The sequence below is a fragment of the Streptomyces sp. NPDC006512 genome (assembly GCF_040611935.1).
Classification (GTDB): domain Bacteria; phylum Actinomycetota; class Actinomycetes; order Streptomycetales; family Streptomycetaceae; genus Streptomyces.
Genome location: NZ_JBEXPG010000025.1, coordinates 54953 through 112623, shown reverse-complemented (window position 1 = coordinate 112623; position 57671 = coordinate 54953). Strand labels below are relative to the sequence as shown.

Annotated in this window: 45 protein-coding genes (1 of these 45 cut by a window edge); 27 read left to right on the top strand and 18 right to left on the bottom strand. The window is 73.2% G+C overall.

What is annotated here, in order from left to right:
- The first annotated feature begins 146 nt into the window (after window positions 1-146).
- A complete protein-coding gene (locus ABZZ17_RS19255; protein WP_356877490.1) occupies window positions 147-683 on the top strand; it encodes a hypothetical protein in 537 nt (178 codons plus the stop codon).
- A 72-nt stretch (window positions 684-755) separates the two neighbouring features.
- Here the strand turns inward: ABZZ17_RS19255 and ABZZ17_RS19250 are convergent, their stop codons facing one another.
- Window positions 756-1625 (bottom strand): Gfo/Idh/MocA family oxidoreductase, encoded by an 870-nt coding sequence (locus ABZZ17_RS19250; protein WP_356877500.1) that lies wholly within the window; start codon window positions 1623-1625, stop codon window positions 756-758.
- A gap of 290 nt (window positions 1626-1915) precedes the next feature.
- On the opposite strand from ABZZ17_RS19250, the gene glnII reads away from it, so the two are divergent.
- The 3 genes from glnII (at window position 1916) to ABZZ17_RS19235 (ending at window position 4917) form a co-directional block, all read left to right on the top strand.
- A complete protein-coding gene (gene glnII, locus ABZZ17_RS19245; RefSeq protein ID WP_356877489.1) occupies window positions 1916-2935 on the top strand; it encodes a glutamine synthetase in 1020 nt (339 codons plus the stop codon).
- A gap of 125 nt (window positions 2936-3060) precedes the next feature.
- Entirely contained in the window at window positions 3061-3987 is a 927-nt protein-coding gene (locus ABZZ17_RS19240; RefSeq protein ID WP_356877488.1) for a hypothetical protein, read from the top strand.
- Window positions 3988-4335: 348 nt separating this feature from the next.
- Entirely contained in the window at window positions 4336-4917 is a 582-nt protein-coding gene (locus tag ABZZ17_RS19235; RefSeq protein ID WP_356877487.1) for a winged helix-turn-helix domain-containing protein, read from the top strand.
- Window positions 4918-5028: 111 nt separating this feature from the next.
- Here ABZZ17_RS19235 and ABZZ17_RS19230 read toward each other — a convergent pair whose 3' ends face one another.
- Both ABZZ17_RS19230 and ABZZ17_RS19225 read right to left on the bottom strand, forming a co-directional pair.
- Window positions 5029-6474: a PepSY domain-containing protein gene (locus ABZZ17_RS19230; protein WP_356877486.1), complete on the bottom strand. Its 1446-nt coding sequence runs from the start codon at window positions 6472-6474 to the stop codon at window positions 5029-5031.
- Window positions 6475-6549: 75 nt separating this feature from the next.
- Entirely contained in the window at window positions 6550-7413 is an 864-nt protein-coding gene (locus tag ABZZ17_RS19225; RefSeq protein ID WP_356877485.1) for a hypothetical protein, read from the bottom strand.
- 92 nt (window positions 7414-7505) lie between these two features.
- Here ABZZ17_RS19225 and ABZZ17_RS19220 point away from each other — a divergent pair, with 92 nt between their 5' ends.
- From ABZZ17_RS19220 to ABZZ17_RS19185, 8 genes are all read left to right on the top strand, one after another.
- Window positions 7506-8090: a rhomboid-like protein gene (locus ABZZ17_RS19220; RefSeq protein WP_356877484.1), complete on the top strand. Its 585-nt coding sequence runs from the start codon at window positions 7506-7508 to the stop codon at window positions 8088-8090.
- A 100-nt stretch (window positions 8091-8190) separates the two neighbouring features.
- A complete protein-coding gene (locus tag ABZZ17_RS19215) occupies window positions 8191-8985 on the top strand; it encodes a tyrosine-protein phosphatase (RefSeq protein WP_356877483.1) in 795 nt (264 codons plus the stop codon).
- A gap of 182 nt (window positions 8986-9167) precedes the next feature.
- Window positions 9168-11087 (top strand): hypothetical protein, encoded by a 1920-nt coding sequence (locus ABZZ17_RS19210; protein WP_356877482.1) that lies wholly within the window; start codon window positions 9168-9170, stop codon window positions 11085-11087.
- Window positions 11088-11181: 94 nt separating this feature from the next.
- On the top strand, window positions 11182-12078 hold the full coding sequence (locus ABZZ17_RS19205; RefSeq protein ID WP_356877481.1) for a metal-dependent hydrolase: 897 nt from the start codon (window positions 11182-11184) through the stop codon (window positions 12076-12078).
- A complete protein-coding gene (locus ABZZ17_RS19200; protein WP_356877480.1) occupies window positions 12075-13118 on the top strand; it encodes a PDR/VanB family oxidoreductase in 1044 nt (347 codons plus the stop codon). Before ABZZ17_RS19205 ends, ABZZ17_RS19200 begins: the two co-directional genes overlap by 4 nt.
- A gap of 63 nt (window positions 13119-13181) precedes the next feature.
- Entirely contained in the window at window positions 13182-13892 is a 711-nt protein-coding gene (locus tag ABZZ17_RS19195) for a TetR/AcrR family transcriptional regulator (RefSeq protein ID WP_356877479.1), read from the top strand.
- A gap of 25 nt (window positions 13893-13917) precedes the next feature.
- Complete coding sequence (locus ABZZ17_RS19190) at window positions 13918-14442, top strand: GNAT family N-acetyltransferase (RefSeq protein WP_356877478.1); 525 nt, start codon at window positions 13918-13920, stop codon at window positions 14440-14442.
- Window positions 14443-14636: 194 nt separating this feature from the next.
- Window positions 14637-15251, top strand: a complete 615-nt coding sequence (locus ABZZ17_RS19185) for a polysaccharide deacetylase (RefSeq protein WP_356877477.1) — start codon at window positions 14637-14639, stop codon at window positions 15249-15251.
- 145 nt (window positions 15252-15396) lie between these two features.
- Here the strand turns inward: ABZZ17_RS19185 and pulA are convergent, their stop codons facing one another.
- The 8 genes from pulA to ABZZ17_RS19145 all read right to left on the bottom strand — a co-directional run bounded on the left by pulA (window position 15397) and on the right by ABZZ17_RS19145 (window position 30312).
- Window positions 15397-20775 (bottom strand): pullulanase-type alpha-1,6-glucosidase, encoded by a 5379-nt coding sequence (pulA, locus tag ABZZ17_RS19180; RefSeq protein ID WP_356877476.1) that lies wholly within the window; start codon window positions 20773-20775, stop codon window positions 15397-15399.
- Between the two features lie 98 nt (window positions 20776-20873).
- A complete protein-coding gene (locus ABZZ17_RS19175) occupies window positions 20874-22580 on the bottom strand; it encodes a carbohydrate-binding module family 20 domain-containing protein (protein ID WP_356877475.1) in 1707 nt (568 codons plus the stop codon).
- A 658-nt stretch (window positions 22581-23238) separates the two neighbouring features.
- On the bottom strand, window positions 23239-23907 hold the full coding sequence (locus tag ABZZ17_RS19170) for a YdcF family protein (protein ID WP_356877474.1): 669 nt from the start codon (window positions 23905-23907) through the stop codon (window positions 23239-23241).
- Window positions 23908-24391: 484 nt separating this feature from the next.
- The gene (locus ABZZ17_RS19165) at window positions 24392-25408 is read right to left on the bottom strand and encodes a LacI family DNA-binding transcriptional regulator (RefSeq protein WP_356877473.1); all 1017 of its coding nucleotides are present in this window, start codon (window positions 25406-25408) and stop codon (window positions 24392-24394) included.
- A complete protein-coding gene (locus ABZZ17_RS19160) occupies window positions 25396-26985 on the bottom strand; it encodes a glycoside hydrolase family 13 protein (RefSeq protein ID WP_356877472.1) in 1590 nt (529 codons plus the stop codon). The genes ABZZ17_RS19165 and ABZZ17_RS19160 overlap by 13 nt, the downstream gene beginning before the upstream one ends.
- A 49-nt stretch (window positions 26986-27034) precedes the next feature.
- Window positions 27035-27985, bottom strand: coding sequence for a carbohydrate ABC transporter permease (locus tag ABZZ17_RS19155; RefSeq protein ID WP_356877471.1), 951 nt, complete (start codon window positions 27983-27985; stop codon window positions 27035-27037).
- A gap of 2 nt (window positions 27986-27987) precedes the next feature.
- Complete coding sequence (locus ABZZ17_RS19150; protein WP_356877470.1) at window positions 27988-29031, bottom strand: sugar ABC transporter permease; 1044 nt, start codon at window positions 29029-29031, stop codon at window positions 27988-27990.
- Between the two features lie 6 nt (window positions 29032-29037).
- Window positions 29038-30312, bottom strand: coding sequence for an extracellular solute-binding protein (locus tag ABZZ17_RS19145; RefSeq protein ID WP_356877469.1), 1275 nt, complete (start codon window positions 30310-30312; stop codon window positions 29038-29040).
- 222 nt (window positions 30313-30534) lie between these two features.
- On the opposite strand from ABZZ17_RS19145, the gene ABZZ17_RS19140 reads away from it, so the two are divergent.
- The 3 genes from ABZZ17_RS19140 to ABZZ17_RS19130 all read left to right on the top strand — a co-directional run bounded on the left by ABZZ17_RS19140 (window position 30535) and on the right by ABZZ17_RS19130 (window position 34403).
- Window positions 30535-32331, top strand: a complete 1797-nt coding sequence (locus ABZZ17_RS19140; protein WP_356877468.1) for a glycoside hydrolase family 13 protein — start codon at window positions 30535-30537, stop codon at window positions 32329-32331.
- Between the two features lie 26 nt (window positions 32332-32357).
- The gene (locus ABZZ17_RS19135) at window positions 32358-33401 is read left to right on the top strand and encodes a LacI family DNA-binding transcriptional regulator (RefSeq protein ID WP_356877467.1); all 1044 of its coding nucleotides are present in this window, start codon (window positions 32358-32360) and stop codon (window positions 33399-33401) included.
- Window positions 33402-33518: 117 nt separating this feature from the next.
- A complete protein-coding gene (locus ABZZ17_RS19130; protein WP_356877466.1) occupies window positions 33519-34403 on the top strand; it encodes a phosphatase PAP2 family protein in 885 nt (294 codons plus the stop codon).
- A gap of 62 nt (window positions 34404-34465) precedes the next feature.
- Here the strand turns inward: ABZZ17_RS19130 and ABZZ17_RS19125 are convergent, their stop codons facing one another.
- Entirely contained in the window at window positions 34466-36055 is a 1590-nt protein-coding gene (locus ABZZ17_RS19125) for an amidohydrolase (protein ID WP_356877465.1), read from the bottom strand.
- Entirely contained in the window at window positions 35977-37569 is a 1593-nt protein-coding gene (locus tag ABZZ17_RS19120) for an APC family permease (protein ID WP_356877464.1), read from the bottom strand. The genes ABZZ17_RS19125 and ABZZ17_RS19120 overlap by 79 nt, the downstream gene beginning before the upstream one ends.
- Window positions 37570-37690: 121 nt before the next feature.
- On the opposite strand from ABZZ17_RS19120, the gene ABZZ17_RS19115 reads away from it, so the two are divergent.
- Window positions 37691-38293, top strand: a complete 603-nt coding sequence (locus tag ABZZ17_RS19115) for a TetR/AcrR family transcriptional regulator C-terminal domain-containing protein (protein ID WP_356877463.1) — start codon at window positions 37691-37693, stop codon at window positions 38291-38293.
- 44 nt (window positions 38294-38337) lie between these two features.
- On the opposite strand, the gene ABZZ17_RS19110 is transcribed toward ABZZ17_RS19115, so the two are convergent.
- Window positions 38338-41325, bottom strand: a complete 2988-nt coding sequence (locus ABZZ17_RS19110; protein WP_356877462.1) for a bifunctional [glutamine synthetase] adenylyltransferase/[glutamine synthetase]-adenylyl-L-tyrosine phosphorylase — start codon at window positions 41323-41325, stop codon at window positions 38338-38340.
- A 189-nt stretch (window positions 41326-41514) separates the two neighbouring features.
- On the opposite strand from ABZZ17_RS19110, the gene ABZZ17_RS19105 reads away from it, so the two are divergent.
- From ABZZ17_RS19105 to ABZZ17_RS19085, 5 genes are all read left to right on the top strand, one after another.
- A complete protein-coding gene (locus ABZZ17_RS19105) occupies window positions 41515-44028 on the top strand; it encodes a PIG-L family deacetylase (RefSeq protein ID WP_356877461.1) in 2514 nt (837 codons plus the stop codon).
- 195 nt (window positions 44029-44223) lie between these two features.
- Window positions 44224-46296: a PIG-L family deacetylase gene (locus tag ABZZ17_RS19100; RefSeq protein ID WP_356877460.1), complete on the top strand. Its 2073-nt coding sequence runs from the start codon at window positions 44224-44226 to the stop codon at window positions 46294-46296.
- A gap of 216 nt (window positions 46297-46512) precedes the next feature.
- Window positions 46513-46671 carry a hypothetical protein gene (locus ABZZ17_RS19095; RefSeq protein ID WP_356877459.1) on the top strand — a complete coding sequence of 53 codons (159 nt, stop codon included), beginning with the start codon at window positions 46513-46515 and terminating at the stop codon, window positions 46669-46671.
- A 147-nt stretch (window positions 46672-46818) separates the two neighbouring features.
- Window positions 46819-47409: a sigma-70 family RNA polymerase sigma factor gene (locus ABZZ17_RS19090; RefSeq protein ID WP_356877458.1), complete on the top strand. Its 591-nt coding sequence runs from the start codon at window positions 46819-46821 to the stop codon at window positions 47407-47409.
- 173 nt (window positions 47410-47582) lie between these two features.
- On the top strand, window positions 47583-47714 hold the full coding sequence (locus ABZZ17_RS19085; RefSeq protein ID WP_356877457.1) for a hypothetical protein: 132 nt from the start codon (window positions 47583-47585) through the stop codon (window positions 47712-47714).
- Window positions 47715-47997: 283 nt separating this feature from the next.
- Here the strand turns inward: ABZZ17_RS19085 and ABZZ17_RS19080 are convergent, their stop codons facing one another.
- Together ABZZ17_RS19080 and ABZZ17_RS19075 are read right to left on the bottom strand one after the other, a co-directional pair.
- Window positions 47998-49272, bottom strand: a complete 1275-nt coding sequence (locus ABZZ17_RS19080) for a Gfo/Idh/MocA family oxidoreductase (protein ID WP_356877456.1) — start codon at window positions 49270-49272, stop codon at window positions 47998-48000.
- Between the two features lie 80 nt (window positions 49273-49352).
- Window positions 49353-50714, bottom strand: a complete 1362-nt coding sequence (locus ABZZ17_RS19075) for a glutamine synthetase family protein (protein WP_285542283.1) — start codon at window positions 50712-50714, stop codon at window positions 49353-49355.
- 174 nt (window positions 50715-50888) lie between these two features.
- On the opposite strand from ABZZ17_RS19075, the gene ABZZ17_RS19070 reads away from it, so the two are divergent.
- From ABZZ17_RS19070 to ABZZ17_RS19055, 4 genes are all read left to right on the top strand, one after another.
- Window positions 50889-51266, top strand: coding sequence for a hypothetical protein (locus tag ABZZ17_RS19070; protein ID WP_356877455.1), 378 nt, complete (start codon window positions 50889-50891; stop codon window positions 51264-51266).
- A gap of 74 nt (window positions 51267-51340) precedes the next feature.
- A complete protein-coding gene (locus ABZZ17_RS19065; protein WP_356877454.1) occupies window positions 51341-52003 on the top strand; it encodes a DUF3105 domain-containing protein in 663 nt (220 codons plus the stop codon).
- Entirely contained in the window at window positions 52000-52677 is a 678-nt protein-coding gene (locus ABZZ17_RS19060; RefSeq protein WP_356877453.1) for a DUF305 domain-containing protein, read from the top strand. Before ABZZ17_RS19065 ends, ABZZ17_RS19060 begins: the two co-directional genes overlap by 4 nt.
- Window positions 52678-52851: 174 nt before the next feature.
- Window positions 52852-53271 (top strand): CBS domain-containing protein, encoded by a 420-nt coding sequence (locus ABZZ17_RS19055; protein WP_356877452.1) that lies wholly within the window; start codon window positions 52852-52854, stop codon window positions 53269-53271.
- Here ABZZ17_RS19055 and ABZZ17_RS19050 read toward each other — a convergent pair.
- Window positions 53256-54134, bottom strand: a complete 879-nt coding sequence (locus ABZZ17_RS19050) for an alpha/beta hydrolase (protein ID WP_356877451.1) — start codon at window positions 54132-54134, stop codon at window positions 53256-53258. The genes ABZZ17_RS19055 and ABZZ17_RS19050 overlap by 16 nt on opposite strands.
- Window positions 54131-54841: a DUF998 domain-containing protein gene (locus tag ABZZ17_RS19045; protein ID WP_356877449.1), complete on the bottom strand. Its 711-nt coding sequence runs from the start codon at window positions 54839-54841 to the stop codon at window positions 54131-54133. Before ABZZ17_RS19045 ends, ABZZ17_RS19050 begins: the two co-directional genes overlap by 4 nt.
- 279 nt (window positions 54842-55120) lie before the next feature.
- Here ABZZ17_RS19045 and ABZZ17_RS19040 point away from each other — a divergent pair, with 279 nt between their 5' ends.
- Together ABZZ17_RS19040 and ABZZ17_RS19035 are read left to right on the top strand one after the other, a co-directional pair.
- Window positions 55121-56458 (top strand): DUF4190 domain-containing protein, encoded by a 1338-nt coding sequence (locus ABZZ17_RS19040; RefSeq protein ID WP_356877447.1) that lies wholly within the window; start codon window positions 55121-55123, stop codon window positions 56456-56458.
- A 51-nt stretch (window positions 56459-56509) separates the two neighbouring features.
- Window positions 56510-57671, top strand: the 5' portion of a protein-coding gene (locus ABZZ17_RS19035; protein WP_356877445.1) for an NAD+ synthase. 593 nt of this gene lie beyond the right edge of the window; only the first 1162 of its 1755 coding nucleotides appear in the window; the start codon lies at window positions 56510-56512; its stop codon lies beyond the right edge, outside the window.

Here is a 57671-nt window from a genome sequence, read left to right as displayed (position 1 = left end):
AGCCGCGCGAACCACTTGCGCACGGATCGGGGGGACGGGCCCGGGCGGTCCCCGCTCCACCCTCTAGGGTGAACTCGTACCAAAAGGAGCAAAGCGCACCAACAGCAGCAGCAGCGAAGCGGAACCAGAAGCAAGCGAAGGCCCCCATGGATCAGCAGCCGCCCCCCACGCCCCCCATCGCCGCCGGGCATCCGATTCCGCCGCCCCGGCGCGGGGCCGACTGGATGTTCGGCGGGGTGTACGGGACCGTGCTGGCCAGTGCCCTGCTCGCCGCGCTGGACCAGAAGGGCGGGGAGTACACCCCGTTCTACGACGCCAGCTGGGTCCTCGTCACCGCTGCCGCGGCCGGGCTCGCCCACGGGTACTCGCACCACATGGCGACCCATCAGCCCGGTTCGGCCGGGTACCGGTGGCGGGTGATGGGCCGCGCCCTGTGGAACGAGTGGCCGATGATCGCGGCCACCCTGCCCACCGTGCTCCTGCTGCTCCTGGCCGGGCTCACGGAGTGGGAGCGTTACGGGGTGACGGCCGTCGGGCTCGGCCTGAACACCGCGCTGCTCTTCGCCTGGGGGGCCTTCGTGGCCGTACGCGTCGGCTACCGGCTCCGCGCGGCGCTGCTGATCGGCCTGGCCGACGCGGCGATCGGCCTGGCCATCATCGCCGCGAACGCCGTCATCAAGTAGAGCCGTCATCGGGCCACGCCGTCATCAGGCAATGCCGTCGCCAGGCAACGCCGTCCTCAGGCAACGCCGTCGTCAATCGGCGAGCTGCCCCTCCGCCCGCGCGAGGATCTCCGTCAGCCGCGCCCCGAACTCCGCCCCGCGCGGGTCGGGGACCCCCGTCCGGGCGGAGGTGAGCAGGGCGTCCAGGGCGCGGCCGTAGGCGCCGGGTACGTCGCTCCAGTCGGGCAGGGCGAAGACGCCCTCGGCCCCGCGCAGTTCGAGCCCGACGCCGGCGGCGGCCCGGGGCGCGCCGAGGCTGAGTACGGCGGTGCTGGCGGCGCCGGAGGAGTGGCGCAGGGCGAGCTGGACGACGTCGGAGGGGCCCCGTGCGGCGGTGACGTCGGTGACGTCGCCCAGTACGGGGATCAGGACGGACAGGGCGTGCGGGCCGACGTCCCACAGGCCGCCCTTGGACTTGCGCCAGGGGGAGTCGGCGTAGGCGCTGGGCGTGCCGTCGGGCGGGAAGACGGCGCCGAGCCAGTGGGCGGAGGCGGTGAACCAGCCGGTGCGCGCGGCCTGCTCGTCGACCCATCCGGCGGTGGGTTCGGCGAAGCGGAGGGTGAGGAAGACGACGGAGGCGACCTGGTGGTGCGCGGCGGCGTCGGCGACGGCGCGGGCGTCCTCGACGGTCGTGGCGACGGGTTTGTCGAGCAGCAGGTGGCATCCGGCGGCGGCCGCGCGGACGGCGAGGGGGGCTTGTACGTCCGGCGGGAGGGCGAAGGCCACGGCGTCGCAGTCGGCGAACAGCGCGTCGGGGTCTTCGTACACCTTCACGCCGTACGCCTGGGCCAGCTCGGCGGCGGCTTCGGGGCGCCGCCCCCACACTCCGGCGAACTCGGAGCCGGTGTGGGCGGCGAGGGCGGGGGCGTGGGTGCGCTGGGCCCAGGGGCCCGTGCCGAGCAGGCCGACCCGGGGGCGGGGGCTGCCGGAGGCCTGGTGGGGGGCGGGGCCGGGGGCTGCCTCGGGGGCGCCGTCGGCGGAGTTCAAATCGTACGAAATGCTCACGCGCCCAGTCTGCCGCACTCGGACGGGCGTGCGGCCGCCAACCCGCACAACCCGTCCCACCTGCGGGGTAAACCTCGGTAACACGGGGTTCACACACGGGCAACGGAAGAGAAATCGCGGCGGGGGACTCTGCGGAGGACGGAGGACACCAGGCGATCCGCAGCACCCGCAGAGTCAGGATGGGGCCCGTGAGCTACAAGGCTGAGTACATCTGGATCGACGGCACCGAGCCGACGGCGAAGCTTCGCTCCAAGACGAGGATCCTGGCGGACGGCGAGGCGCTGCCGATCTGGGGCTTCGACGGGTCCAGCACGAACCAGGCCGAGGGTCACGCCTCGGACCGCGTGCTCCAGCCGGTGTTCTCCTGCCCGGACCCGATCCGCGGCGGTGCCAACCTCCTCGTGCTGTGCGAGGTCATGAACATCGACATGACGCCGCACGAGTCGAACACCCGGGCTCTGCTGCGTCCGGTCGCGGAGGAGTTCGCCGGTCAGGAGCCGATCTTCGGCATCGAGCAGGAGTACACCTTCTTCGACGGTGCCCGCCCGCTCGGTTTCCCGGTGAACGGCTTCCCGGCGGCGCAGGGCGGTTACTACTGCGGTGTCGGTTCGGACGAGATCTTCGGCCGCGAGATCGTCGAGAAGCACCTGGACCACTGCCTGGCGGCGGGTCTGAGCATCTCCGGGATCAACGCCGAGGTCATGCCGGGCCAGTGGGAGTTCCAGGTGGGTCCGGTGGGTCCGCTGGAGGTGTCGGACCAGCTGTGGATCGCGCGCTGGCTGCTGTACCGCACGGCCGAGGACTTCAACGTGTCGGCGACGCTGAACCCGAAGCCGGTCAAGGGTGACTGGAACGGCGCGGGCGCGCACACCAACTTCTCCACGAAGGCGATGCGCGAGGACTACCGGGCGATCGTCTCGGCGTGCGAGGCGCTGGGCGAGGGCTCCAAGCCGCTGGACCACGTCAAGAACTACGGCGCGGGCATCGACGAGCGTCTGACGGGGCTGCACGAGACGGCTCCGTGGAACGAGTTCAGCTACGGGGTGTCCGACCGCGGCGCGTCGGTGCGCATCCCGTGGCAGGTGGAGAAGGACGGCAAGGGTTACATCGAGGACCGCCGCCCGAACGCGAACGTCGACCCGTACGTGGTGACGCGACTGATCACGGACACCTGCTGCACGGGCCTGAAGAAGGACGGCCTGGTCTGAGACCGGCGCCACCGGCAGACCGGCGCCACGGACAGACCGGCGCCACCCGGACAGCACGGCCGCCCGTCCTCCCCCGTGGGAGGGCGGGCGCCGTGCTGTCGGTGGCGTCTGTCAGGGTGTGGCCCATGCTGCCCGTGAAGATGCACACCGAGCGCGCCGAGTCCTACGAGCGGCCCGCGGTCCCGCTGTTGTCCGAGTTGGTGGAGCGGATCGGTGCGGACGGGGACAGGTTCCTGGTGGTGAACCGGGTCCCCGACGATCCGGACGTCTTCGTCCAGGTGTGGCACGAGGCGGGCGGGGAGTACCAGTTGGAGCACCGGGCGGGCGGTCCGGACCGGCACTTCCAGGCGTTCGTGCCCTCGGCGGCGGGGGTGGTGGAGGTGATGCTCCGCTGGGCCCGGCAGGAGGAGGGCTGGGATGCGGGGCCGGCGTGGAAGCGGCTGGAGTTCCCGGTGGAGGAGGTGCCGGCGCTCGACGCGGCGGTGGAGGAGCAGGTGGCGGGGCTCGTCCGGGAGAAGCTGGTGTGCGGCTACGAGGGCCGGGCGGAGCTGGCCGAGTACGCCGGGTACGTCCTCGGGGACGCGGAGGGTGGCGGGCCCGCGGTCTCCGCCGCCCAGGCGCGGCTGCTGGTGGACCGGCTGTGGCGGGAGCGGGTGGCCGAGCAGGCCGGCTGGGAGGGCGAGACCGATCCCGAGCGGGTGACGCGGGCGTTCGAGGCGCTCGGCGCGAGCGGGCTCACGGCGCGGGAGAACTTCACCTGCTGCCGCAACTGCGGGACCGGGGAGATCTGGGGTGACGGTGAGGAGGACGCGCGGGGGTTCGTCTTCTTCCACTCGCAGTGCACGGAGGGCGCGGCCGCGGGGGGCGACCTGTGGCTGCTGTACGGGTGTTTCGAACCGCCCGCGGAGCTGCGGGAGGAGCTGACGGCGGCGATCGGCCGGGAGGTGGTGGCCGCGCTGGACGGCGTGGGGCTGTCGTGGGCGTGGGACGGGTCCGCCCAGGATGCGATACGGGTGACCGGACTGGACTGGCGGAAGCGGCTCACGGGCTGACTGTTTGTCGGGAATGTGACGTCTTTACGACACCTTGATCACGGAATATGAGATTCCGCTCCACCTGGTGAGACGGGACCTGCCCCGGGCCCCGCACATCTGCTTCAATGAGCCCATGGCCAGCCATTCGCACTCCTCGACAGGTCGCAGCGACCTCGAGCCGTTCTGGCCCTCCCGTCAGGATCACGATTTCGACCGGGTGTGTTGCCGCGCGAAGAACGCGCCGGCCCTCTAAAGCCTTCCGGGACCTCCCAAAGACCCGCCCGAGGCCTTCGGTCTGCGCGGTACGACAACGACGACGTACGTACGTCTCCTGCCGACCACTCCGCGTGAAAGAGCTGACCACTCATGGCTAACACCCGTTCCATCGCTTCTGCCGCCTCCGCTGCGACCTCCGCTCCCCTGACCTTCCCGCCCAGTCCGCGCCATCGGCTGCGGGCCGTGGACCGGGACGAGGTGGCCCGCGTCGTGGACCTGCTCCCGCCCGGCGCCACCTGGCTCCCCGCACCCCAGCACACCCTGCCGGCGCTGCCCGGCCAGCCGCCGATGGTCGGCTACCTGGTCCTCGTACCGGCCGACCAGCAGCCCATCGCCTTCGCCCCGCAGTCCGTCCCGCTCCCGGCGCCCGAAGCCCCGCGGACCACGGGCGACGCGCTCGTCCGGATCGACGCGGCGCAGCGCACCGCCGAGGTGGACGGCCAGGTCCTGGACCTGACCTACCTGGAGTTCGAGCTGCTCGCCCACCTCGTGGCGCACCCCCACCGGGTGCACAGCCGGGACCAGCTGGTGACCACGGTGTGGGGCTACGGCCACGTCGGCGACGGCCGTACGGTCGACGTCCACATCGCCCGGCTGCGCCGCAAGCTGGGCGCGGCGCACCGCGGGACGATCCAGACCGTCCGCCGGGTGGGCTACAAGTACGCGCCCTGACCGGTCCGTTAGGCCGCGGGCCGACCATCGGGCCGAAGGCCGGCGAGCAGGCCGGCAAGCGGGCGGGCCCGCACTCCCCGGGGGAGTGCGGGCCCGCCTGTTTCGTACGTACTAGGCCTGCGGCGCGGAGGCTCCGGCCCGGCGGCGGGCCGCCGCGAAGCCGAGGAGCACGTCACCCGCGAGGAAGACGAGCAGGCTGATCCCGAGCATCGGGACGAACCACCCGGTGAGCGCGGTCAGGCAGGCCAGCGGCAGCAGGACCGTCACCGGCAGCTTCCGCCAGGCGCCGCGCGGCTGCGGCCGGCCCACCGAGAGCCTGCGCTCCTTCGTGGGCCGGCGCATCCACCACATCCGGTAGCCCCAGACGACGAGGAACATCACGGCGACGGCGAGGGCCGCGAGGGCGATCTGGTTGACGAGCCCGAAGGTCAGGCCCATGTGCAGGTCGATGCCGAAGCGGGTCAGCTTGGCGAGCAACGGGTAGTCGGCGAAGCGCAGTTCGTCCATGATCCGGCCGTCGGCGGGGTCGACCGCGACGGAGTCCAGGTGCACGGGGAACTGCTTGTCGGTCTCCTTGACGACGTAGCCCTTGCCCTGGGCGGGAAGGGTGACGCGCAGGCTCTCGGTGACCCCGGCGGCCCGGGCGGCTTCCACGGCGCGGTCGATGCCGACGTCGGCGGTGGGCGGCGGCGGGGGCATCTCCATGCCCTCCGTCATGACGTGCCCGGCGTGCTCGTCGGCGCCGCCCGCGGCCCCGGTCAGCGAGGCGGCGACGGACGGGGTGGCCCCGCCGAGGCGGTCCTGGAGCTGCCCGATGTTCTCGCCGGCGTACCGGGACCAGGTCAGGCCCGTGGCGGACAGGACGACGAGTCCGGCGACGGCCCACAGGCCGACGGCGCCGTGCCAGGACAGGGTGCGGCGGCGGCCGGTGGCCTTGCGGTCGGGGACGACGAGGTGGGCCTTGCGGGAGCGGCGGCGGCCGATCCACAGGGCGAGCCCGCCGAGGGCGACGACCCACAGCCAGCTCGCGGCGAGCTCGCTGTAGTTCCGGCCGAACTCCCCGAGCTGGAGGCTGGCGTGGAACTCGCTGAGCCAGGCCCGCAGCGGCAGCGCGTCCCCGGCGGTGGTGAGCTGCCCGCGCACGTCGGCCGTGTACGGGTCGACGAACACGGTGAGGGTCTCGCCCTCGCCGAGTCCCGGGCTCTCCATGACGACCCGGGTGGTGGCCTCCTCCTCGGGCGACGGCCACACGCCGAGGACCTTGCCCTGGGGCGCGGCGCCCCGGGCGGCCTGCACCTGGGCGCTGAGCGGCAGGGCGCTCTCGCCGACCCGGGCGACCGTCAGTTCGTCGGAGTAGAGGATCTTCTCGGCCTGCCAGGAGCCGGCGTACAGCAGGCCGGTGGTGGCGGCGAGGAACAGGATCGGGGCTATCAGCAGCCCCGCGTAGAAGTGCAGGCGCAGGAGCAGCGGGCGCAGGGCGGCCCAGGTGCCGCCGGTGCGCTTCGGCGGTGCGGCGGAGTCCCCGGTGGGGGCGTCCGGAAGCACGTCGAGGGACATGTCGGTCCTAAGGGTTGGCGAAGACATGGGTGGGCGGCCCCAGGTCTCGCCCCCTCGCCGAAGGAGGTGCGCCGGTCAGGCGCGGGCAGGACGGCCGGGGGCCGTGGCTCGGGTGTTCCACCCGGCGGGCGGGCCGCGCCGGACCGCCGTGTGCGCGTGGACGGCTCCGCGCAGCCGGCGCGGCCGGTCGCAGGGGGCGCAGTGCGCGGGCGGGGTCGGTACGAGGGCCACGCGGGTGCGGACCAGCGCGAGGGCGCGGGCGAGCGGGCGGGCCGCCAGCAGCGCGGTCGCGCCGAGGGCGCCGGCCAGCCGGAAGACGGCGGCCTCGCCCCACGCGAGCCAGGCGGCGCAGAAGAGTCCGGCGAGGACGTGGGCGGCGATCATGCCGACGCCGCCGTGACCGGCCATGGAGGCCATGTCGGCCATGTCGGCCATGCCTGACATTGCGTCGGCCGCGCCCGACGCGCCGTCGACCGTCCCGGTCATCCCGGTCATCCCGGTCATCCCGGCCATGCCGTCGGACGTGCCGGACGGCACCGGCATGCCCTCGGCCGTGCCCATGGGAGCCGTGCCCGGCACGTGCGTCGTCCCCGCCGGGCCGTCGGCCGCGGGCATCGCGTGCGCGTGATGGTGGCCGGGCATCGGCTCCGGCGGGGCGACGGGAGCGGCGGTCGCGGGGTGGTGCGCCTGGCCCGCGGAGAAGGCCAGGTGGAGCGCCCCCTGGACGGTGAGCAGGGCGACGGTGATCCCGGCGGGCCCGCGGCGGCGGCCGGCGGCGAGCCAGGCGAGTCCGCCCGTCACCGCGAAGGCGCCCGCCAGCCAGCCGACGGGGACATTCATCCCGGACATGTACGAATGCCCCAGCGCGCCCAGCGCGACGCACACGGCCGCGAACATCGCGGCCCGCACGACGCGCACCGGCGCGGGGGTTCCAGACATGTTCCGGTCATTTTCCCACGAGGCCCGGTGGTGTCCGCAGCGGGGCGGTATCCGATCATGGGCGGGTGAATCCATTGCCATGGTCATGGTCATTGCCCCTCGGCGCGGTGTACACGGCGGGGGTCCAGCTCGGGGCCCACGCGCTGGAGCGGCTGGGTCCGCCGCGCCGCGACCGGGTGCTGCGCGGCTGCTCGACGAACGTCGACAACCTCGCCGCCGGACACTGGGAGACCCTGCTCGCCAGCGCCTTCGTCGTCGAGGAACCGATGCCGCTGCCGTACGCGCTGCTGCTGGTCGCGGTGCTCGGGTACGCGGAGTACGCGTACGGCGCCTGGTGGACGGCCGCCGTGTTCCTCTTCGGGCACGCCTCGGCGACCCTCCTCGTGTACGGGGCGCTGCGGCGCACCGCCGACCGCGAGACCCGGCGCGCTCTGGACGTGGGCACGAGCTACGGGTTCAACGCCGTGCTCGGCGCCCTGACCTCGGCCCTGCCTCGGGGGACCGTGCGCAACACCGCCCGGGTGGGCCTGCTGGCGCTGGCGGCGCAGCCGGTGCTGCGCCGCGGCCGGACCTTCACCGACGCCGGGCACCTCGCGGCGCTGGGCGTGGGGATCGGCCTCTCCCTGGCCTTCGACCGGCATGCGGGACAGGATCATCGGAAAATCGCTCTTGCGTGACCTGAATGATACGAATGATGTGAATGACACGAGTAATCCAGTTGCTCGTCCCCACCCGCTCGCCCTTCCCCGCCGCGCGCATACCGCTGGAGACGCCACGATGACCGCCAAGCCCTCCACCACCGTCGCCAACCTCCGCGACCTCGGTGGCACCCCGCTCGCCGGCGGCCGGACCGTCCGCCCCGGCCTCGTGCTGCGCTCGGGCGCCCTCGACCGGCTCGACCTCGCCGCCGACCCGGTGGTGGCCGCGCTGGGGCTGCGTACGGTCATCGACTTCCGCAGCGACTCCGAGCGCGCCGACCACCCCGACCGGCTGCCGCAGGGGGCGCGGCTGGTGGTGCGCGACGTGCTGGCCGACAAGATGAACGACGGCAAGATGCCGGCCGCCACGCAGCTCAAGGACCTGCTCGCCGATCCGGTGGTGGCCGAGGAGCACCTGGGCGGCGGCCGGGCGCAGGCACTCTTCGGGTCGGTCTACCGGTCGTTCGTGAGCTCCGGCTCCGCGCAGGCCGCGTACCGCACGCTGCTCATCGAGGCGGCCGATCCGGAGTCGGGTCCGCTGCTGTTCCACTGCACGGCCGGCAAGGACCGTACGGGCTGGGGCGCGACGCTGATCCTCTCGCTGCTCGGCGCCGACGACGACACCCTGATGGCGGAGTACCTGTCGGTGAACCCGGCGGTCAAGGTGGCCTTCGCGCCCATGATCGAGGGCTTCACGGCGGCGGGCGGGGACCCGGACATCGCGCTGGCGCTGATCGGGGTGTTCCCCTCCTACCTGGAGGCGGGGCTGGACGAGGTGAGCACGCGGTACGGGTCGATGGAGAAGTACGTGCGCGAGGGCCTGGGCGTGCCGGACGGGACCGTCGAGGCGCTGCGGGCCAGGCTCGTCGCCTGACGGGCGGGGCCGATCGCCCGACGGGCGCAGCCGATTGCCTGACGGGCGGAGCCGATCGCCCCACGGGCCCGGCCCGGGGCCGACGGGCCGGGGAGCCCGGACGCGTCGCGGGCCGCTCGGTTCGTCCGAACGTGTGCGCTGGGGACGGGTGACCATCCGACGAATCGCTCGTTCTGCTGAACGTGACTGCGCCGGATACCGCCACCCGCCCCCTGCCTCCCGACGTCGAGCAGGCCGAGGCCGCCATCGTCGAGCACTACCCGCGGCTGGTGCGGCTCGCCTATCTGGTGCTGCCGCCCGCCCTCGGCCGCAACCGGCGGGTGCTCACCGCCCACTCGCTGACCCAGCGGGCCCTGCCGCGCGGCCGGCGGGCCCCGGAGGCCGACGCGGTGCGCGGCGGGGTTCCGGCGCAGCGCGGGGCGGACGGGCCCGAGTCGGGGTACGCGTACGTCCGGCTGCGCGTGCTGCGCTCCGCCCTGGAGGCGGGGATCCCGCTGAGCTTCCGGGCGCTGCCGCTGCGCGGGCAGCTGCCGCCGCTGCTCCCCCAGGTGTGGGGGCTGCGGCTGTTCCCGCGTGCGGGCGGGGCCGAGGAGCTGGCGCTGGACCAGTGGCTGGCCACCCTGAACGGGCCCGGGCGGGCGGCGTGCGTCCTGCGGGCCCTGGAGGGGCTGGCGGAGCCGGACGTGTTCCGGGTCCTCACCGAGGCCGGGGTCGCCGATCCGGCGGCGGCCATCGCGGAGTCGGGGGATCCCGCGCACGACGGCCTCTTCGCCTCCCCCGAGTTCGATCCGTGCGTGCTCCAGGCCCGGCCCACCGACCTGCTGCGCCGGCGCCGTCTCACGCGGGCCGCCCTGGCGGCGGGCGCGGCCCTCGCGGTGTGCGGGGCGCTGCTGGCGCTGCCGGGCGGGGGGTGGGGCACCGACGGGCCCGCGGCCCCGCCGTACGCGCTCAACGCGGCGGCGGAGCAGGCCCTGGATCCCGGCCAGCTGGTGCGGGCCGCGCCGGCGGCCTGGCGCACCTCGTCCCGTACGGACTACTCGGCGTGGCCCGCCCGCGGCGACCGCGCCGACGACGCGGAGCTGCTGCGCCGGGCGCTGGCCGTGTGGGCGCGGCCGGGGAAGTCGGTGGTCGTCTCGGCGACCCCGGGGACGCCGTCCGGGCCGGCGATGGGGCCGCCGCAGCTGTTGTTCGCCGGGACCGTGGACCAGGCGGTGGTGGTGCTGCTGCACGACGGGCTGCGGGTGGTCCGGTACGCGGAGCCGCGCTCCGGGACGGCGGGCGCGGCCCTGGACTTCGCCCGGACGGACGGGGCGTCCGCGGACACGGCGACGGGGCTGGTGCTCAGCCGGGTCGACGGCAACGTCCGCTACCTGACGGCCCCGTGGGTCACCGGCGCGGCGCTGCGGGACCTGCTGAAGCCCGGTGAGGCGCCGGTGCCGCTGAAGCTCACCGCGGACGGGATCACCCCGCCGGTCGCGAGTCCCGCCCCGGGCGGCAGCTGTACCAGCTGGAACGCGCTGGCCCTGACCGGCGACGGGGCGACCCGGCTGGTGACGGACCTCGGGGAGCTGACCCCGGCCCGGCTGACCTCGGGTGCGCCGGGGGCCTCGCGGGACGTGTCGGAGGCGGCCGAGCTGGGCGAGTGGTCGAGGATCGCCTGCCTGCTGCCGTCGGTCCGTTCGCACGGCGTGCGCAGCGTCAACGCCTGGACGTACGCGAAGCAGCCGCTTCCCGAGGGCGACGGTACGGCGACGTGGCTGTGCACGCGGGCCGAGACCTGGCAGGGCCTGTCGGACCGGGTGCAGGCCCAGTTCCTGGCCCCCGGGGCCACGCCGGCCGCCCAGGCGGCGAAGGCCGAGGGGTCGGCGGCGTGCGGGCCCCGGGAGCCCAAGGTGCTGGCCGGGGTGCTGTGGAAGTCGCGGGCGGGGAGCTGGTACGTACTGGCGGCGGGCAGTGCGCAGTTCGCCTCGCTGTCGGTGTCGGGCAGTGGGGTGAACGGTTCCGCGAACGGGAACCGGCTGGCCCTCAAGGCTCCGGAGGGTGCGCAGGTGGATCTTTCCGGCAAGCTGACGGACGGCACTAAGGCCGGGGTGCTGCGCTAGCGGCGTGACCGGGACGCTCGGTGGGCCGCGGCCGGCGGGAGATTGCCGTGTCGGAGGGGTTTTCCTCTCCGGTACCCATCAGTACATTGACGCCATGTCTAATACGCCGCTCGTGCCCGCCCCCGTGGCGTCGGAACACATAGACCTCCAGCCCCGGAACGTGTCCTTCTCCTGGCAGGACACCCCGCTCCACTGGCTGCCCGGCGATCCCTTCGCCGGGCACACCATCAACGTGCTGCACCTGCTGCTGCCCGCCGGTGAGCGCTGGTTCGTCCACGTCTACAAGCAGGTCCTCCCGTACATCACGGACGAAGGGCTGCGGGCGGACGTCATCGGCTTCATCGGGCAGGAGGCGATGCACGCCGCCGCGCACGACGACGTGCTCCCGCACCTGAGGCGCCTGGGCCTGGACCCCACCCCGTACACCGCGCAGGTGGACTGGCTGTTCGAGAAGCTCCTCGGCGACCGGACCCTGCCGCCGGGGCGGCCCCGCAGGTGGTGGCTGATGGAGCGGGTCGCGATGATCGCCGCGATCGAGCACTACACGGCGTTCCTCGGCGACTGGATCCTCAACGCCGGGGAACTGGACCGGCGGGGCGCCGACCCGACGATGCTGGACCTGCTGCGCTGGCACGGCGCGGAGGAGGTCGAACACCGTTCGGTGGCCTTCGACCTGTTCATGCACGTCGACGGCAACTACCGCCGCCGGGCCCGGACCTGGGCGACCGCCTTCACCGCCCTGGTGTTCCTGTGGCAGCGCGGCGCCCGCTTCTTCATGGAGAACGACCCGCACCTGCCCGCCGCGAAGGCCTCCCTGGGGCAGTTCTTCCGGGCGGGGCAGCAGGGCGTCCTGCCCTCGACGGGGGCGATGCTGAAGTCGATCCCGACCTACCTCTCCCGTACCTACCATCCCTCGCAGGAGGGGTCGACGGCCCAGGCGGTGGCCTACCTGGCGACCTCGCCCGGCGCCAACGGCGGGGTGCGGCCGTGAGGCGGGCCCTGACCGTGACGGCGGTCGCCGGGGCGGCGCTCCTGACCCGGCGCGCGCTGCGGCGGCGCATCGGCCGCTCCCCGCTCTGGCCGCTCCCGGCGCTGGAGAACCCTGTGTCGGGGCACTCCCCCCGCCGGCTGCTGCGCGCCCTGATCGTCTCCCGTACGGAGCCCGCCGACGGGGTGCTGCGGCTCGTCCTGGAGTCCGCGGAGCTGCCGGCCTGGACCCCGGGCGCGCACGTGGACGTCGTCCTCCCCTCGGGCCTGGTCCGCCAGTACTCGCTGTGCGGGGACCCCGCCGACACCGGCCGGTACACGATCGCCGTCCGCCTGATCGAGGACGGCCGGGGCGGCTCCCGCGAGGCGCACGCACAGCTCGTGGAGGGCGCCGAGCTGGAACTGCGGCCGCCGCGCAACCGGTTCGAGCTCCTCCCGGCCCCTTCGTACGCGTTCGTCGCGGGCGGCATCGGGATCACGCCGCTCCTGCCGATGCTCCGCGCGGCGACGGCGGCCGGCGCGGACTGGACCCTCCTCTACGGGGGCCGCTCGCGCGCCTCGATGCCGTTCCTGCCCGAACTCGCCTCCTACGGGGACCGGGTCACCGTCCTGCCCGAGGACGAGACGGGCCTGCCCGATCTGAGCCCCCTCGCCGCGCTCGCCCCGGGCACGCTGGTCTACTGCTGCGGCCCCGACGCCCTGATGCGGGCCGTCACCGCGGCGGCCGCGGACCCTGCGGCGGTCCGGCTGGAGCGGTTCAGCCCGGAAGCGACCGGTCCCGCGCGGGCCTTCACGGTGGAACTGGCCCGCTCGGGCACCACCGTCGAGGTCGCCGCGGACGAATCGGCCCTGACCGCGGTGCGCCGCGTCCTGCCCGACACCCCGTACTCCTGTGAGCAGGGCTTCTGCGGCACCTGCCAACACCGGGTCCTGGCGGGCGACATCGACCACCGCGACGAACTCCTCACCGACGCCGAACGCGCCGACTCGATGCTCCTGTGCGTCTCCCGAGCCACGACGAACCGGCTGACACTGGACCTGTAGGTCCGGCGAAAGGGCCCGGACCAGCGAGGAGCCCCTGGCCGGACGGCGAAGTAGGGTGTCGGCATGACAACCGGGGTGCGGCGCAGGATGGGTGTCGAGGAGCGGCGGCAGCAGCTGATCGGGGTTGCCCTGGAGCTGTTCAGCAACCGCTCGCCCGACGACGTGTCCATCGACGAGATCGCGGCGGCCGCGGGGATATCCCGGCCGCTCGTCTACCACTACTTTCCGGGCAAGCTGAGCCTGTACGAGGCCGCGCTGCGGCGGGCCGCCGACGAGCTGGCGCAGCGGTTCGTGGAGCCGCACGAGGGGCCGCTCGGGGCGCGCCTGCTGCGGGTGATGGGGCGGTACTTCGCCTTCGTCGACGATCACGGGCCGGGTTTCTCCGCGCTGATGCGGGGCGGTCCGGCGGCCGGGAGCAGCCGGACGAACGCGATGATCGACGAGGTGCGGCAGGCCGCGTACGAGCAGATCCTCGCGCACATCGGCGTACAGCGGCCGCCCGCCCGGCTGGAGCTCGTGGTGCGGTCGTGGGTGTCGCTCGCCGAGTCCACGGCGCTGCTGTGGCTCGACGGGCGCCGGATCCCGCGGGCGGAGCTGGAGCTGCAGCTGGTGCACGACTTCGCGGCGCTGGCGGCGGTGAGCGCGGCGTACGACGCGGAGATGGCGGGGATCCTCGTGCAGATCCTCGCGGACGAGCCGGCCGACGGACCGTTCGGCGAGCTGGTCGGGCGGCTGGCCGGGCTGGTGCCGGGCGGGCCCGCCGGGCCTCGTTGACCTGGCGCGCGGAGATAATGCCCGCGTGATCATTGACGACGGGGTGTTGTTCCGGCCGGCCGAGGAGAAGGACGCCGGCATTCTGGTGTCGCTGTACGACCAGGCCGCCCGGTGGATGCGCAAGAACGGGATCGACCAGTGGAAGCCGGGCGAGAAGGACGCCGCGCACTTCCGCGCGAAGATGCGCGAGGGTGAGGTGTGGCTCGCCGAGGACGCCGACGGCCGGGTCGTCGGCGCGTACGAGCTGTGGTGGTCCGACGAGGAGGCCTGGGGGGTCCAGCCGCCCGTCGCGGGCTACGTGCACCGCCTGATGGTGGAGCGGGAGGCCGCGCCCGCCGGGACGGGCCGGCGGATCCTGGAGCACGCCGAGTGGCGGATCGCCCGGACCGGGCGGGAACGGGCCCGCCTGGACTGCGTGTCGACGAACCCGCGGCTGCTCGCGTACTACCGCTCCGCCGGGTACCGGGTGGTCGGCGAGTTCCCGTCCAAGCAGGGCCGGGACGGGAAGGTGTACGGGGTGATCCTGCTGGAGCGGCGCCTCGACGTCTGACGGCGCGCGCACCCGCCCCGGCGCACGCCCCCCGCCCCGGCCCGCGCCCCCGCACGGGGGACGTCCCGGGCGCAACCACCCGGCCCGCGCCATGCCCGGTCCGCTCTCGGCCTCTGCCCGGGCTTCCGCTTGCCGCCCCTTCCGGCGCGCCGGTACTGATGGGCGCGACCAGTCGGTACCAGGAGGGGAACACCATGAGGAATTCCGGGAGCAGGACCGCGGGAGCCGTCTTGGGCATGGCGCTGGCGTGCGTGCTGGGGGCCGCGGGGGCGGCCGGGGCCCAGCAGCAGCCGTCGGCGCCTTCGGCGGCCGGTGTCACGGCGGCCGCGGGCACCGCGTCCGTGCAGGCGCCCGCCGCGGTGGTCGAAGAGGTCAGGGCGGCGACGGCCAGGCAGCGTGCGCTGGCCCCGAACGCCCGCGTCGTCTGTTACGCGGCCCACGTCCAGGACGTCGGCTGGCAGTCGACGGTGTGCGACGGCGCGGTGGCCGGGACCACCGGGCAGAGCCGCCGGATGGAGGCCGCGGTGATCGCGACCGGCGGGGTCGGCGGTATCTGTGCCAACGCCCACCTCGCCGACGTCGGCTGGCAGGGCTGGCGGTGCGCCGCGGACGGCGCGGCCGTGACGGTGGGCACCACCGGCCAGTCGCGGCGGATGGAGGCGCTGGGGCTCCAGGTCGGCTCCGGGAGCGTCGCGGCGCAGGCGCACGTACAGGACCACGCCTGGCTGAACGCGGCGGCCGGGAACCCGGTCTACGTGGGGACCACCGGGCAGTCCCGGCGGATGGAAGCCCTCCGCATCTGGGTCTGACCGGGCCCGGCTCCGCCCGCGGCGGGGTGACATGACGGGGGCGGTGCCGGTCGTGATGACCGGCACCGCCCTGTCGTCCTGCGCGTTCCTGTCGCTCCTCTACGTTCCTGCCGTTCCTGCCGTTCCTGTCAGCCGGTGCCGCCGTTCAGGAGCGCTTGAAGACCGCCACCGTGCGGGCCGGGGTGGTGAACTCCCCCGTCGCCGCGTCGTGGACGGCGGACTTCACCGCCGGGTCGGCGCCGTTCGCCTGCACCGGGTGCAGGGCGTACCGGCTGCCCGCGAGGGCGGGAAGGCGCTGCTCCTGGGCGGTGGGCGTGGCGTTGAAGACCACCACCAGGTCGCCCAGGGTCATGGTGATCACGCCCGGGGTCTCGCCGGTGCCCGAGAGCGGGAAGGCCAGCTTCGCCTGGACGGCGTCCGCCGTGGTGAGGGCGAAGGCGCTCTCCGTCGTACGGATCCTCAGCAGGTCCCGGTAGGCGGCCGAGGCGCCGTTGATCTCGGCGCAGCCGGGGGCCGGGCCGCTCAGCAGGGGCTTCGCGTAAGGCCACTTGGAGGCGTTGTCGGCGGCGGGCGGCAGGCCCCGGCCGAAGCCGTTGCCGTCGCGGCAGTCCCAGTGGAGGGCGTTGAACCAGTCGCCGCTGTCGTAGGAATTGCGGTCCAGGGACTTGGAGCGGAGCAGGTCGGTGCCCGCCTGGGAGAGGGCCGGGCCCTGGGACAGCGCGGCCGTGGCCATGGCCAGGACCTGCATCCGGGCCTGGTCGGCGGTGGAGGTGCCCTGCGGGAGCTTGAAGGTGAGGGCGTCGGCCAGGGTCTCGTTGTCGTGGGCGTCCACGTAGGCGAGGGCGTCGCCGGGGGCGGCCGCGTAGCCGGCCGGGGCGCCGTTGTAGTCCACCTCGGAGCCCTTGACGCGGCGGCCGGTGGTGTCGGTGAACGCGTACGAGGCGAGGTTCCCGGACAGCCCCACCTTGATCAGGTCCTGGGAGTGCAGGAGGCGGGTGCGCTGTTCGGCCGGGGTGCCGTTCGCGGGCGAGGCGTTCGGGGCGGTGAACAGACCGGAGGCGAAGCCCTGCACGCGCGGGTCCTCGTCGAAGGGGCCGCCGCCGCGCACGGCGTCGCGGGCCCGGTCGGAGAAGGTGGCGATGCCCGTGCCGGCCATGTTCTTCTGCGTGGCCTGGACGAAGCGGGCGTCGTCGGCGATCTCGCCGAAGTTCCAGCCCTCCCCGTAGAGGACGATCTTCTTGCCGTCCACCCCGTCCTTGGCGGGGGTGAGCGCGTCGAGGGCCTTGCGGACGGCCAGGATGTTGTCCTTCGGGTGGTGGCCCATCAGGTCGAAGCGGAAGCCGTCGACCTTGTACTCCTTGGCCCAGGTGACCAGGGAGTCCACGACGAGCCGGCCCATCATGGCGTTCTCGGGCGCGGTGTTGGCGCAGCAGGTGGAGGTGGCGACGCCGCCGTCCGCGAGGAGCCGCTGGTAGTAGCCGGGGACGATGCGGTCGAGGACCGACTTGTCGGCCTGCCCGGAGGCGACGGTGTGGTTGTAGACCACGTCCATGACGGTGCGCAGTCCGGCGCCGTTCAGGGACTGCACCATCTTGCGGAACTCGACCGTGCGGGCGGTGCCGTTCGGGTCGCTCGCGTACGAGCCCTCCGGGACGGTGTAGTGCAGCGGGTCGTAGCCCCAGTTGTAGGAGTCCTTGGCGGCGGCCGCCGCCACGCAGGCCTGCTGCTCCTCGCTGTCGGGGGCGTACACCTTGAGGTCGCAGGCCGGTTCGGTGCGGTCGGCGGGCTTCTCCGGGATGGTGCCGATGTCGAAGGCCGGCAGCAGGTGGACGTACGAGGTGCCGGAGGCGGCCAGGTCGCGCAGGTGCCGCATGCCGGCCGAGCCGGTGTCGGTGAAGGCCAGGTACTGGCCGGGGTGGGTGCTGGTGCGGTCCGCGACGGAGAAGTCACGGACGTGCAGTTCCTGGATCTGGGCGGAGGTGAACGGCACGGCCGCCGGCTTGCGGAGGTCCTTCCAGCCGGGCGGGGCGAGCTTCGGGTCGGCGAGGTCGACGGCGAGGCTGTGCGTCGAGTCGGCGGTGAGGGCGGTGGAGTAGGGGTCGGTGACGAGGTTGCGGACGACCTGGCGGGTCGTCGGCGCCCAGACGGTCACGGCGTAGCGGTAGGGCTTGCCGGTCCAGGAGCGTTCGCCGCGCACCGACCAGACGCCCGTGGTGTCGTCGCGGCGCATGGGGACGCTGCGGCCGTCGAGTTCGAGGGCGACCTGCTGGGCGGTCGGCGCCCACACGGACAGGGTGGGGCGGCCGTCCTTGAAGACGGGGCCGAGCGGGCTGTTCGTCGCGTACAGGTCGTCGAGGACTCCGGCGAGCTGGACGCCGGTGGCGGCGAGGACGGCGCCGTTCGCGGCGCGGGCGCTCGCGACGAGCTGGCCGCGCAGGGCCTCGCGGACGCGTTCGCGGTCGCGGGGGTCGACGGTGAAGGCCGGGTAGGCCGCCAGGTGCGGGAACTTCTGCTTCTGGGCGGCGGTGAGCTCGGAGCGGTTCAGCCGCAGCCAAGCCGCTCCGGCCTCCCGGAGGGTGCCGTTCTCCGCCGTGATCCGGCCCTCGCGGGAGGCGAGGAGCTGGACGGACGCGGCGGCCGCGGGTGCCTTCCACGCGACGGTGTCCCGGTCGATCCAGACGGCCTCGGCCTTGGTGAGGTCGAGGGCGGCGGCCGATCCGGCGGGCTGCGGCAGGAGGTACCCCGCGCGGCCGCCCAGCATCCACACCTCGTGGCCGGTGGCCTTCAGGTCCAGGGACTGGTCGGTGGGGAGGTCCTTCTCGTCGCCCTTGTGGAGGATGTAGCTGAGGCTGGTGGCGCCGGCCGCGAGCGGAACCTCGTAGACCGCCCCGTAGGAGTCGGTGCGTACGGGCATCAGCGGCTTCGACCAGTCGGTGGGGTTCGCGGCGCCGGCCCAGACGTGCAGGCCCCAGCCGTCGTACGCGCCGTCGGGGCGCTGGTAGTGCAGCACGGCCTTGGTCTGGTCCTGCGGCGGGTAGGCGGGGCGGTCGGTGCGGGCGGGTTCCTTGCCCTGCTCCAGCCAGATCTCCCCGGTCTTCGTCACGTCGACGGTGCGGTCGGTGGCGACGTCCTTGTTGCCGTCCTTGTCGATGACGAGGTAGCTGACGGAGGAGGCGCCGGGCTTGAGCCTGACGTACGCGAACGCCCCGTAGGCGTCGCGGCCGGTGAAGGCGTGCCCCTCCGGCCACGGGGTCGTCTCGCCTTCCGCGAGGTCTCCCCAGGCGTAGAGCCGCCAGTTCGCGTAGTCGCCGTCGGGGCGGTTGTAGTGGACGACCGCGTAGTCGCGCTGGGTGGCGGTCGGGGTCTCCTTCGGCGGGGCCTGCCCGGCGACGGACGCGGCGCGGGCGCCGGCCGTGCGCCCGGCGGAGTCGACGACGACGGCCTTGTACCGCAGGGGCGTCCCGGCCGGGGCCGTGACGTGCTGCGTCACCTTGTACGGGGCGTGGTCGGCGGAGCCGAGGACCTGCCACGCGCCGGTACCGGCCTGCGCGGCGAACACGACCCGGTTCAGGCCGCCGCCGGTGACCTCCGCGGACAGCTCGACGGTGCCGGTCGCGCCGGGCGCCGGGGCCTTCAGGGTGAGCGCGGGCCCGGCCGTGGGCGCGGCGAGCGGTGCCACGGCCTGGAGGACCACCGAGCCGAGTGCGGGCAGCGGGACGGTGAGCTTGCCGGCCGCGGAGGCGCGGATCAGCGCGGTGCCCCCGTACAGGGTGCGGTACTGGGCGCCGGCCGGGGCGTCGACCTCGACGGTGCGGGCTCCGGCGGCGTTGTTCGCGGCGACCAGGTACTCGGTCCGGGTGCGGGCGTCGGTCCGTGCGAAGGCGTACGCGGACCCGTCGGCGAGGCGCTCGCTCTGTACTCCGTCGCGCAGGGCCGGGTGGTCCTTCGTCAGCTTCGAGAGGGCGCTGATCTGGCGGTAGAGCGGGTGCTGGGGGTCGTAGGCGTCACTCGCGTGGGTACGGGCGGTGCCCAGCTGGTCGTCGTCGAGGTAGTCGGCGGTCCGGGAGGCGAAGAGGGGCTGGCGGGCGTCCTTGTCGCCGCCCGCGCCCGTGAACCCCTGCTCGTCACCGGAGTACACCACCGGGTTGCCCCGGGAGAGGAACATCAGCTCGTTGGCGAGGCGGTAGCGGTCCAGGAGCTCCTGCTCCCCCGCGCCGGGCCGGTCCTGCTTCAGGAAGGTCCCGAAGCGGCCCATGTCGTGGTTGCCGAGGAAGGTGACCTGCTCGTAGGCGTTCGCCTTGTCGGTGGTGTACCGGTAGTCGTCGGCCAGTACGGAGCCCAGCCGGCCGGCGCCCGCGCCCTGGGAGGCGTACGCGCGGATGGCGTCCTGGAGCGGGAAGTCGAGGGTGGCGTCGAGGCGGCCACGGGTGACGTAGGGGGAGGTGACGGCGGTGTCGGCGGAGTAGACCTCGCCGAACATGAAGAAGTCGTCCCGGCCGCGCTTGGCGGCGTACGCGTCGAGGGCGGTGGCCCACTGGGTCCAGAATCCGGTGTCGACGTGCTTGACCGTGTCGATCCGGAAGCCGTCGATGTCGAAGTCCTTGACCCACTTCTCGTAGATCTTCTCCATGCCGCTGACGACCTCGGGACGCTCGGTCCACAGGTCGTCGAGCCCGGAGAAGTCACCCTGCTCGGAGGACTCGCCGGCGAAGGTGGAGTCACCGCGGTTGTGGTACATCTGCGGGTCGTTGAGCCAGGCCGGGACCTTCAGGTTCTTCTTCGCCTCGGGCACGAAGGGGGTACGCGGGAAGGAGGCGGGACCGGTCTTCGGGAACTTGTCCTTGTCGTTGCCCTTGTCCTTCCCCTTGTCCTTCGTCTCTCCCCCGGAGTAGTCGGCGTCGTCGAAGGGGACGCCGTCCTTGGTCAGGTAGGGGAACGCGCCCTTCGACAGGTAGGAGCGGGAGCCCTCGCGGTAGTCGACGACGTCGGCGGTGTGGTTGGTGATGACGTCGAAGAAGACCTTCATCCCCTTGCGGTGCGCCGCGTCGACGAGCTTCTCCAGGTCGGCGTTGGTGCCGAAGTGCGGGTCGACCTGGGTGAAGTCCGTGATCCAGTACCCGTGGTAGCCGGCCGAGGCGGCGTCGCCCTCGCCCTGCACCGGCTGGTTCTTGAAGATCGGCGCCATCCAGATGGCGGTGGTGCCGAGGCCCTTGATGTAGTCGAGCCGGTCGGTCATCCCCTTGAGGTCCCCGCCCTGGTAGAACCCCTTGTCCGTCGGGTCCAGGCCGGTCTGGAGCCGGGTGCCGGTCAGGCCGCCGGTGTCGTTGCGGGGGTCACCGTTCGCGAACCGGTCGGGCAGGACGAAGTAGAACTGCTCCCGGGTCAGGTCGTGCCGGGCCGGCTCGGCGGCCAGTTTCGCGTCCGGGGGCGGGGCGGGGGCCTGTGCGGCGGCCGCCGCCGGGAGGACGGGCAGCAGCGTCACGGCCAGGGCGGCGGCGAGCACTCCTGCGGCAGGGCGTATCAAGGCGGGTTCTCCTCGGTCGCGTGGGTCACGGGATGGAGGGCCGCCCGGCGGTGGCGGGTTCTGGGGTGCCGGGCGGCCCTGGTCTGCGGGGCGGCGGCTCAGCCGCGCCAGGTGTCGGCCGCCGTGACCTTGCCGCTCGCCGGGACGGTGGCGGTGCGGTTGGCCCCGCCCTCCCAGGTGACGTTCCCGGCGGCGTCCTTGCGCACGTACTTGTAGGCGAAGGCCGTACCGGCCGGGAGGGCGACGTCGAGCTTCCAGACGGGGTAGGCCGCCGGGTCCAGCTTCAGGGCGGCGGCCGTGTTCCAGTTGCCGAGCTCGGCCCGGTCGCCGGTGACGTACACGTCCTGGCCGGGCACGGTCGTCGCGTTGACGGCGAAGGAGACCCCGGTGGTGGCCGGGGTGGACGGGGTGCCGGTGCAGGTACGGGCGTTGACGTGCAGGGCGAGCGCCGTACCGGCGGCGACGGTCGCGGTGAACTGGCCGGAGCCGTTCACGGAGACGGGCCGTCCGCTCTGCACGTCGCAGTAGTCACCGGCCGGGAGGGAGGTCTGGAAGGTGCGGGTGAGCGCGGACCCCTCGTGGTTGACGACCACGTACGCCTTGGCGCCGCGCCCGAAGGCGATCTGGTCGCCGCCGTTGTCCCACCAGTTCGTGACGGACTGGCCCCGGGCCGCGTTGCGGAAGCCGACCATGGAGGAAATCTCCCGCCAGGCGTGCTGGCACTTCCATCCGTCGGCGTAACAGGCGTTCACCGCACCGCCGTTCGGCGGGCCGGCGTCCTTGTCGGACCATTCGTAGCCGGAGTGGACGTCCGGGGAGCCGTAGGGCCAGGCCAGCATGAAGACGTTGGCCAGGGTGTAGGCGGAGCCGTTCTTGTAGCTGAGGGTGTCACCGACGCGCTCGGTGTCGTGGTTGTCGACGAACACGCCGCTCTGGGCGGAGGGCATGTGGCCCCAGGCCTCGCCGAAGTTCTTCAGGTAGGCCAGGTTCTCGTTCTGGAAGACCCGCTTGAGGTCGCGGGCGTAGCGGAACTCCTGCACGTCGCCGCTGCCGAGGTACTCGGCGGGCGAGACGGCCTCGCCCGCCCCGAATATGGCCTCCTGCTTCCAGTAGACCCCGGGGTTCGTCAGCCGGGACTTGATGTTCGCGAGGTCGGCGGCGGGCATGTGCTTGGCGGCGTCGATCCGGAACCCGTCGACGCCGAGGGAGAGCAGGTCGTTCAGGTAGCCGGCGATCTTGCCGCGTACGTGGTCCTCGCCGGTGTCCAGATCGGCCAGCTGCACCAGCTCGCAGTTCTGGACGTTGCCCCGGTCCTGGTAGTTCGAGATCGTCGCCCGGCAGTCGTCCATGTCGGCGCCGGAGTAGAGGCCCGGGTATCCGTACTTCGTGTACGAACTCCCCCCGGTCCCGGTGCCGTCGCCGGCGGCCATGTGGTTGACGACGGCGTCGGCCACCACCTTCACCCCGGCGGCGTGGCAGGTGTCCACCATCCGCTTGAACGCGGCCCGGTCCCCGAGCCGGCCGGCGATCTTGTAGCTGACGGGCTGGTACGAGGTCCACCACTGGGGGCCCTGGATGTGCTCCTGGGGCGGCGAGACCTGGACGAAGCCGTACCCGGCGGGGCCGAGGGTGGTGGTACAGGCCGAGGCGACGGAGTCGAACCGCCACTCGAAGAGCACGGCGGTGACGTCCCGCTCCCCGGGCGCGGCGGCCCGCGCCTGCGGCGCCTGCGCGACGAGGGACCCGGCGGCGGCAACTGCGGCGACGGCGAAAAGGGTTGCAGCTCTGGCGGCTCTGACAGGCATGCGGGGGGCCTCCTGGCGTAGAGGTGGGGATTGCACGCGACCGTAGGGCCAGGCCGGAAGTGTTGCAAGAGTTTGCGCAAGAGGTTGCAGATTTGTTTCCGGGGGGCGCGCGGGGTTGCACGGGGCGGGGCTCAACTCATCCGCATCAGGGAGGGTTTGGCGGTTTCCCGTCAGTCTCATCGTCTCTCCGGGGCGGACCGGTCCCTCAAGGGCGCTCACTTCGTTCGCGTCGCTACGCGATGGCCTTCGGCCACCCTTGACCGACCGCCCCACCCCGGAAAGCCGAAGACCGACGGGAACCCCCCAAAAGAACGGTCACGGGGAAGAGGGGGAGGAGCGGGTCTCTCAGCGATGAGCCGAGGGGCCGGGGGTCGGCCGACCGGGCACACGGCCCCCTCGCGGCCCCTTCCGGGACCAGACCGCCGCCTACCCACCCGAAATGACGACCACGACGACCTGCGGAGCAGTCAGGCGCGTCAGATCGCTACGCGCTCCTCTCGGCTCAGCGTCCGACGACCGGCTGGGGCTGATCATCGGGTTACTCGCCCATAACGCGATGCGGTCGGCTCGGTGTACGAGCAGTTCGAGGACCCGAAGCCCGGGTACGTCGCCGACTGGCCCGCATTGCCCACCTGGCAACGGGAAACCGATGCCGACGTCAGGGGGCGATGAGGCGACTCGTGAAGCCGTCACGGACGAGGGATTCGTAAGCGTCCCGCACGTCCTCCGGAACGTCCTGGCCGATGGCGAACCCCAGCTTCGGGTACTCGATCACCCGCTGGAGATCGCCGACGAGCATGTCCAGGACGAGCTTCTCGTCACCGATGCTCTTGAGGTAGTCATCCAGCTCAAGCGGTTCGGACGCACAGAGAATCTCGACTTCGGGCCACAGCTTGCGGGCGGTGGCGAAGGACCGTCGCTCCATGTAGGGCTTGGAAACGAGCAGCACGGTCTTCGGCGTGAGGCCGTGCGCGGCCAGGAGTTCGCGGGAGAAAGTGATGTTCTGGCCGGTGTTGGCGGCTTCGGGTTCGACCAGGATGGCGTCGTCCGGAACACCAAGTTCGAGGGCGTGCTCACGGAAGTGGACTGCCTCGCCCCGAGGAAACCGAGACCGGGTCGTGGCGCTGTTCCCGCCCGTGAACACGAGTACAGGAAACAAACCGGTCCGATAGAGACCAGCGGCAGTCGCGGCAACTCCGAGGTCGTGACTGCCCAGTCCGATCGCGACGTCCACGGGAGCCGTTTCGTGGCCCATCTGGTGGTAGTCCCAGATCAGCTCGGCCCGCCGCCACTGGTCCTCGCTGATCGCCTGCCGCATGTCCGTCACGCCGCCTTCTCCCTGTCCGTGCCGCATCCCGGCCGGGAATTCACCACCGTGGTCGCCAACGTAGAACCCGCCCCTGACCAGCCCCAGATGACTCGCGGACGCCAAGCCGAGAGGAGCGCGTGGCGATCCGACGCGCCTGATGGCGCCCCAGGTTGATGTGGTCGTCATTTCGGGTGGGTAGCCGTTGGCTCGGTCCCGGGAGGGGCTGTGAGGGGGCCGTGTGCCCGGTCGGCCGGCCCCCGGCCCCTCGCCTCATCGCTGACGGGGCCGCTCCTGTTTGTCCGTCCCCGTGACCGTTCTTTTGGGGGGTTCCCGGCTGTCTTCGGCTTTCCGGGGTGGGGCGGTCGGTCAAGGGTGGCCGAAGGCCATCGCGTAGCGACGCGACCGCAGGGAGCGCCCTTGAGGGACCGGTCCACCCCGGAGAGACGATGAGACTGACGGGAAACCACCAAACCCTCCCTGACGCGGACCGGCCAGGACCCCGCTACTCCCCCGGCCCCGGCCCCGTCGAGCCCCTGACCACCAGCTCCGGTTGGAAGACGTACTCCGTGCGCTGGACCGGGGTGCCCGCCACCGCTTCGAGGAGGGCGCCGACCGCGGCCGTGGCCATGGCGCGGACCGGCTGGCGGACCGTCGTCAGGGGCGGGTCGGTGAAGGCGATGAGCGGGGAGTCGTCGAAGCCGACCACCGACACGTCCTCCGGCACCCGCAGCCCCCGCTCGCGGGCCGCCCGTACGACGCCGAGTGCCATCGGGTCGCTGCCGCACACGATGCCGGTGCAGCCCCGGTCCAGGAGGGCGCCGCCGGCCGCGTGGCCCCCTTCCACCGTGAACAGGGTGCGCTGGATCAGCCCTTCCTCCTCGGCGGAGGGCACCGCCGCGAGGAACCCCTGCTCCTTGCGGGCCGAGGGCACGTACCGGGTGGGCCCGATGGCCAGGCCGATGCGCCGGTGCCCGAGTTCCTCCAGGTGCCGGACGGCCATGTCCGCGGCCGCCCGGTCGTCCGGGGAGACGAAGGGGGCGCTGATGCGTTCGTTGAACCCGTTGATGAGGACGAACGGCACTCCGCGCGCCGCCAGCCGCTGGTAGCGCGCCGGGTCGGCGTGGCCGTCGGCGTGCAGGCCGGACAGGAAGACGATCCCGGTGACGCCGCGCTCCTCCAGCTGCTCCACCAGCTCGTCCTCGGTGGCCCCTCCCGGTGTCTGCGTGCACAGCACGGGCGTGTACCCGTGACCGGCCAGGGCCTGCTCGATGACCTGGGCGAACGCCGGGAAGATGGGGTTGGTGAGCTCGGGGATGAGCAGCCCGACCAGGCCGTTGCTGCGCCGCTTGAGCCGTACGGGCCGCTCGTAGCCGAGCAGGTCGAGCGCGGCCAGCACCTTGTGACGGGTGCCGGCGGCCACGCCCGACTTGCCGTTGAGCACGCGGCTGACGGTCGCCTCGCTGACCTGGGCCTGCGCGGCGATGTCCGTCAGCCGCAGCGGGGAAGTCACCCCCGCCACCACACGGTGCTGTCGGCGGGAAGGACACCGGCCGCGTCGAGCTCCGCGCTGGACAGCAGCACTTCGCCGGGCGCCGCGAACGCGACGGGTTCGCCGGTGGTGTTGACCGTGCAGACGAAACCGCCGCGGCGGAACGCGAGGACCCCGGCAGGCGCGGGCAGCCATGCGACGGCGTCGCCGGCGCCGAGGTCGGCGTGCTCGCGCCGGATCCGCAGGGCGGCCCGGTACAGCTCCAGGGTGGAGGCGGGGTCACCGGTCTGCGCCTCGACGCTCAGGCCGGCCCATTCGGCGGGCTGGGGCAGCCAGCTGCCGCCGTCGCCGAAGCCGTACGGGGCCTGGTCGCCGGACCACGGGAGGGGGACGCGGCAGCCGTCGCGGAGGCCGTCCTGGCCGTTCTCCTTGAAGAAGGAGGGGTCCTGGCGGACCTCGTCGGGCAGGTCGGTGACCTCGGGCAGGCCGAGTTCCTCGCCCTGGTAGACGTACGCCGATCCGGGGAGGGCCAGCATGAGGAGCGCGGCGGCGCGGGCCCGGTCCAGGCTGCCGAAGCGGGTGCGGTGGCGTACGACGTCGTGGTTGGACAGCACCCAGGTGGTGGGGGCGCCGACGGGCCGCATCGAGTCGAGGGAGTCGTCGATGGCGCCGCGCAGGGCCTCGGCGTCCCAGCCGGTGCTGAGGTAGTGGAAGTTGAAGGCCTGGTGGAGCTCGTCGGGGCGCAGGTAGAGGGCGGTGCGGTCGGCGCTGGGGGTCCAGGCCTCGGCGACGCCGATGCGGTCGCCCGCGTACTCGTCGAGGACGGTGCGCCAGGAGCGGTAGATCTCGTGGACGCCGTCCTGGTCGAAGAAGGGCAGGACCTGGTTGCCGAGGAGCTTGAGCTGTTCGTCGCGGCCGAGGTCGGGCAGGCCGGGGGCCTTGACGAGGCCGTGGGCGACGTCGATGCGGAAGCCGTCGGCGCCGAGGTCGAGCCAGAACCGCAGGATGGAGCGGAACTCGTCCTGGACGGCGGGGTGTTCCCAGTTGAAGTCGGGCTGCTCGGGGGCGAAGAGGTGCAGGTACCACTCGCCGTCGGCGACGCGGGTCCAGGCGGGGCCGCCGAAGATGGACTCCCAGTCGTTGGGGGGCTCCGCGCCGTCGGCTCCCCGGCCCGGCCGGAAGTGGAAGCGTTCGCGCAGCGGGGTGCCGGGGCCTTCCCGCAGTGCCTGCTTGAACCATTCGTGCTGGTCGGAGCAGTGGTTGGGGACGAGGTCGACGATGATGCGCAGCCCCAGGGCGTGGGCTTCGCGTATGACGGCGTCGGCGTCGTGCAGGGTGCCGAACATGGGGTCGATGGCCCGGTAGTCGGCGACGTCGTAGCCGGCGTCGGCCTGCGGCGAGGCGTAGAAGGGGCTCAGCCACACGGCGTCGACGCCGAGCTCCTTGAGGTAGGGCAGTCGGGTGCGGATGCCTTCGAGGTCCCCCATGCCGTCCCCGTTGGAGTCGGCGAAGCTGCGCGGATAGACCTGGTAGATCACCGCTTCTCTCCACCAACCGGGCTGGGTGCCGGTCGGGGCGGGAAGTGCGTCGGCGAGGTGCTGGGTCATGTCGTCCTTGGAGAGGTCTGGCCGGGTGGTACGGGGCGGGCGCGGGTGGTCAGCCCTTGGTGGCGCCTGCCGTCATCCCGGCGACGAGGTGACGCTGGGCGAAGAGGAAGAAGACGGCCGCGGGGATGGCGATGAGGACGGAGGCCGCGCTCATGGCTCCCCAGTTGGAGGTGTACTGGGTGACGAAGGTCTGGAGTCCGCCGGCCAGGGTGAGGTTCTCGTCGCCGACCATGAAGGCGGAGGCGTAGGCGACTTCGCCCCAGGCGGTGATGAAGGCGTAGAAGCCGGTGACGGCGAGGCCGGGCTTGGCGAGCGGGAGGATCAGCCGCCAGAAGGTGCCGAAGGGGTTGAGTCCGTCGACGCGTCCGGATTCGTCGATCTCGACGGGGATGGTGTCGAAGAAGCCCTTCATCATCCACGCGCAGAACGGCACGGCGATGGTGAGGTACGTGATGATCAGGCCGAGCGGCTGGTTGAGCAGCCCGAGCTCTCCCATCAGGTTGTAGAGCGGGACGATGAGGATGGCCATGGGGAACATCTGCGTGATGAGCAGGGTCCACATGAGGGGCTTCATGCCGGGGAACTTGAAGCGGCTGACGGCGTATCCGGTGGTGGCGGCGATGAACACGCCGAGGACCGTGGTGACGCCGGCGACGAGGACGGAGTTCGCGAACCAGCTGAGGAAGTGGGTGTCGTCCAGCAGGTGGCTGTAGTTCGCGAGCGTCGGTTCCTTGACGAAGTCGGTGGTGATGGCGTGCTGCGCGGGCTTGAGCGAGGTCAGCAGGATCCAGAGCACCGGGAAGACGGCGATCACGGACGCGACGACGAGCGTGGCGTGCAGGCCGAAGGAGGCGAGCGGGGAGCGGCTGCCCCGGGGGCGGACGGGGTTCGCCGCGGCCGGACGGCTCGCGGTCGCCCCGGTGGCCCCGGTCGTCCCGTCGGCCGTACCGGCCCCGTTGGCCCCGTTGGCCCCGTTGGCGGCAGTGGTCTCGGTGGTCATGGTCACCACACCTCTCCCTGCTTGCGCAGCGACCGCCGGTAGACCAGCGCGAAGATCATGAGCAGCGCGAGGATGAGGACGCCCCACGTCGCGGAGCCGGCGAAGTCGCGCGGGCTGGCGATGAAGGCCTCGCGGAAGGCCTGGGTCACGAGGATCTCGGTGGAGTCCCCGGGTCCGCCGCGGGTGAGCAGGAAGATCACCGGGAACATGTTGAAGGTCCAGATGGTGGAGAGCAGGATGACGGTCATGCTCACCGCGCGCAGGCCGGGCAGGGTGATGTGGCGGAACCTCTGCCAGGGGCCGGCGCCGTCCATCTCGGCGGCCTCGTAGAGCTCGCCGGGGATGGACTGGAGGCCGCCGAGGAGGGCGACCATCATGAAGGGGACGCCGAGCCAGACGTTGACGGCGATGACGGAGAACTTGGCCCAGGTGGGGTCGTCGAGCCACGGGATCGCGGCGATGCCGCCGCCGTCGAGGACCTTGTTGAGGATGCCGTTGTCGCGGTTGAAGAGGAACCGCCAGGCGAAGACGGAGACGAAGCCGGGGACGGCCCAGGGGAGGATGAGCGCCATCCGGTAGGCGGCGCGGCCCCGGAACTGCCGGTTGAGCATGTTGGCCAGGGCGAGGCCGAGGGCGAAGGTGATGGACACGCACGCGACGGTCCACACCACCGTCCACACCAGCCGCTGCAGGAACACCGGGTCGCCGAGCACGGCCGCGTAGTTGTCGAGGCCGACGAACTCGTAGGTGGCCTCGATGTGGCGGGCGCCGATGGTCCGGGCGACGTTGCGCTCGTTGGCGTCGGTCAGCGACAGGTAGACGCCGCGCACGAGCGGCCAGCCGATGATCACGCCGAGGACGAGCACGACCGGGGCGATCATGGCCCAGGCGTACCAGTGCGTGGCGAGGGCGCGCTTGATCCCGCCGCGCCCGCCGCCGCGGGTGCTGTCGCTGTCAGTCCTGCGGCTCCGGCCGCGGGCGGGGTCGGTGGTGCCGACTTCCCCGCCCGCGGCCTTCGCCACCGACTGGCTGGTGTGAGCAGCCATGGTTCGTTACTTCCAGCCCTTGAGGATCTTGCGGAACTCGGCGCCGGCGGCCTTGGCGGCCTCCTCCGGGGTGGAGGTGCCGGTGACGGCCTTGGTGTACTCGACCTTCAGCGGCTCGAAGAGGGAGCCGTTCTCCGGGATCCAGGCGCGCTCGACGGCCTTGTCGACGGCCGGCTTGAAGAACTGGACCATCTCGCTGCTCTTGACGTCCGGCTGCTCGTAGGCGGCGGTACGGGTGGGCAGCAGGCTCAGGTCCTTGGCGGACTGGACCTGCACCTCCTGGGAGGTGAGGTACTCGACGAAGGCGTGCGCGGCGGCGCGGTTCTTGGAGCCGGCGTACACGGCGAGGTCGTGGCCGCCCTGGGGAGCGCCCGCCTTGGCGGAGCCGGCCGGGACGGCGGCGACGCCGAGGTTGGCCTTGTCCTTGAACTGCTCGCCGGCGTAGCTGTCGGCGACGGCCCAGGGGCCGTTGATCATCATGGCGGCCTCGCCGGACTTGAAGGCCGTCTGCATGTTGGTCCAGCCGTCGGTCGCGTTGGTGACCGCGGCGCCCGAGGAGACGAGGTCGCGGGCGGCCTTGAAGGCCTTGACGCCCGCGGCGTTGTCGACGGTGACCGTCTTGTTCTTGGCGTCGACGAGGTCGCCGCCCTCGCCGTAGATGAAGGGGAGGAACCAGTACGAGTCGTCGCCGCGCAGGTAGAGGCCGGTCTTGCCGCTCTTCGCCTTGATGGCGGCGGCGGCCGTCTTCAGCTCCTCCAGCGTGGTGGGGGGCTGGACCCCGGCGTCCGCGAGCATCTTCTTGTTGTAGAAGAGGCCGAGGGTGTCGATGACCTGCGGGACCGCGTAGGTCTTGCCCTCGAACTTGCCGCTGGCCGCGGCCTGCGGCAGGAACTCGGCGTCGATCTTCTTGGCCGTCTCGGCGGGGACCTCGTCGAGGTAGCCGAGGGAGGCGAAGTCGGCGACCCAGCCGACGTCGGCGCGGATCACGTCAGGGGCCTCGGCGCCGGTGTTGAAGGCGTTCTTGACCTTGTTCTGCGCGTCGCCGTACGGGACGTTGACGTACTTGACCGTGACCTTCGGGTGCTTGGCGGTGAACGCCTCGGCGATCTTCTGGAAGCTCGCCTTCTCGGCCTCGTTCGAGGTGTCCCACCAGGTGACCGTGCCGCTCAGTTCGCCGCCGGTCTTGACGTCACCGCCGTCGTCCTTGGTGTCACCGCCGCAAGCCGTCGCCGCGAGCGCCAGGGCCGCGACCAGCGCGGTGGCCGCTATGCCACGCCGCATATGAACTCCTTCGATGATCCCGGCCGCGTCCCTGCGGTCCCGAGTTGCCAGGAACGTAACAAGACTGAAAGCCGTCCGAAAGAGCTTGCGGCAATTTTCTGCAAGACGTGCTGATCGTTACATGCGTGTGTCCGTACGGTTGCCGCAGCTTGCTGTTAGTTCGAGGCACCTTCGAGTGACCGGGCCCGCAACCATGGGGTGTGTACCCGCGTTGACCCCGATATGACCCACGAGTTGACGGCCTCCGGGCTTGCAAGCGCTTCCAGCAAAACGTCCGCGAGCGGCGGCTGGTGGCGCGATGCCGTCATCTACCAGGTCTACGTGCGCTCCTTCGCGGACAGCGACGGGGACGGCGTCGGCGACCTGCGCGGGGTCCGCGAGCGGCTCCCGCACCTGGCCCGGCTCGGCGTCGACGCCGTGTGGCTGACCCCCTTCTACGTCTCGCCCCAGGCGGACGGCGGCTACGACGTCGCCGACTACCGCGCCGTCGACCCCCTCTTCGGGGACCTCTCCGACGCCGACGACCTGGTCCGCGCCGCGCACGCGCTCGGCCTGCGGGTCATCGTCGACGTGGTCCCGAACCACACCTCCGAGCGGCACCCCTGGTTCCAGGAGGCCCTCGCCGGGCAGCCGGGCGCCCGCGAGCGGTACCTGTTCCGCCCGGGGCGCGGCGCGGACGGCTCCGAGCCGCCGAACGACTGGGAGTCGGTGTTCGGCGGTCCGGCCTGGACCCGGGTGCCGGACGGGGACTGGTACCTGCACCTCTTCGCCCCGGAGCAGCCCGACCTCGACTGGGAGCATCCGGAGGTCGCCGCCGAGTTCGCGTCCGTCCTGCGGTTCTGGCTGGACCTGGGGGTGGACGGCTTCCGCGTCGACGTGGCCCACGGCATGGTGAAGGCGCCCGGGCTGCCCGACATCGGCCGCGGCGCCCAGGCCACGCTGATCGGCACCGAGCCGCTCCCCTTCTTCGACCAGGACGGGGTCCACGAGATCCACCGCTCCTGGCGGCGGCTCCTGGACTCCTACGGGGGGCAGCGGATCGGGGTCGCCGAGGCCTGGGCGCCGACCTCGGACCGGCTGGCGCTGTACGTCCGCCCCGACGAGCTGCACCAGGCGTTCAACTTCCGGTTCCTGAACTGTCCGTGGGACCCGGCCGCGATGCGGACGGTCATCGACGAGTCCCTGGCGGCGACCGCGTCGGTGGGGGCGCCGACCACGTGGGTGCTGTCGAACCACGACGTGGTGCGGCACGTGACGCGGTACGGGGGCGGGGCGCGGGGGCTGGCCCGGGCGCGGGCGGCGGCGCTGCTGATGCTGGCCCTGCCGGGTTCGGCGTACGTGTACCAAGGCGAGGAGCTGGGTCTGCCGGAGGTGACCGACCTGCCCGAGGAGGCCCGCCGGGACCCGGCGTTCCGGCGGGGCCGGCGCCGGCCGGAGGCAGCCGGGGCGGCGGGCGCCGGAGCCGGGGCGGCGGGCGCCGCCGGGGTGACGGGTCCGGCAGGGGGCGCCGTACCCGCCGAGGCCCCGGTCCCCGGCGATGCCGCCGGGGCCGCCGAGGCCGCCGGGCAGGACGGGCTCCGTGACGGCTGCCGGATCCCGCTGCCCTGGTCCGGCGAGGAGCCGCCGTACGGCTTCGGCGGCGGCGGAACCTGGCTGCCGCAGCCCGCGGGCTGGGGCCCCCTGAGCGTCGCCGCGCAGACCGGGGATCCGCATTCCACCCTGGAGCTGTACCGGGCGGCGCTGGAACTGCGGCGGGCCATTCCGGGGCTGGGCGCGCCGGAAGCGGGCCGGCCGGCTCCGGAGTGCGGGGCCGCGGCCCCGTCGGGGATGGAGTGGCTGCCGGCGCCTGAGGGGGTGCTCCTGTTCTCCCGTCCCGGCTTCGCCTGCACCGTCAACACCCGGCCGGAGTCGGTGGAGCTGCCCTGCCCGGGGCGGCCCGTGCTGTCCAGTGCGCCGGTGGAGACGGACGGGCGTACGGTCCGGCTGCCCGCCGATTCCTGCACGTGGTGGGCAATCTGAACGTGCGCCCGGTACAGTCCAATCCCGTGACCGCACGGCTAGCCGACATCGCAGCCCAGGCGGGGGTCAGCGAAGCCACAGTCAGCCGCGTGCTCAACGGCAAGCCCGGTGTGGCCGCAGGCACCCGCGAGTCCGTGCTGGCCGCGCTCGACGTGCTCGGCTACGAGCGGCCCGTACGGCTGCGGCAGCGCAGTGCGGGGCTCGTCGGCCTGATAACTCCCGAACTGGACAACCCGATCTTCCCGGCGCTCGCGCAGGTCATCGGGCAGGCGCTGACCCGGCAGGGGTACACCCCGGTGCTGGCGACGCAGACGCCGGGCGGGTCCACCGAGGACGAGCTGACCGAGATGCTGGTCGACCGGGGCGTCTCCGGGATCATCTTCGTCTCGGGGCTGCACGCCGACACCACCGCCGACATGGGCCGCTACGACCAACTCCGCGGCCAGGGCGTCCCGTACGTCCTGATCAACGGCTTCTCCGACAAGGTGCGGGCGCCCTTCGTGTCCCCCGACGACCGGGCCGCGATGCAGCTCGCGGTGACCCACCTGACGGCGCTCGGGCACACCCGCATCGGGCTCGCGGTCGGGCCGAAGCGGTTCGTGCCGGTGCTCCGCAAGATCGAGGGCTTCCGGCTGGGGATGAAGGAGCGGCTCGGGCTCGACGAGGCCGGGACGGAGGAGCTGATCCAGCACTCCCTCTACACCCTGGAGGGCGGTCAGGCCGCGGCGGCCGCGCTGATCTCCCGGGGCTGCACCGCCGTGGTGTGCGCGAGCGACATGATGGCGCTGGGCGCGATCCGGGCAGCCCGGCAGCAGGGGCTGCGCGTCCCGCACGACGTGTCGGTCGTGGGCTTCGACGACTCCCCCCTCATAGCGTTCACCGATCCGCCGCTGACGACGATCCGCCAGCCCGTGCAGGCCATGGGGCAGGCGGCGGTGCGGACCCTGCTGGAGGAGATCGGCGGTACGCCGGCCCCGCACAGCGAGTTCGTGTTCCTGCCCGAGCTGGTGGTCCGCGGCTCGACGGCCTCGGGGCCGGGGCAGCGCCGCGGCGGCCGGGCGGCCCCCTGACAGCGGGGCCGGACCGTCGTACGGACCCGGGGGTAGTCCGCAGGGCGGACGGGGGGCACCCAAGACCGTCCGGAGGGATGATCGGAGGCGAGATCCCATCTGGCAGACTCTCTCCCCATGGGTGAAGCGAGCGTGAAGACACTGGAAACCCGGACGGACCTCTCGTCACCCCACGTGACCGAGCACGAGGCCCGTCCGGCGTCGGAACGCACCTTCCTGACGCGGCTCCGCGCACCCCGGCGGCCCCGGATCTGGTTCGAGATCCTGCTGATCGCCGTCAGCTACTGGACGTACTCGCTGATCCGCAACGCCGTGCCCGAGCAGAAGGCGGCCGCGCTCGCGAACGCCGACTGGATCTGGGGCGTGGAGCGGGACCTCGGCATCGCCGTGGAGCAGTCCGTCAACCACGCCGTGAACTCGGTGACGTGGCTGATCGTCGGCATGAACTACTACTACGCCACCCTCCACTTCGTGGTGACGATCGGCGTACTGGTGTGGATCTACCGTTTTCACCCGGGGCGTTACGCCGCGACCCGCCTCATCCTGTTCGCCACCACGGGCGTCGCCCTGGTCGGCTACTACCTGTACCCGCTCGCGCCGCCCCGGCTGATGAACGGGCAGGACTTCATCGACACGGTGATCGTGCACCACACCTGGGGCTCCATGGCCTCCGGGAACCTGAAGAACATGTCGAACCAGTACGCGGCGATGCCGTCCATGCACATAGGGTGGTCGCTCTGGTGCGGGCTGACGATCTTCGCGGTCGCCTCGGCGCCGTGGGCGCGGATCCTGGGCCTGCTCTACCCGACGGCGACGCTGGTCGTCATCGTGGCCACCGCGAACCACTTCTGGCTGGACGCGGTCGGCGGGATGATGTGCCTGGCCTTCGGGTACGCCGTCTCGCGGGCCTGGTACGGATCGCTGCCGCACCGGCTTCCGCGTCACCCCCTGCACACCGGCCCGCATCCCGCCGCGGCGCTGCTGGACCGCTTCCGGCGGTAGCCCCTCCCCTTCTTCCGGAGGCCGTCTCTTCCGGATGCTGTGTCTCCTAGAGGCCGTGTCTTCTAGAGGCCGTCCGCGCGGTGGGTGATCCGGCCGCCGGACATGGTGAGGCCGACCGGCGCCTCGGCGAGTTCGTCGGGAGCCGCCGTCACCGGGTCGAGGGCCAGGGCCGTCAGGTCCGCCCGCAGGCCCACCGCGATCCGCCCGGCCACCCGCTGCTCCCCCGCCGCGAGCGCCGCGTGCGAGGTCATCCCCTCCAGTGCCATCAGCCCGGTCAGGTACCGGCCCGCCGCGGCCGCGCCGCGCGGGCGCAGCGCCGTGGCGAGGACCTGGCGGGCGTCGTGGTGGGCGATGGGCCAGTCAGAGCCGAGGGCCAGGACGGCGCCCGCGTCCCGCAGGTCGCGGCACCGCCAGGCCCGGGCGGCGCGCTCGTCGCCGAGCCGCTTGGACCACTCGTCGGTGTGGTCGGCGCGGGTGTACGCGGTGTGCGGGGGCTGCATGGAGGCGATGACCCCGAGCTCCGCGAACCGCTTCAGCTGGCCGTCGGGGACGGTTTCGATGTGCTCGATCCGGTGCCGCATCGCGGCGTGCGCGCCCAGTGAGGCGACGGTGTCGAGGACGTGGCGGACGGCCGCGTCGCCGATGGCATGGGTGGCGGTGCGGACCCCGGCGGCGTCGAGGATCCGTACGGCCCGGGCGTACTCCTGGAGGTCGGGCCAGAACGCGTCGGTGCCCTGGCCGTGGCAGTCGGCGTGCTCCAGCCAGGCCGTGCCGCCCTCGACGGTGCCGTCCATGAAGAACTTGACGCCGCCGACCTGCCAGTGGCGGCCGCCGGTCAGCTGGAGCTCGATCAGTTCGGCCAGGTCCTCGTCGCCCGCGCCCGGCATGCACCAGGGGGCCAGGCGCAGCCGGAGCGGCAGGTCTCCCTCGTACTCGACGGTGGACAGGAGGGCGGGTACGTCGCCGTCGCCGAGGTCCATGACGTGGGCGCCGGTGAGGCCCGTGGCGGCCATCTCGCCGAGCAGGGTGAGGAGGCGGGCGCGGCGGGCGGCCGGGGTGGGCTTGGGGGCGAGGGCTCCGACGAGGGCCATCGCGGCGTGTTCGACGAGGTGTCCGGTGGGGCGGCCGTCCTCGTCGCAGACGATCTCGGAGCGCTGGGCGAAGGTACGGGGTCCGGTGATGCCCGCCGCGGCGAGGGCCGGGCCGGTGGCGAGGGCGGAGTGGCCGTCGTAGAGGCGCAGGAAGGCGGGGGCGCCGTCGAGGGTCTCCTCGATCAGGGTCCGGTCGACGGGGCGGCCGCCGAAGGCGTTGTGGTCGAGGCCGTACCCGAGGACCCAGCCGCCGGGGCCGCGGTCCGCGGTGCGCAGGGCGGCGCGCAGCTGGTCGAGGTCGCGCACGGCGGAGAGGTCGGTTCCGGTGGCCATCTCGACGCCCCAGACGGGGTGGCTGTGGGCGTCGGTGAGGCCGGGGGTGAGGGTGGCGCCGGCGAGGTCGAGGACCTGGGTGCCGGGTCCGCGCCAGTCGCGTACGTCGCTCTCGTGGCCGACGGCGACGATGTGTCCGTCGCGGACGGCTACCGCGCCGGCCTCGGGGCGGGCGGGGTCGAGGGTGCGGACGCGGGCTCCGGTGAGGACGGTGTCGGCAGCGGGCACGGCTGTGCTCCTTCGAGGGGTTCGAGAGGGGGGTGTGCGGTGGGGGCGTCTTCGGCGGACGGGTCTTCGGCGAAGCGTGCGTACACCTCGGGGCGGCGGGTCTTGAGCCGCTGGGCGAGGGCGAGGCCGGTGAGGAACACGGCGGGGACGAGGGACACGAGGACGGTGTTGACGGTGGTGGAGGCCAGGGTGAACAGGCCGACCTTGGAGACGACCAGGAAGATCGCGACGGCCAGCAGGACGGCCGCGGTGACGGGGGCCACCAGGGTGCGCCAGGGCCCTTCGTCGTGGGCGGTGCGCCGGAAGTAGACGGGTACGGCGATGGCGGCGAGCAGCATCAGGGCCATGAGGCCGATCATGCCGGGGGTGTTCACCCAGAGCAGGAGCTGTTGGTACGGGTCGGCGTCGGCGAGGGCGAAACCGAGGACGATCACGGCGCCGAGGGCGGTCTGGGCGGCTCCGGCCAGGTACGGGGAGCCGTGGCGGGGGTGGACGCGGCCGAGGGCGGCGGGCAGGACCCCCTCTTCGGAGAGGGCGAGGACGTAGCGGTTGATGGCGTTGTGGAAGGCGAGGAGGGAGGCGATGACGCTGGTGACGATGAAGACGTGCATGAGGTCCGCCGCCCAGGGGCCCACGTAGGTGGTGATGGCGGCGAAGAAGAGGCCGCCGGGGTCTTCGGCGGCGGCCGCGAGGACCTCTTCGGCGCCGAAGGCCTGGATGACGGTCCAGACGACGAAGGCGTAGAAGAGGCCGAGGAAGGCGACGGCGATGTAGGTGGCGCGGGGGATGGTGCGGTCGGGGTCGCGGGCCTCGCGGCGGTAGATGACGGTGGACTCGAAGCCGGTGAAGGCGGCGAACGCGAAGGCCAGGACGGCGGCGGTGCCGGGGACGAGGACGGCGCCGGGGGCGAAGGAGCCGGCGGAGAGGCCGTGGGCGCCGCCCTCGGCGAGCACTCCGGCGGCGAGGAGGACGAGGATCCCGGTCTCGGCGACGAGGAGGATTCCGAGGAGCTTCGCGCCGAAGTCGATGGAGCGGAAGCCTCCGTACCAGACGAGCAGGAGCCCGGCGAGGGAGACGGGCAGCCAGGGGACGTCGAGGCCGGCGAGGGCCTGTCCGGTGTCGGCGGTGGTGGTGCCGAGGAGGCCGTAGACGCCGATCTCCATGCCGTTGTAGCCGATGAGGGCGAGCAGGGCGGCGCCGATGCCGACGCGCTTGCCGAGGCCGCGGCTGATGTACGCGTAGAAGGCGCCGCCGCTGCGGACGTGGCGGCTCATGGTGGTGAAGCCGACGGCGAAGACGGCGAGGGTGAGGCCGGCGAGGAGGTAGCCGGCGGGGGCGCCGACGCCGCCGAGGAGGATCGCGACAGGGGCGACGCCGGCCATGACGGTGAGGGGGGCGGCGGCGGAGACGACGAAGAAGGTGATGTCGGCGGCGCCGAGGGCGCCCTGGTGGAGGGCGGTCGTGGGGGTCGCGCCGGCTGGGGGTCTGTGTGCGGGCTCTGGCGTTTCGGGCATGCGGGGGCACCCTTCTGCGAACGGCAGGCGGCGGGGATCCGAAAACCTAAAGGCTTTCGGTTTGCGGCAATGTAGCCTCCGGTTTTGGCGTACGGGAAGACCTTGACGAGGGAGAACAGCCATGGCACGGCCGCGCACCCCCCTGCTCGACCGGGAGCGGATCGCCGCAGCCGCCCTGCAACTGGTCGCGGAGCAAGGGGAGTTCAGCGTTCCGCAGATCGCCCGGGCGCTCGGGGTACAGACGGCGTCGGTGTATCACCACGTGGACGGCCGGGCCGGGGTGGTGGAGCTGGTCCGGGAGCGGGTCTGCGACTCGATCACCGGCTCCGCCCTGGAGCTGACCCCCTGGGACCGGGCGCTGGAGGAGTGGGCGCGCTCCTACCGGGCCGCGTTCGCCGCCTACCCGCGCGCCATCCCGCTGCTGATGACCACACCGGTCCGGGCCCCCCGCGTGCTCGCCCAGTACGAGCGGGCGGTCGCGCTGCTGCTCGCGGCCGGGTTCCGGCGGGAGCAGGTGATGCCGCTGCTGACCGGGCTGGAGAACCTGGTCCTGGGCTCGGCCCTGGACCTGGCGGCGCCCGAGGCCATGTGGGAGCCGTCGGAGCGGACCCCGCTGCTGGCCGGCGCGCTGGCCGCCGGGGGCCCGGGACGCGCGGACGCGGCCTTCGACCTGGGCCTGGCCGCGTTCCTGGCGTACGCGCGGGGGCTGCGGGAGGCGGCCTAGGACCGGACCCGACCCGGCTGGGCCCGGGCCCCGGGCCGTGGAGCTCAGTCCGCGTAGAACAGGTCGTCCACGACGGCCCGCGCGCGGCGCGTCGTACGGCGGTAGTCGTCCAGCATCTCGCCGACCCGGCCCTCCGGGTAGCCGAGGTAGCGGCCGACCGCCGCCAGCTCACGGGCCTCGGAGGGGAAGGTGTCCCCGGCCCGGCCGCGGACCAGCATGACGGCGTTGCGGACCCGGGTGGCGAGCACCCAGGCCTCGTCGAGGATCTGCGCCTCCTCGGTCGGGATCAGTCCGGCGGCGTGGGCGGCGGACAGGGCCCGGCGGGTCCGGGTGGTGCGCAGGCCGGGTTCGGCCCAGGCGTGCCGCATCTGGAGCAGCTGGACGGTCCACTCCACGTCGCTCAGACCGCCGCGGCCCAGCTTGGTGTGCAGGGTGGAGTCGGCTCCGCGCGGCATCCGCTCGGTCTCCATGCGCGCCTTGAGCCGGCGGATCTCGCGGACCGCTTCCTCCCCGAGGCCCTCCACGGGGTAGCGCAGGGGGTCGACGAGGTCGATGAAGCGCCGGCCGAGTTCCTCGTCCCCGGCGACCGGGACGGCGCGCAGCAGGGCCTGGCTCTCCCAGGTGAGGGACCAGCGGCGGTAGTAGGCGGCGTACGAGGACAGGGTGCGCACCAGGGGGCCGGAGCGGCCTTCGGGGCGCAGGTCGGCGTCGATGAGCAGCGGCGGGTCGGCGGTGGGCAGCTGGAGCAGTCGGCGCATTTCGGAGATGACGGTCTGGGCGGCCTTGGCCGCTTCCTGTTCGTCGACGCCTTCGCGGGGTTCGTGGACGAAGAGGACGTCGGCGTCGGAGCCGTAGCCGAGTTCGTGTCCGCCGAAGCGGCCGACGCCGATGACGGCGAAGCGGGTGGGGAGCGTCTCGCCCCAGTGGTCGCGCACGGCGGCGCGCAGGGCTCCGGCGATGGTGGCGGCGGTGAGGTCGGAGACGGCTTCGCCGACCCGGTCGACGAGGGCGCCGGGGTCGGTCTCGGCGGGGCTGTCCTCCGTTCCGTACGAGGAGATGATGTCGGCGGCGGTGGTGCGGAAGAGCTCGCGGCGGCGGACGCCGCGGGCCGCGGCGACGGCGGCCTCGCCGCTTTCGGCGCGGCCGACGGCGGCGAGCACCTCCTGTTCGAGGGCTTCGTGGGTCCGGGGCTTGAGGTTCTCGGGGTCGCCGAGCAGGGCGACGGCCTCGGGGGCGCGCATCAGCAGGTCGGGGGCGAGGCGTCCGGCGGACAGGACGCGGGCGAGGTTCTCGGCGGCGGCGCCCTCGTCGCGCAGCAGGCGCAGGTACCAGGGCGTCTTGCCGAGGGCGTCGGAGACCTTGCGGAAGTTGAGGAGGCCGGCGTCCGGGTCGGCGGAGTCCGCGAACCAGCCGAGGAGGACGGGCAGCAGGGTGCGCTGGATGGCGGCCTTGCGGCTGACGCCGGAGGCGAGGGCTTCGAGGTGGCGCAGGGCCCCGGCCGGGTCGGCGTAGCCGAGGGCTTCGAGGCGCTGGCCGGCGGCGCGGGGGGAGAGCCGGGTCTCGCCGGGGGTGAGCTGGGCGACGGCGTCGAGGAGCGGCCGGTAGAAGAGCTTCTCGTGGAGGCGGCGGACGGCGGTGGCGTGGCGGCGCCAGGCCTTGTTGAGTTCGGCGACGGGTTCGGTGCGCAGGCCCATGGAGCGGCCGAGGCGGCGCAGGTCGTGTTCGTCCTCGGGGACGAGGTGGGTGCGGCGCAGCCGGTAGAGCTGGATGCGGTGTTCCATGGCGCGCAGGAACCGGTAGGCGTCGTTGAGCTGGGCGGCGTCGGCGCGGCCGACGTAGCCTCCGGCGGCCAGGGCGTGGAGGGCGTCGAGGGTGGTGCCGGAGTGGAGGGTGGCGTCGCCGCGGCCGTGGACGAGCTGGAGCAGCTGGACGGCGAACTCGACGTCGCGCAGGCCGCCGGGGCCGAGTTTCAGTTCGCGGTCCACCTGGGCGGCGGGGATGTTGTCGACGACGCGGCGGCGCATCTTCTGGACGTCGGCGACGAAGTTCTCGCGTTCGGCGGCCTGCCAGACGAGGGGGGTTATGGCCGCGATGTACTGGGCGCCGAGCTCGGGGTCGCCGGCCACGGCGCGGGCCTTGAGGAGGGCCTGGAACTCCCAGGTCTTGGCCCAGCGCTGGTAGTAGGCGAGGTGGGAGGCGAGGGTGCGCACGAGGGGGCCGTTGCGGCCTTCGGGGCGCAGGTTGGCGTCGACGGGCCAGATGGTGCCCTCGACGGTGGTCTCGGAGCAGATCCGCATGAGGTGGGAGGCCAGGCGGGTCGCGGCCTGGATGGCCTTGCCCTCGTCGGCGCCGGGCGCGGCGTCCCCGACGAAGATCACGTCGACGTCGGAGACGTAGTTGAGCTCGTTGCCGCCGCACTTGCCCATGGCGATGACGGCGAGCCGGCACTGGGCGGCGTCCTGGGGGGCGGCGGCGGTCGCGATGCGCAGGGCGGCCCGGAGGGTGGCGGTGGCGAGGTCGGCGAGCTCGGCGGCGGTCTGGGCGACGTCGGTGGTGCCGCAGACGTCGCGGGCGGCGATGGAGAGCAGGCAGCGGCGGTAGGCGACGCGCAGGGCGACGGGTTCGTGGGCCTCGGCCAGTCCCTGTTCGAACTCGGGGAGCCCGGGGTGCAGGTCGGCGGCCTCGTAGGTGACGAGGGCGAGCCAGTCGCGGGGGTGGCGGGCGAGGTGGTCGGCGAGGGCCTCGGAGGCGCCGAGCACGCCGAGGAGCCGGTCGCGCAGGGGTTTGGCGCTGACGAGGGTGTCGAGGAGCCGGGGCAGCTGGTCCGGCGGCTGCGCTTCGGCGAGGCGCACGAGTCCGCGCAGCGCGAGGTCCGGGTCGGCGGTCGCGCCGAGGGCGTCGAGGAGCACCGGGTCGGTGCGTACGGAGGCCAGCGCGTCGGCGTCGAGGAGCCGGGCTGCGGCGGAGGGGTCGGTGAAACCGCTGCGCAGCAGCCGGATGAAGGTGCTGCTCCTGCGTCCCGGGACTGTCATCCCGCCGCCTCCCGCGTGCGTCGCTGCCGGTGGCCCGGCCAGGTCCTGTGGTGAGCCTAGCCGGAGCGGCGTTCGATTCATCGGCGCGCCGTGGCGTAGATCATGAGGCTGATTATCAGATTTTCTGAATACTTATGGATCTATGCGTGAGGGGGCCCGGTCCCCGCTCGACCGGCAACGAGGAGCCCCATGACCGAAGGACGCCCCCTCCTCGATCCCTTCAGCCCCACTGGGCCCAACGGCCCCACCCTGCCCGCCCGTACCGGGCTGCGGCGGGAGGAACACGCCGGGAGGCCGTCGGCGGAAACCGCCGGGGCACGGTCCGGGCACGAGCCGTCCCCGACCACAGGTCCGCCGACGGTCGAGCCGCACACCGCGGGAGACCCGGGCGGCGAACCGGACGCCGACGCCACGGGCGGCCCGGGTCGCGAACCGGGCGCCGACGCCGCGGGAGGCCCGGGGCTCGAACCGGACGCCGACGCCACGGGCGGCCCGGGTCGCGAACCGGACGCCGACGCCGCCGGTGAGCCCGGTGCCGGAGCGGATTCCGGCGCGGGAGCGGACCCCGGCTCCCGGCCGGCTCCGGGACGTTGGGGCCGTGCGCACCGGGGGTACGCCCAGCACCCCCGCCTCGCCCGGCTGGTCACGGCGGTCGCCGTCTGCGCGGCCACCACCGCGGGCGGCATGCTCCTCCTGCGCGGCAACGAGGCCCTGACCGGCTTCGGCGCCCCCACCACCGCCGACTCGCGGTCCACCACCGCCACCGCCGTGGGCCCGCCGGACCCCGGGCGGGTGCTCCAGGTCGTCGCCCATCCCGACGACGACCTGTACTTCATGAACCCCGACCTGCGGTACTCCATAGCCGCCGGGCACGCCGTCACCTCCGTCTACCTCACCTCCGGCGAAGCCGACGGCATCAACGCGGGCGCCGGCAAGGAGGGTTCCGTCCGGCCCGACAAGCCGGCCTACGCCGAGGCCCGCCAGAACGGCATCCGCGCCGCCTACGCCCAGATGGCCACCGGCGACCGCAGCAGCGCCTGGAAGCGCACCGTGATACCGACCGACGGCGGCGGCCAGGCCGAGCTCGACGTCCTCGTCGCCCGGCCCGAGGTCAACCTGGTCTGGCTGCAGTTGCGCGAGGCGGGCCACGTCCACCACGACGTCCCCGACAGCCTGCGCGGCCTGTGGGACGGCAAGGTACCGCGCCTGGAGTCGGCCCTGGCCTCCGGGACCCCGGTCACGCAGCCGTTCTCGTACACGAAGGACCAGGTCGTACGGACCCTCGCGGGCATCCTGGACCGGTACCGGCCGACCACCATCCGTTTCCAGGACCCCACGCCCGGCCGGTTCCCGGACACCAAGCGGTACACCGACCACCAGGACCACTTCTACGGCGCCCGGTTCGTGCAGCTGGCGAGCGCCGCCTACGCGAGGGACGTCAAGGACCGGCCGCACTTCGCGACGCAGAACTACGTCGGCTACTTCAACGGCTCGCTCCCCAGCGCCCTCGGCCCGGACGAGGCCCGGCAGAAGCTCGACATACTCGACACCTACGCCTGGCTCGACCGGCAGGACCACTGCGGCAGCGAGGCCGGTTGCGGGGACCTCAAGGTCGCCGAGCACCCGTCGGGCAACCGCTGGACGGAGTCCATCAACTACGCCCGCGGAAACGGCACTTCCTGGCTGGCCTCCGACGAGCGCCACGGCCTGTGGGCCTTCAAGGTGCTCGACGGCCAGGTGGCGCTCTGGCACCGCAACGGGCTGATAGGCCGCTGGACCGGACCGCGCCTGCTCGCCGGCACCGGCATGGACCAGGGCGTCTCGACCGTCACCCTGAAGGACGGCCGGATCGCGGTCTTCGGCACCCGCACCTCCTTCGGGGAGCATCCCGGCGACTACCGGCGCGAGGTCGTGTACGCCGCCCAGCGGGCCCCCGGCTCCGAGGAGTTCGGGGACTGGGAGTCGCTGGGCACCCCCGAGGCCTCCGACGAGGACTGGACCTCCGACATCAGCGCGCCCGCCGTGTCGGTCGACGGCACCGGGCAGGTCGGCGTGTACGTGCGCGACGGCGCGTACACCCTGCGCGGCCGCACGCTGCGGCCGGACGGCGGCTGGGGGCCGTGGGAGCGCCACGGCGGCGCCGATCTGCACGGCACGCCCGTCACCGCGACGGACGGGGCCGGGCGGCGGATGGTGTTCGCCGCGACGACCCGCTCGGTGACCGGCTGGGCGCAGCCGGAGCAAGGCGCCCCGCTGGGCCCGGCCACCGGCACCGGACTGCCGGAGACCACCCTCCCGCTGACCGCCGACGGCCGCGGGGGCGGGGTGCGGCTCTGGTTCCGCAAGCCGGGTTCGGGCAACGTCCGTACGGCCCTGATCACCGGCGAGGGCGGGCTGACGGTGACCGGCCTCACCGATCTGGGCGGGCTCCAGGGCTTCGGCTCGGTGACGGCCAGCGGGCACCTCCTCGCCGGCCGGGCGGCGGGCGGACAGCTGGGTTCGGACGTCGGCCGGGGGCGGCCCTGGCAGCGTTCGCCGCTGATGTTCGTCGGCGCCCCGTCCAGCACGATGACCGGGAAGAACCTGGTCAGCCTGGCGGTGCTCGGCCTGGACGCGCGGCTGTACGTCACCTCCTCCGCGGACGACGTGAACGCCTACCTGGCGCCGTGGCAGCCGGTGGGACGGCGCACCACCCGCCCGTAGGAGGGCCCGCGGCGGTCGGCCGCGTCCACGATCCGGACACGTGGGCGGCCCCGGTCCCGGGCGGGCACCATCACATCCGGTCGTTTTCGGAAAGCGTGCGTCATCGGCGGAATCGGTGAACCAACTCCCCCGATTTCGCCTCTCACTGACTGCACAGCGGTTCTTCCCGCCCGGAACGACCTCAAGGCGTGACCGATGCCCGTATCCCGCCGCCGCTTCCTCCTCGCGGCCGTGCTGCCCATGCTCACCGTGGGCGCCACCGGCGTGCTCGCCGTCGCCTCCGGCCAGCAGACCTCGGCCGAGGCCAACGGGGCGATGAAGCCGGCCCCCGCCCTCCCGGCGAGCACCACGGCCGGGACGGTGGTGCAGGTCGTCGCCCACCCCGACGACGACCTGTTCTTCATGAACCCCGACCTCAGCCGGTCCCTGGCCGCCGGGACCCGGGTCACCACCGCCTACCTGACCTCGGGCGAGGCCGACGGCCGCAACGAGGCCCGCGGCGGCGAGGCCAAGGACCCCGAACAGCCCGCCGACCGCACCCACTACGCGGAGGCCCGGCAGAACGGCATCCGCGCCGCCTACGCCCAGATGGCCACCGGCGACCGCACCAGCGCGTGGAAGCGCACGGTCATACCGACCGCGGGCGGCGGCGAGGCCGAGCTCGACGTCCTCGTCGCCCGCCCCGAGATCCACCTCGTCTGGCTCCAGCTGCGCGAGGCCCGCAGCCCGGCCGGGAACAACCCGGACAGCCTGCGCGGCCTGTGGAACGGGGAGATACCCGCGCTCGGAACCCAGCCGGCCTCGGGCACCCCGGCCAAGCGGCCGTTCACGTACACCAAGGACCAGGCGGTCCAGGCGATATCCGGGATCCTGGAGCAGTACCGGCCGACGACGATACGGATGCAGGACCCCACGCCCGGCCGGTACGAGCAGACCGGCAAGTACACCGACCACCAGGACCACATGTACGGCGCCCGCTTCGTGCAGGCCGCCACCGCGGCGTACGCGGAACGGGTCACCGACCGCCCCCGCTTCTCGGTCCAGAACTACCTCGGCTACCACAACGGAGCCCTCCCGCACGCGCTGGACCCGCAGACCGCCGAGACCAAGACCGGCTTCCTGCGGACGTATGCCTGGCAGGACCGGGCGGACTACTGCGGCAGCCCCTCGGGCTGCGGCGACCGCAAGGTGGCGGGCAGTCCCACCGGCCGCAACTGGGCCCAGTCGCTGCGCTACGCGCGGGCCGACACCACCTCCTGGCTGACCGAGGGCACGCCCGGCCGGCTCTGGGCCTTCGCCGTACTGGACGGCCGGACGGCGGTGTGGACCCGCGACCGGGCCGGCACCTGGACGGGCCCGGCCCTGCTCCCCGGCACCGGCATCGACCCGGGCGCCACCACGGCCCGCCTCCCCGACGGCCGCATCGCGGTCCTCGCCACCCGCACCACGCTCGGCCCCCGGCCCGCCGACTACCGGCGCGAGGTCGTCCTCGCCCTCCAGACGGCGCCCGACGGGCCGTTCGGGGCCTGGCAGTCGCTCGGCACCCCCGAACCCGGGGACGAACCCGGCACCTCCGCGATCAGCGCGCCCGCCGCCGCCGTCGACGCGGCCGGCCGGCTCACCGTCTACCTCCGCGACACCCGCCGGACCCTGCGCGCGAGCGTCCAGGAGCCGTCGGGCGCCTTCGGCGGATGGCAGCGCCTGGGCGGCGAGGACCTGCAGAGCGACCCGGTGGCCGTCGTGGACGCGGCCGGCCGGCGCCACGTGTACGCCAGCACCGCCAAGTCCGTCCTCGCCTGGACGCAGCCCTCCCCCGGAGACCCGCTCGCCGGGCCCTACCCCACCGCGCTCCCCGCCACCACCGTCCCCCTGACCGCGACCCCGGACGGCCCGGGCGTCCGCCTCTACTTCCGGCGCCCCGACTCGGGCGCGGTCCGCAGCGCCCTGGTGACGGCGGGCCCCGGAGCACCCCGGGTCTCCGCCCTCGCGGAGGCCGGCGGCCGGGCCGGGTACGGGGCCGTGGGCGTCGCGGGCCGCCTGGTGACGGGCCGCGCCGACACCGGCACCATCGCCGCCGCCCCGCTGGGCGGGCCGCCCGCCTGGACCGAGTCCCGGATGCTGTACGCGGGCGCCCCCTCGGCCGTCCTCGAAGCGGGCGGCGCCACCACCACGGCCGTCCTGGGCCTCGACGCGCAGCTCCACACCGCCACCGCCGGCCCCGCCCCCACCTGGCGCCCGGCGGTCCCGCCGCCCCTGCCGGCGGTCTGACCAGGCCCCTGCGGCCCTGCCCGGCCCCCACGGCCCCTGCCGGCCCTGCCCGGACGGCGGGGCCGTACGCGGGTCCGCTCCGCGTGACGCGGCCCACATTCGGGGGCCGGCCGCCCCGTCCGGGCCCGCGCCGGACGGCGTAAGGGACGACACTCCGCGCACGGCGGGGGTCCCCAGGCCGCGGCCGCGGCCCCGAGTCCCGGGAGCAGCACACCCATGAACCCCGACCCCGTCCTGGCGAAGATGCGCCTGATCCTGCTCACCCTGATCGTCGCCGGTCTGGTGACGTACCTGGCCTTCCTCTCCCCGCTGCTGGGCACGGCGCTCCTGGTCGGCGTCGGCGTGGCCCTCTTCCTCCTCCACGTCCTCGGCTGACCCGCCGAACTCACCGGCCCCCGCTCGGCCTTGGCCAGGGCCGAACGGAAAGTTACGTAGATCGAATGCCCCATCTCCGTTTCGTTCCAACGGCGTTCATGGCAAGAGGTCCGCGCAGCGACCTCGGAAGTCGAGGAAAGGAACCAGATGCACAACGCACCCGTGGCGCACGACGCCGGGCCGCCGACGCACCTGACCGGTCCGGGCCGGAACCTCCCCCCGGAACGGGTCGCCGAGCTCGAACGGCTGATGCCCTTCATCAACCGGCGGATCCTCGCCAAGGGCCTCGCCCGGGACCGTGACGACATCGTGCAGAACGTCCTCGTCCGGCTCTTCCTGCGGTGGTCGGACCCGGACTTCACGCTCGACCGGGACGACGGCGGCCGGGCCTTCGCGGCGAAGGTCACCGCCGACGAGATCGCCGAGGCCTGCCGCCGCTACGACCGGGACCGGTCCTACCCGGCGGACGTGCTGCCCGAGGGCTCCTACACCGATCCGGAACCGAAGGCGTACCTCGCCCAGCGGGCGGTCGAGGAACTCCTGGAAAAGGCCCTGCCCGAGGAGAAGGGAATTCGTGATGTAGGACGGCTCTACATTGCGGAAGGTCTCAGTAAGACGGAAATCGCCCGGTACCTGGGGATCGACCGCAAAACGGTCAGCCGCAGGCTGGAAAAGGTGAACCTGTACCTGACTCCGCACGGACGCGCCGTCCTGGATGAATTCGGAGCAGCCGACTAGAGCTCTTCTCGGGATCACGGGCCGCGCCCGTCGCGGCGCGGCCCGTGATCCCAGGTTGGGTCCTAGGGACCCGCAGCGGACTCGATACAGCCCTTCACCGAAAGCCGAGGTAACACATGCCAGAACTGGCCGACCTGCTCCGCTCCTGCCTTGAGAGGAACGAGGAGTCCCTGGTGGCAGAGCACGGAGAGCTCACCGGTCCCACGTGGGACGCCCTCCTCGACCGGGTCGCGGACCGCCTGCGGACCGAAGGAGCCGGAACGGGAACAGAAACGGAACCGGTGCCCGCCCTGCCACGGGGGTGACGGCGAGCCCGGGACCACAAGCACGGCCCAGCACGACACAGCACGGCACGACGAACGCGGCCCACGCCCGGAGGAATTCTCGTGAGAATGAGCGAAGAAGATGACGAAGAGGCCCCACGCGGGGCCCCGTTGACGCATTCACGATAAGGAAAACAACCCTTGCGCATGACCGGGATCCTGAAGACCGGCCGCTCTCCCCGCTGCGCCCCGGGAGGGCGGCCCGTCGTCGTTCCGACAGCCGGAGGCGACCGGATCCGCACCCGCGTCGGGCCCTGAGTCCGCGTCAGGAAGCACCGTCGCCCTGCCGTACGACGGTCTCGACCGTGCCGTCACGCCTGGCCCGTTCGGCGGCCAGCACCGTCAGGTGGCTGGTGAGGGACTCCCGCGGACCCGACTTCACCAAGCCGGGGTCGCCCGCCGCCACGGCGGCGACGAAGGCGTCCATCAGACCGGCGTCGCCGCCGCCGTGACCGCCCCCGGCGTCCATCGTCCCCTCGGCGTCGAACTCGACGAGCTCCTCGGTGCGGGTCAGGAAGTCGTACACCCGCACCCGCCTGCCGTCGCCCCGCAGTTCGCCCCTGGTGCCGAAGACGCGGGTCTGACGGTCGGCCTGTTCGGTGAACGCGGTCATGGTGAAGGTGGCCGTGGCGCCGGAGTCGAACTCCATGGCCACCACCTGGTGGTCGACCACGTCGTTGTCGCAGGCGTACACGCACCGGCCGTACGGCCCCTCCCGCAGCGCGGCGTCCAGGGCCCGCGGGGTGAACTCGTCGACGACCACGCTCAGCGGCCATCCGTGCCGTCCGGCGGCGAGCCGGTCCCCGTAGTCGCGCGGGGCGGAGTACGGGCAGGCCGCTTCCACCGCGCAGTCCAGGCAGCGGTCGGCGGCTCCCGCGGGCCGGTTCTCGGGGCGGAAGTGGCTCAGCCGCCCGAAGCTGGAGACCCGTGCCGGCGGCCGTCCGAGGACGTACTGCAACCAGTCCAGGTCATGGCAGGACTTCGCCATCAGCATCGAGGCCGCCCGGTCCTCGCGGCGCCAGTTGCCCCGTACGAACGAGTGGGCCTGGTGCCAGAAGCCGACCGGTTCGAGGTGCTGGACGCTGACGACCTCACCCAGCCGGCCGGAGTCCACGACGCCCTTCAGGGCCCGCGTGTAGGGCGTGTAGCGCAGGACGTGGCCGACCGCGAGGATCACCCCGGCCTCCTCCACCGCGGCGACGATCCGCCGGCACTCGCCCTCCGTGAGCGCCATCGGCTTCTCCAGCAGGATGTGGTGGCCGAGCGCGGCGAACGCCAGGACGGGCTCCAGGTGATCGCGGTCCAGCGTGCAGACCAGCACCGCGTCCGCGACGCGTCCCCGGGCCGCCAGGGCCCGCCAGTCGTCGACCGCCGCACCGGCGCCCAGACCGTGGGCGGCCGCGAACCGCTCCCGCCGGACCCGCCGCGGCTCGGCCACCGCCACCACCCCGGCCCGCTCCGGATGCGCCAGCGCCCAGGCCCCGTACCCCGTACCGCGCTCCCCGGCCCCCAGCACCGCGAGCGTCACCTTCGACGGCATGCCGCCACCTTCCGGACCGACGGATACGACTCCGGGCCGACGGTCGTCGACCGTCGGCCCGGAGGTGCTGTGACCTGCGGCTACAGCACCGGGAGGTTCTTGCGGAGTTCGAAGGCGGTGACCTCCGAGCGGTATTCCTCCCACTCCTGCTTCTTGTTGCGGAGGAAGAAGTCGAAGACGTGCTCGCCGAGGGTCTCGGCGACCAGTTCGCTGCGCTCCATCAGGGAGATGGCCTCGCCGAGGTTCTGCGGGAGGGGCTCGATGCCCATCGCGCGGCGTTCGGCGTCGGACAGGGCCCACACGTCGTCGTCGGCGCCCGCCGGGAGTTCGTAGCCCTCCTCGATGCCCTTGAGGCCCGCCGCGAGGAGGACGGCGTACGTCAGGTACGGGTTGGCGCCCGAGTCGATCGAGCGGACCTCGACGCGCGAGGAGCCCGTCTTGCCCGGCTTGTACATCGGGACGCGGATCAGCGCGGAGCGGTTGTTGTGGCCCCAGCAGATGTACGAGGGGGCCTCGCCGCCGGAGCCGGCGGTGCGCGAGGAGCCGCCCCAGATCCGCTTGTACGAGTTGACCCACTGGTTGGTGACCGCGGCCGTCTCGGCGGCGTGCTTCAGCAGGCCCGCGATGAAGGAGCGGCCCACCTTCGACAGCTGGTACTCGGCGCCCGACTCGTAGAAGGCGTTGCGGTCGCCCTCGAAGAGGGACAGGTGGGTGTGCATGCCCGAACCCGGGTACTCCGAGAACGGCTTCGGCATGAAGGTGGCCTGGACGCCCTGTTCCAGGGCGACCTGCTTCATGACGAGGCGGAAGGTCATGATGTTGTCGGCCGTGGAGAGGGCGTCCGCGTAGCGCAGGTCGATCTCCTGCTGCCCGGGCGCGCCCTCGTGGTGGCTGAACTCCACCGAGATGCCCATGGATTCGAGCATGGTGATCGCCTGGCGGCGGAAGTCCATGCCGACGTTCTGCGGAGTGTGGTCGAAGTAGCCGGAGTTGTCCGCCGGGACCGGGCGGGAGCCGTCCAGCGGCTTGTCCTTCAGCAGGAAGAACTCGATCTCCGGGTGGGTGTAGAAGGTGAAGCCCAGGTCGGAGGTCTTGGCGAGGATCCGCTTGAGGACGTAGCGGGGGTCCGCGAAGGACGGGGAGCCGTCCGGCATGAGGATGTCGCAGAACATCCGGGCGGTCCCGGGGGCCTCGGCGCGCCACGGCAGTATCTGGAAGGTGCTCGGGTCCGGCTTGGCGATCATGTCGGACTCGTAGACCCGGGCGAAGCCCTCGATCGCGGAGCCGTCGAAACCGATGCCCTCGTCGAAGGCCTGCTCCAGCTCGGCGGGGGCGACCGCGACGGACTTCAGGAAGCCCAGTACGTCGGTGAACCACAGGCGCACGAAGCGGATGTCTCGCTCCTCGAGCGTCCGGAGGACGAATTCCTGCTGCTTGTCCATGCCTTCATCCTCGCAGTTCAGACGGCCTGTGCACCACCGCCCCGAGGAGCAGGGGGGCACAGTCGGGCCGGCCCAGTATCGCCAGCGGTGGTTTCCGCCACATTACGCACCCCCGAAAGGTGATGACACCCCGCACTGACCGCAGGCCCGTCATGAGCATTACCATCGGCGCCCATGGGGGCTGGGGAGCACATCGGGCGCGGGGACCGCGGGCGGCCGCCCGTGCGCCGGGCCGCCGTCCTCCTGCTGATCGCGTTCGCGGTGGCGGCCGGCGTGGCGTTCCTGTGCGTGCGGCCCGCCGACGCGCACGTGCCGGATCCCGTACGGGCGCAGGCTCCGCACGCCGTCTGCGCGTCCCCGTACGACCTGCCGGGCTGTTCGCCGCTCTCCCACGTGACACCGGCCGTCCTGCCCGCCCCGCCGCCCGCCGTGGCCGTCGCGGGGGCCGGGCCCGGACCCGCCGTGCGTACGGCGTCCGCGGGGCCCGTACGGCCGCCCGGGACGCTCGCACGGGCCCCCGACCTGCACGCCCTGCAGGTGCTGCGGACCTGACGGGTCCGGCGCCCCACCGCACAGCAGCACAGGCTCCACCCCGACACCCCCCTCAGCAGAAGGAACCAGGGCACATGGCCAGCAGGACGTCCGACCAGCACTCCCGCCAGGCACGCATAGCCGAGATGCGCCGCGCCGACAAAGCACGCGACCGGCGTAACAAGGCCATCGCGATCACCGCTTCGACGGCCGTCGTCGCCGGGCTCGTCGGCTTCGCCGCGTGGGTGATGATCGACCAGAAGCAGAAGGACGAGGCCGCGGACAAGGCCAAGGCCGCGGCCATCAAGAACCCGGTCGGCGGCGAGCAGGAATGGGACGCGAAGAAGCTCGGCCGCAACCACGTCGAGACGCCGGTCAAGTACGAGATGAACCCGCCGGTCGGCGGGGACCACCACCCCCGCTGGATGAACTGCAACGGCGACGTCTACAAGAACCCGGTGCCGGAGGTGAACGCCGTCCACTCGCTGGAGCACGGCGCGGTCTGGGTGACGTACAACGAGAAGGCCCCCAAGGCCGACCTCGACAAGCTCGCCGAGAAGGTGGGCAAGACCCCGTACACGCTGATGAGCCCGGTCAAGGAGCAGACCGGCGCGATCATGCTCAGCGCGTGGGGCAAGCAGGTGACCGTGGACGGTGCGGCCGACCCCCGGGTCGAGCAGTTCTTCACCAAGTACGTGATGGGCGCGCAGACCCCGGAGCCGGGCGCCGCCTGCACGAACGGGCTGGCCGACAAGTGAGCCGTACGTACTGGGCCGCGGGCGCGGCCGTCGTCCTGGCGGTGCTGCTCGCGGTGGGGGCCACGGTCGCCACCGCGAGCGGCTCGGGCGGCGGCTCCGACGCGGCCCGTTCGCCGGCCCTGCACTCGCCGGACGCGGGCTTCGCCCGGGACATGGCGACGCACCATCAGCAGGCGGTGGAGATGTCCTTCCTCGTCCGGGACCGCACCCAGGACGAGCCGGTCCGCAGCCTCGCCTACGACATCGCCAACACGCAGGCCAACCAGCGCGGCATGCTGCTGGGCTGGCTGGACCTGTGGGGGCTGCCGAAGGTGGTGGCCGACGAGCCGCCGATGGCGTGGATGGGGACGTCCGGGGGCGGCCACGGCGGGCACGCGGGTCACTCCGCCGCGCCGGCGCCGCCCGCCGGGTCCGGGGCGATCATGCCGGGCATGGCCACGAAGGAGGAGCTGACGCGGCTCGGCGCCGCCGGCGGCCGGGACGCGGAGGTGCTCTACCTCCAGCTGATGACCGACCACCACAAGGGCGGGGTCGCCATGGCCGAGGGCTGCGCGCGCCAGTGCCAGACCCCGGCGGAGCGCTCGCTGGCCCAGGGCATGGTGGAGGCCCAGCAGTCGGAGCTCACCCTGATGGCGGACATGCTGCGGCAGCGCGGGGCGGCGCCGCGCGGCTGACGCGGGGCCCGTCGGGACGCGCCCGTACGCAGGTGGGAGGGGGTCGCCCTCGCCACTCGTACGGGCGCGTCCGCTTCGTGTGGAGTCGCGTAGCCCGAACGGGCGAACGAGGATGGGGAGGCCGGGACGGACGCGTCCGCGCCCGCCGCGACGGCGTGCTCAGGAGGTTCACCCATGACCACCGCCGGAGAGATCATGCACCCCGGGGCCCAGTGGATTCCCGCCACCGAGACCCTGGACCGGGCCGCTCAGCTGATGAGCCGCCTCAACGTGGGCGCGCTGCCCATCAGCGACGCCGAGCAACGGCTCTGCGGCATCCTGACCGACCGCGACATCGTGATCGGCTGCGTGGCCAAGGGCCACGACCCGTCGAAGGTGACGGCGGGCGACATGGCGAAGGGCACCCCGCGCTGGATCGACGCGGGCGCGGACGTCTCCGAGGTGCTGGAGGAGATGCAGAGCCACCAGATCAAGCGGCTGCCCGTGATCAGGGACAAGAAGCTGGTCGGCATGATCAGCGAGGCCGACCTGGCCCGGCACCTCTCGGACAAGCAGATCGCCGACTGGGCGGAGCAGGTCTACGCGCGGGGCTGACGGGGCCGCGCCGCTTCCAGGACCGCCCGCGCCACCTGGTGCGGGCGGTCCAGCATGACGAGGTGGCCGGCGGGTTCGGCCACCTCGAAGCGGGCACCGAGCCGCTCGGCCAGGGCCTCCTGGCGGGCGAGCCAGCGCAGGGCCCCGCGCCCGGCGCCGCCGGGGTGGCCCACGAGGACGGTGAAGGGCACGGCCGTGGGCCGGGTCTCCCGCAGGGCGGCCACCTCGGCGGCCATGTCGGGGTAGCGGGAGTTCTCCAGCAGCGCCCCCCGCCACACGCGCCCGGTGCGGTAGCAGCGGCGTACGAGGTCCCGGGGGGCCGGGTCGCCCCCGCCGGTCCGGGAGGCCCGTACGACGAGGGCGCGGGCGGCCGGGCCGAGCGCTGCGGGAAGGCCGGCGGCGGTCACCGCGCGGCCGACGGCCCGGGCGGCGCCGGTGCGCCAGGCGGCGGGCAGGAGCGTACGGGGGTCCTCCTCGACGCTGGAGTCGAGGAGGACGGCGGCCGCGGTGCGCTCCGGGTACAGGCGGGCGAAGGCCTCGGCGTGGAATCCGGCGATGGAGTGCCCGACGACGGTGACGGGACCGGAGCCGGCCGGGCCGAGGGCGTCGAGGAGGGCGGCGATCCGGTGGGCCTCGCCGGCCGCGCCCGGGGGCTCGGCGGCCGGTCCGCTCAGTCCGTGTCCGGGCCGGTCGAAGCGGACCACGGTGCGGCCCCGGGCGGCGAGCAGCCGGGCGACGGGCTCCCAGTCGAACCAGGCCATGGCCAGTCCGGCGGCCAGGACGCAGACCGGTCCGCTGCCCTCGACGACCACGTGCAGCGGGACCCCGTCGACGCGCACGAAGCGTCCGGCGGCGCCGCTCACGTACGGCGCTCCCGGTGGACGGAGTGGGCGAGCAGGCCCAGCCAGAGCGCCACGAGCAGCACCTGGAGCCGCTGTCCGGCGCCGAGGGCCCAGGTGCCGTGCCCGGCGGTGTAGAGGGCGATGGCGGTGAGGGTCCAAGCGGTGGCGAGGAGTTCCAGGGCGACGAGGGCGGGGCCGTAGCGGGCGAGCGGCGCGAACCAGCCGTAGCGGCGGGCCGCGACGGTGAGGGCGACGATGCCGGTGAGGGCGCCGGTCATGGCGAGGCTGCTGCTGACGGCATGGGCCTGATGGGTGGCGGGAACCAGTCCGGCGGTTTCGCGGGCGGCGCACTCGGGGTCCACGGTGGGCGCGCAGCTCAGCGGCAGCCAGGCGTCGGCGGCGGTGGCCGCGCCGAAGAGGGTGACGCCGGCCCAGCCGATGACCGCCCAGGGGCGGCGGGACTCGGCGTACCGCGGCAGCCGGGCCAGGGCGAGCAGGCCGCCGAGGAAGACGAGGACGCCGGCGGTGAAGTCGGTGGCGCGGAAGAGGCCGCCGAGCGGCTGGTCCTGCGCGGCGAGCTCGCTGACGTAGGTCTCGATGGGGTTGAGACCGGTGGAGAGGACGACTTCCAGCACCCACGCGGTGTAGGCGGCGGCGCCGAGACCGATGAGGGTGGCGACGGGCCAGGCGCTCGGGGCGGCGGGGCCGTTGCTGCCATTCGTACGCATAGTGTGACTAATCCTAAGCAGATCCGGGGCCGGGGCCTCGGCCGTAGCCCACCAGACGGCCGACCGGGTCCCACGACAGGAAAGACGTACGGGCGGGCGGACGCGTGCCCGTACCGCACGGCGCGATCACGCGGCGGGCCGGGTGAACCGGGGCATTTCGCCCCGACCGGGGCGGGGCGGGCGGGCCGGGGCCGCCAAGTCGGTTGGTGGGGCTGCCCGGCCGTGGCAGGCTGACGCACGCAGGCCCCCAGCCCACCCACCGCCGAGGACGCCCCAGGTATGAGCACGCCCCCGAACCCGCCCAGCAGCCCCGCCGGTCCGCCGACGGAGCCCGAGGGCACGCCCATACCCGAGACCCCGGCGCGGCCGTCGCTGGACAAGCGGCCCCCGGCCGGGCCCGGCCCGGCGTCGCCCTCCCTGTCGAAGGCCCCGGCCCCGCAGGACGCGGCCCCGGCCGACGCGGCCCCCTCGCTGAGCAAGACCCCGGCTCCGGCCGACGCCGTCCCGGCCCCCGTGACGCCGCCCCCGGCGGCTCCGGCCGCTCCGGTGACCCCGGCGGCTCCCGCCACCCCGACGCTCGTGACGCCGTCGCCGTCGCCCTCGCCGGCCCCAGTGACCCCGCCGCCCGCCGCACCCGCGGCCCCGTCGGCCCCCGCCGACCACAACCCCTTCGCGGCGCCCGCGCCCGGCGCGCCCGCGCCCGCCGGGCAGTTCGCGCCGCTCACGCCCGCGCCCGCCGCCCCGCCCGTCGGGGGCTACGGGGCTCCGGCCAACGCCTGGGGAGCCCCGGCCGGCCCTGTCGGCGGGGGTCCGGGCTACCCCGGCTACCCCGGATATCCGGGCCAGACCGGCTACCCGCCGCCCGCCCCCCGGGCCGCCAACGGGCTCGCCGTCGCCTCCCTGGTCCTCGGCCTCGTCGCCCTCCCGGTCTGCTTCGCGCCGTTCTTCTTCTGGATCGGCACGCTCATCGGCCTGACCGGCCTCGGCATCGGCATCGCCGCCATGGCCCAGGCCCGCTCCGGCGCCCCGCGCAAGGGCATGGCCCTGGCCGGCACGGTCCTCGGCGGGCTCAGCCTCCTGGCCTCCGTCGGCGGCGGGTTCCTCACCGTCGCCGTCCTGCACGAGGCGTCCGACCGGGTCGAGCAGAGCATCGAGGAGGCGCAGCGGGACGAGCCGTACGCGATCCCGTCGTACGGCCTGCCGCCCGCGGTCCCCAGCGAGGGCCCCGGCCTGAGCACGCCGCTGGCGTTCGGCGAGACGTTCACGTACCCGAACGGCATCAAGGTGAGCCTGTCGTCGCCGAAGAAGTACGTCACCAGCAGCGAGTACATCGAGGTGGGCAACGCGGTCCAGGTGACCATGACGATCACCAACACCACCGACAAGCCGCACGAGGTCATCTACGCGGTGCCCGACGTCACGGACGAGAAGGGCAACGAGGGCAAGCTCGTCTACGACGGGCGGATGCCCAAGGACATCTCCGGCACGGTCAAGCCGGGCGAGACCGCCACCGGCACGATCGCCTACGAGGTGCCCGCGGGGACCAGGAACATCAACGCCCAGGTCTCCCCCGGCATCCTCCTGCCGGACGCGAAGTTCAGCGGCCCGATCGGCTGATCCGCGCGGAGCCCAGAACATCGCGTCAGAAAGACGATTAGACTGGGCTCCGTGCCTCAACTTCGTCTCGCTCTGAATCAGATCGACGCGCACGTCGGCGACATCGCCGCCAACGCGGACTCGGTCGTCCACTGGACCCGGCACTCCGCCGAGCAGGGCGCTCACCTGGTGGCGTTCCCGGAAATGGTGCTGACCGGGTACCCCGTCGAGGACCTCGCCCTGCGCGGCTCCTTCGTCGAGGCCTCCCGCACCGCGCTCCGCGAGCTCGCGGAGCGCCTCGCCGCCGAGGGCCTCGGCGAGCTGCCGGTGGTCGTCGGCTACCTCGACCGCACCGAGCAGGCCGTGCCCCGCCTGGGCAAGCCGGCCGGCTCCCCGGAGAACGCGGCCGCCGTCCTGCACGGCGGCCGGGTGGTGCTGCGCTTCGCCAAGCACCACCTCCCCAACTACGGCGTGTTCGACGAGTTCCGGTACTTCGTGCCGGGCGACACCCAGCCGGTCGTGCGGGTCCGGGGCGTGGACGTGGCCCTGGCGATCTGCGAGGACCTCTGGCAGGACGGTGGCCGGGTCCCGGCCACCCGCTCCGCCGGGGCCGGTCTGCTGATCTCCGTCAACGCCTCCCCGTACGAGCGCAACAAGGACGACGTGCGCCTCGAACTGGTCCGCAAGCGGGCCCAGGAGGCCGGCTGCACCCTCGCCTACGTGGCGATGATGGGCGGCCAGGACGACCTGGTCTTCGACGGCGACTCGATCGTCGTGGACGCCTCCGGGGAGGTCGTGGCCCGCGCCCCGCAGTTCTCCGAGGGCTGCGTACTGGTGGACCTGGACCTCCCGGCCGCCGCCCCGGACGCCCCCGAGGGCGTCGTCGGCGACGGTCTGCGGATCGACCGCGTGATCCTCTCCGAGGAGCCGGTGGAACCGTACGAGCCCGTGGTCCCCGGCGGGTACGCCGACCGCCTCGACGACGACGAGGAGATCTACGACGCGCTCGTGGTCGGCCTGCGCGCCTACGTCACGAAGAACGGTTTCCACTCCGTCCTGATCGGCCTGTCGGGCGGCATCGACTCCGCGCTCGTCGCCGCCGTCGCCTGCGACGCGGTCGGCGCGCAGAACGTGTACGGGATCTCGATGCCCTCGAAGTACTCCTCGGACCACTCCCGGGGCGACGCCGCGGACCTGGCCGAGCGGACCGGGCTCAACTTCCGCACCGTGTCGA

What these genes read in the sequence shown, in the direction of transcription:
- ABZZ17_RS19255 (WP_356877490.1), top strand. Translation starts at nt 147, where the DNA reads ATGGATCAGCAGCCGCCCCCCACGCCCCCCATCGCCGCCGGGCATCCG.
- ABZZ17_RS19240 (WP_356877488.1), top strand. Translation starts at nt 3,061, where the DNA reads ATGCTGCCCGTGAAGATGCACACCGAGCGCGCCGAGTCCTACGAGCGG.
- ABZZ17_RS19235 (WP_356877487.1), top strand. Translation starts at nt 4,336, where the DNA reads ATGGCTAACACCCGTTCCATCGCTTCTGCCGCCTCCGCTGCGACCTCC.
- ABZZ17_RS19230 (WP_356877486.1), bottom strand. Translation starts at nt 6,474, where the DNA reads ATGTCCCTCGACGTGCTTCCGGACGCCCCCACCGGGGACTCCGCCGCA.
- ABZZ17_RS19225 (WP_356877485.1), bottom strand. Translation starts at nt 7,413, where the DNA reads ATGTCTGGAACCCCCGCGCCGGTGCGCGTCGTGCGGGCCGCGATGTTC.
- ABZZ17_RS19215 (WP_356877483.1), top strand. Translation starts at nt 8,191, where the DNA reads ATGACCGCCAAGCCCTCCACCACCGTCGCCAACCTCCGCGACCTCGGT.
- ABZZ17_RS19205 (WP_356877481.1), top strand. Translation starts at nt 11,182, where the DNA reads ATGTCTAATACGCCGCTCGTGCCCGCCCCCGTGGCGTCGGAACACATA.
- ABZZ17_RS19195 (WP_356877479.1), top strand. Translation starts at nt 13,182, where the DNA reads ATGACAACCGGGGTGCGGCGCAGGATGGGTGTCGAGGAGCGGCGGCAG.
- ABZZ17_RS19185 (WP_356877477.1), top strand. Translation starts at nt 14,637, where the DNA reads ATGAGGAATTCCGGGAGCAGGACCGCGGGAGCCGTCTTGGGCATGGCG.
- ABZZ17_RS19175 (WP_356877475.1), bottom strand. Translation starts at nt 22,580, where the DNA reads ATGCCTGTCAGAGCCGCCAGAGCTGCAACCCTTTTCGCCGTCGCCGCA.
- ABZZ17_RS19160 (WP_356877472.1), bottom strand. Translation starts at nt 26,985, where the DNA reads ATGACCCAGCACCTCGCCGACGCACTTCCCGCCCCGACCGGCACCCAG.
- ABZZ17_RS19155 (WP_356877471.1), bottom strand. Translation starts at nt 27,985, where the DNA reads ATGACCACCGAGACCACTGCCGCCAACGGGGCCAACGGGGCCAACGGG.
- ABZZ17_RS19150 (WP_356877470.1), bottom strand. Translation starts at nt 29,031, where the DNA reads ATGGCTGCTCACACCAGCCAGTCGGTGGCGAAGGCCGCGGGCGGGGAA.
- ABZZ17_RS19145 (WP_356877469.1), bottom strand. Translation starts at nt 30,312, where the DNA reads ATGCGGCGTGGCATAGCGGCCACCGCGCTGGTCGCGGCCCTGGCGCTC.
- ABZZ17_RS19140 (WP_356877468.1), top strand. Translation starts at nt 30,535, where the DNA reads ATGACCCACGAGTTGACGGCCTCCGGGCTTGCAAGCGCTTCCAGCAAA.
- ABZZ17_RS19130 (WP_356877466.1), top strand. Translation starts at nt 33,519, where the DNA reads ATGGGTGAAGCGAGCGTGAAGACACTGGAAACCCGGACGGACCTCTCG.
- ABZZ17_RS19120 (WP_356877464.1), bottom strand. Translation starts at nt 37,569, where the DNA reads ATGCCCGAAACGCCAGAGCCCGCACACAGACCCCCAGCCGGCGCGACC.
- ABZZ17_RS19115 (WP_356877463.1), top strand. Translation starts at nt 37,691, where the DNA reads ATGGCACGGCCGCGCACCCCCCTGCTCGACCGGGAGCGGATCGCCGCA.
- ABZZ17_RS19110 (WP_356877462.1), bottom strand. Translation starts at nt 41,325, where the DNA reads ATGACAGTCCCGGGACGCAGGAGCAGCACCTTCATCCGGCTGCTGCGC.
- ABZZ17_RS19105 (WP_356877461.1), top strand. Translation starts at nt 41,515, where the DNA reads ATGACCGAAGGACGCCCCCTCCTCGATCCCTTCAGCCCCACTGGGCCC.
- ABZZ17_RS19100 (WP_356877460.1), top strand. Translation starts at nt 44,224, where the DNA reads ATGCCCGTATCCCGCCGCCGCTTCCTCCTCGCGGCCGTGCTGCCCATG.
- ABZZ17_RS19095 (WP_356877459.1), top strand. Translation starts at nt 46,513, where the DNA reads ATGAACCCCGACCCCGTCCTGGCGAAGATGCGCCTGATCCTGCTCACC.
- ABZZ17_RS19090 (WP_356877458.1), top strand. Translation starts at nt 46,819, where the DNA reads ATGCACAACGCACCCGTGGCGCACGACGCCGGGCCGCCGACGCACCTG.
- ABZZ17_RS19080 (WP_356877456.1), bottom strand. Translation starts at nt 49,272, where the DNA reads ATGCCGTCGAAGGTGACGCTCGCGGTGCTGGGGGCCGGGGAGCGCGGT.
- ABZZ17_RS19075 (WP_285542283.1), bottom strand. Translation starts at nt 50,714, where the DNA reads ATGGACAAGCAGCAGGAATTCGTCCTCCGGACGCTCGAGGAGCGAGAC.
- ABZZ17_RS19070 (WP_356877455.1), top strand. Translation starts at nt 50,889, where the DNA reads ATGGGGGCTGGGGAGCACATCGGGCGCGGGGACCGCGGGCGGCCGCCC.
- ABZZ17_RS19065 (WP_356877454.1), top strand. Translation starts at nt 51,341, where the DNA reads ATGGCCAGCAGGACGTCCGACCAGCACTCCCGCCAGGCACGCATAGCC.
- ABZZ17_RS19055 (WP_356877452.1), top strand. Translation starts at nt 52,852, where the DNA reads ATGACCACCGCCGGAGAGATCATGCACCCCGGGGCCCAGTGGATTCCC.
- ABZZ17_RS19045 (WP_356877449.1), bottom strand. Translation starts at nt 54,841, where the DNA reads ATGCGTACGAATGGCAGCAACGGCCCCGCCGCCCCGAGCGCCTGGCCC.
- ABZZ17_RS19040 (WP_356877447.1), top strand. Translation starts at nt 55,121, where the DNA reads ATGAGCACGCCCCCGAACCCGCCCAGCAGCCCCGCCGGTCCGCCGACG.